The organism is Spirosoma endophyticum (assembly GCF_900112365.1).
In the GTDB taxonomy this organism is placed as follows: Bacteria; Bacteroidota; Bacteroidia; order Cytophagales; family Spirosomataceae; genus Spirosoma; species Spirosoma endophyticum.
In genome coordinates, this window is the sequence record NZ_FOLQ01000019.1 from 1 (window position 1) to 56088 (window position 56088).

General features: G+C 47.5%; 64 protein-coding genes and 1 tRNA gene. 22 read left to right on the forward strand and 43 right to left on the reverse strand.

The genetic code is table 11. The annotated features are described in order from the left end of the window. A partial coding sequence (locus BM202_RS28475; protein ID WP_143100632.1) for a helix-turn-helix domain-containing protein occupies positions 1 to 281 on the reverse strand: 281 nt, incomplete at its 3' end. A 253-nt stretch (positions 282 to 534) separates the two neighbouring features. On the opposite strand from BM202_RS28475, the gene BM202_RS38935 reads away from it, so the two are divergent. Together BM202_RS38935 and BM202_RS38790 are read left to right on the forward strand one after the other, a co-directional pair. Next, positions 535 to 1515: a helix-turn-helix domain-containing protein gene (locus BM202_RS38935; RefSeq protein WP_177236708.1), complete on the forward strand. Its 981-nt coding sequence runs from the start codon at positions 535 to 537 to the stop codon at positions 1513 to 1515. A gap of 290 nt (positions 1516 to 1805) precedes the next feature. Continuing rightward, complete coding sequence (locus BM202_RS38790; protein WP_262507715.1) at positions 1806 to 1940, forward strand: hypothetical protein; 135 nt, start codon at positions 1806 to 1808, stop codon at positions 1938 to 1940. A gap of 316 nt (positions 1941 to 2256) precedes the next feature. Here the strand turns inward: BM202_RS38790 and BM202_RS37455 are convergent, their stop codons facing one another. The 3 genes from BM202_RS37455 to BM202_RS36800 are packed head-to-tail and all read right to left on the reverse strand — an operon-like array spanning position 2257 to position 2778. Beyond that, entirely contained in the window at positions 2257 to 2436 is a 180-nt protein-coding gene (locus BM202_RS37455; protein ID WP_093832630.1) for a hypothetical protein, read from the reverse strand. Positions 2437 to 2451: 15 nt separating this feature from the next. Beyond that, a complete protein-coding gene (locus tag BM202_RS38795; protein WP_262507716.1) occupies positions 2452 to 2583 on the reverse strand; it encodes a hypothetical protein in 132 nt (43 codons plus the stop codon). Positions 2584 to 2586: 3 nt separating this feature from the next. Then, the gene (locus BM202_RS36800) at positions 2587 to 2778 is read right to left on the reverse strand and encodes a hypothetical protein (protein ID WP_143100776.1); all 192 of its coding nucleotides are present in this window, start codon (positions 2776 to 2778) and stop codon (positions 2587 to 2589) included. Positions 2779 to 3266: 488 nt separating this feature from the next. On the opposite strand from BM202_RS36800, the gene BM202_RS28490 reads away from it, so the two are divergent. Further along, entirely contained in the window at positions 3267 to 3512 is a 246-nt protein-coding gene (locus BM202_RS28490; RefSeq protein ID WP_093832632.1) for a hypothetical protein, read from the forward strand. Positions 3513 to 3812: 300 nt separating this feature from the next. Continuing rightward, a complete protein-coding gene (locus BM202_RS28495; RefSeq protein WP_093832634.1) occupies positions 3813 to 4058 on the forward strand; it encodes a hypothetical protein in 246 nt (81 codons plus the stop codon). 280 nt (positions 4059 to 4338) lie between these two features. Here the strand turns inward: BM202_RS28495 and BM202_RS28500 are convergent, their stop codons facing one another. Continuing rightward, positions 4339 to 4623 carry a hypothetical protein gene (locus BM202_RS28500; RefSeq protein WP_093832636.1) on the reverse strand — a complete coding sequence of 95 codons (285 nt, stop codon included), beginning with the start codon at positions 4621 to 4623 and terminating at the stop codon, positions 4339 to 4341. Between the two features lie 135 nt (positions 4624 to 4758). On the opposite strand from BM202_RS28500, the gene BM202_RS38800 reads away from it, so the two are divergent. Beyond that, complete coding sequence (locus tag BM202_RS38800; RefSeq protein ID WP_093832835.1) at positions 4759 to 4917, forward strand: DUF4113 domain-containing protein; 159 nt, start codon at positions 4759 to 4761, stop codon at positions 4915 to 4917. A gap of 433 nt (positions 4918 to 5350) precedes the next feature. Here the strand turns inward: BM202_RS38800 and BM202_RS28515 are convergent, their stop codons facing one another. The 8 genes from BM202_RS28515 to BM202_RS28540 form a co-directional block, all read right to left on the reverse strand. Further along, positions 5351 to 5869 (reverse strand): hypothetical protein, encoded by a 519-nt coding sequence (locus BM202_RS28515; RefSeq protein WP_093832638.1) that lies wholly within the window; start codon positions 5867 to 5869, stop codon positions 5351 to 5353. A gap of 470 nt (positions 5870 to 6339) precedes the next feature. Further along, on the reverse strand, positions 6340 to 6471 hold the full coding sequence (locus tag BM202_RS38805; RefSeq protein ID WP_262507717.1) for a hypothetical protein: 132 nt from the start codon (positions 6469 to 6471) through the stop codon (positions 6340 to 6342). A gap of 5 nt (positions 6472 to 6476) precedes the next feature. Beyond that, entirely contained in the window at positions 6477 to 6647 is a 171-nt protein-coding gene (locus BM202_RS37460) for a hypothetical protein (RefSeq protein WP_177236709.1), read from the reverse strand. A 52-nt stretch (positions 6648 to 6699) separates the two neighbouring features. Then, the gene (locus tag BM202_RS28520; protein ID WP_143100777.1) at positions 6700 to 6924 is read right to left on the reverse strand and encodes a hypothetical protein; all 225 of its coding nucleotides are present in this window, start codon (positions 6922 to 6924) and stop codon (positions 6700 to 6702) included. A gap of 98 nt (positions 6925 to 7022) precedes the next feature. Beyond that, complete coding sequence (locus tag BM202_RS37465) at positions 7023 to 7181, reverse strand: hypothetical protein (protein WP_177236710.1); 159 nt, start codon at positions 7179 to 7181, stop codon at positions 7023 to 7025. Positions 7182 to 7373: 192 nt separating this feature from the next. After that, the gene (locus tag BM202_RS28525; RefSeq protein ID WP_093832642.1) at positions 7374 to 7889 is read right to left on the reverse strand and encodes a hypothetical protein; all 516 of its coding nucleotides are present in this window, start codon (positions 7887 to 7889) and stop codon (positions 7374 to 7376) included. 20 nt (positions 7890 to 7909) lie between these two features. Then, positions 7910 to 8833, reverse strand: coding sequence for a Kelch repeat-containing protein (locus BM202_RS28530; RefSeq protein WP_093832644.1), 924 nt, complete (start codon positions 8831 to 8833; stop codon positions 7910 to 7912). A gap of 241 nt (positions 8834 to 9074) precedes the next feature. Beyond that, the gene (locus BM202_RS28540; RefSeq protein ID WP_093832648.1) at positions 9075 to 9347 is read right to left on the reverse strand and encodes a DNA/RNA non-specific endonuclease; all 273 of its coding nucleotides are present in this window, start codon (positions 9345 to 9347) and stop codon (positions 9075 to 9077) included. Positions 9348 to 9684: 337 nt separating this feature from the next. Between BM202_RS28540 and BM202_RS28545 the strand changes: the two genes are divergently transcribed. Continuing rightward, complete coding sequence (locus tag BM202_RS28545) at positions 9685 to 10056, forward strand: LytTR family DNA-binding domain-containing protein (protein WP_177236711.1); 372 nt, start codon at positions 9685 to 9687, stop codon at positions 10054 to 10056. 151 nt (positions 10057 to 10207) lie between these two features. Here BM202_RS28545 and BM202_RS28550 read toward each other — a convergent pair whose 3' ends face one another. The 4 genes from BM202_RS28550 to BM202_RS28565 form a co-directional block, all read right to left on the reverse strand. Further along, complete coding sequence (locus BM202_RS28550) at positions 10208 to 10666, reverse strand: hypothetical protein (RefSeq protein WP_093832652.1); 459 nt, start codon at positions 10664 to 10666, stop codon at positions 10208 to 10210. A gap of 595 nt (positions 10667 to 11261) precedes the next feature. Continuing rightward, positions 11262 to 11669 (reverse strand): DUF2147 domain-containing protein, encoded by a 408-nt coding sequence (locus BM202_RS28555; protein WP_093832654.1) that lies wholly within the window; start codon positions 11667 to 11669, stop codon positions 11262 to 11264. A gap of 166 nt (positions 11670 to 11835) precedes the next feature. Continuing rightward, the gene (locus BM202_RS38405; RefSeq protein WP_245776822.1) at positions 11836 to 14028 is read right to left on the reverse strand and encodes an ATP-binding protein; all 2193 of its coding nucleotides are present in this window, start codon (positions 14026 to 14028) and stop codon (positions 11836 to 11838) included. A gap of 312 nt (positions 14029 to 14340) precedes the next feature. Further along, on the reverse strand, positions 14341 to 14934 hold the full coding sequence (locus BM202_RS28565; RefSeq protein WP_177236712.1) for a superoxide dismutase family protein: 594 nt from the start codon (positions 14932 to 14934) through the stop codon (positions 14341 to 14343). Positions 14935 to 15273: 339 nt separating this feature from the next. Between BM202_RS28565 and BM202_RS28570 the strand changes: the two genes are divergently transcribed. After that, entirely contained in the window at positions 15274 to 15699 is a 426-nt protein-coding gene (locus tag BM202_RS28570) for a response regulator (protein WP_093832658.1), read from the forward strand. A 4-nt stretch (positions 15700 to 15703) separates the two neighbouring features. On the opposite strand, the gene BM202_RS28575 is transcribed toward BM202_RS28570, so the two are convergent. The 4 genes from BM202_RS28575 to BM202_RS28590 all read right to left on the reverse strand — a co-directional run bounded on the left by BM202_RS28575 (position 15704) and on the right by BM202_RS28590 (position 19682). Continuing rightward, positions 15704 to 16000, reverse strand: a complete 297-nt coding sequence (locus tag BM202_RS28575) for a hypothetical protein (protein WP_093832660.1) — start codon at positions 15998 to 16000, stop codon at positions 15704 to 15706. A 5-nt stretch (positions 16001 to 16005) separates the two neighbouring features. After that, on the reverse strand, positions 16006 to 16947 hold the full coding sequence (locus BM202_RS28580; protein WP_093832662.1) for an ATP-grasp domain-containing protein: 942 nt from the start codon (positions 16945 to 16947) through the stop codon (positions 16006 to 16008). Further along, positions 16944 to 17759 (reverse strand): hypothetical protein, encoded by an 816-nt coding sequence (locus BM202_RS28585; protein ID WP_093832664.1) that lies wholly within the window; start codon positions 17757 to 17759, stop codon positions 16944 to 16946. The genes BM202_RS28580 and BM202_RS28585 overlap by 4 nt, the downstream gene beginning before the upstream one ends. Before the next feature lie 63 nt (positions 17760 to 17822). Next, complete coding sequence (locus BM202_RS28590) at positions 17823 to 19682, reverse strand: M6 family metalloprotease domain-containing protein (protein ID WP_093832666.1); 1860 nt, start codon at positions 19680 to 19682, stop codon at positions 17823 to 17825. A gap of 367 nt (positions 19683 to 20049) precedes the next feature. On the opposite strand from BM202_RS28590, the gene BM202_RS28595 reads away from it, so the two are divergent. Next, positions 20050 to 20703 (forward strand): hypothetical protein, encoded by a 654-nt coding sequence (locus BM202_RS28595; protein ID WP_093832668.1) that lies wholly within the window; start codon positions 20050 to 20052, stop codon positions 20701 to 20703. Positions 20704 to 20772: 69 nt separating this feature from the next. On the opposite strand, the gene BM202_RS28600 is transcribed toward BM202_RS28595, so the two are convergent. The 3 genes from BM202_RS28600 to BM202_RS28610 all read right to left on the reverse strand — a co-directional run bounded on the left by BM202_RS28600 (position 20773) and on the right by BM202_RS28610 (position 23705). Continuing rightward, positions 20773 to 21447, reverse strand: coding sequence for a hypothetical protein (locus BM202_RS28600; protein ID WP_093832669.1), 675 nt, complete (start codon positions 21445 to 21447; stop codon positions 20773 to 20775). Between the two features lie 258 nt (positions 21448 to 21705). Beyond that, positions 21706 to 22389, reverse strand: coding sequence for a hypothetical protein (locus BM202_RS28605; RefSeq protein ID WP_093832671.1), 684 nt, complete (start codon positions 22387 to 22389; stop codon positions 21706 to 21708). A 92-nt stretch (positions 22390 to 22481) separates the two neighbouring features. Beyond that, a complete protein-coding gene (locus BM202_RS28610; RefSeq protein ID WP_093832673.1) occupies positions 22482 to 23705 on the reverse strand; it encodes a class I SAM-dependent methyltransferase in 1224 nt (407 codons plus the stop codon). 99 nt (positions 23706 to 23804) lie between these two features. Here BM202_RS28610 and BM202_RS28615 point away from each other — a divergent pair, with 99 nt between their 5' ends. The 5 genes from BM202_RS28615 (at position 23805) to BM202_RS28635 (ending at position 28643) form a co-directional block, all read left to right on the forward strand. Next, positions 23805 to 25436, forward strand: a complete 1632-nt coding sequence (locus BM202_RS28615; RefSeq protein ID WP_093832675.1) for a SulP family inorganic anion transporter — start codon at positions 23805 to 23807, stop codon at positions 25434 to 25436. Positions 25437 to 25495: 59 nt separating this feature from the next. Further along, the gene (locus BM202_RS28620; protein ID WP_093832677.1) at positions 25496 to 26920 is read left to right on the forward strand and encodes a glycoside hydrolase family 30 protein; all 1425 of its coding nucleotides are present in this window, start codon (positions 25496 to 25498) and stop codon (positions 26918 to 26920) included. A 264-nt stretch (positions 26921 to 27184) separates the two neighbouring features. Continuing rightward, positions 27185 to 27418, forward strand: a complete 234-nt coding sequence (locus BM202_RS28625; RefSeq protein WP_093832679.1) for a hypothetical protein — start codon at positions 27185 to 27187, stop codon at positions 27416 to 27418. Positions 27419 to 27448: 30 nt separating this feature from the next. After that, the gene (locus tag BM202_RS28630; RefSeq protein ID WP_093832681.1) at positions 27449 to 27667 is read left to right on the forward strand and encodes a VF530 family protein; all 219 of its coding nucleotides are present in this window, start codon (positions 27449 to 27451) and stop codon (positions 27665 to 27667) included. 43 nt (positions 27668 to 27710) lie between these two features. Next, positions 27711 to 28643 carry a glycoside hydrolase family protein gene (locus BM202_RS28635; protein WP_245776823.1) on the forward strand — a complete coding sequence of 311 codons (933 nt, stop codon included), beginning with the start codon at positions 27711 to 27713 and terminating at the stop codon, positions 28641 to 28643. 33 nt (positions 28644 to 28676) lie between these two features. Here BM202_RS28635 and BM202_RS28640 read toward each other — a convergent pair whose 3' ends face one another. Beyond that, positions 28677 to 30023 (reverse strand): Gfo/Idh/MocA family protein, encoded by a 1347-nt coding sequence (locus tag BM202_RS28640; protein WP_093832683.1) that lies wholly within the window; start codon positions 30021 to 30023, stop codon positions 28677 to 28679. A 111-nt stretch (positions 30024 to 30134) separates the two neighbouring features. After that, a complete protein-coding gene (locus tag BM202_RS28645) occupies positions 30135 to 30530 on the reverse strand; it encodes a VOC family protein (RefSeq protein WP_093832685.1) in 396 nt (131 codons plus the stop codon). Positions 30531 to 30697: 167 nt separating this feature from the next. Between BM202_RS28645 and BM202_RS28650 the strand changes: the two genes are divergently transcribed. Continuing rightward, a complete protein-coding gene (locus BM202_RS28650; RefSeq protein WP_093832687.1) occupies positions 30698 to 31060 on the forward strand; it encodes a hypothetical protein in 363 nt (120 codons plus the stop codon). 85 nt (positions 31061 to 31145) lie between these two features. Here the strand turns inward: BM202_RS28650 and BM202_RS28655 are convergent. From BM202_RS28655 to BM202_RS28670, 4 genes are all read right to left on the reverse strand, one after another. Beyond that, positions 31146 to 31220 (reverse strand) — tRNA-Val (locus BM202_RS28655). A gap of 72 nt (positions 31221 to 31292) precedes the next feature. Further along, positions 31293 to 32609 carry an MFS transporter gene (locus BM202_RS28660; RefSeq protein ID WP_093832689.1) on the reverse strand — a complete coding sequence of 439 codons (1317 nt, stop codon included), beginning with the start codon at positions 32607 to 32609 and terminating at the stop codon, positions 31293 to 31295. Between the two features lie 55 nt (positions 32610 to 32664). Continuing rightward, complete coding sequence (locus BM202_RS28665; RefSeq protein WP_093832691.1) at positions 32665 to 33552, reverse strand: alpha/beta fold hydrolase; 888 nt, start codon at positions 33550 to 33552, stop codon at positions 32665 to 32667. Positions 33553 to 33555: 3 nt separating this feature from the next. Then, entirely contained in the window at positions 33556 to 34035 is a 480-nt protein-coding gene (locus BM202_RS28670; RefSeq protein ID WP_245776824.1) for a hypothetical protein, read from the reverse strand. 261 nt (positions 34036 to 34296) lie between these two features. Between BM202_RS28670 and BM202_RS28675 the strand changes: the two genes are divergently transcribed. The 3 genes from BM202_RS28675 (at position 34297) to BM202_RS28685 (ending at position 37468) form a co-directional block, all read left to right on the forward strand. Then, entirely contained in the window at positions 34297 to 35475 is a 1179-nt protein-coding gene (locus BM202_RS28675; protein ID WP_093832693.1) for a glycosyltransferase family 2 protein, read from the forward strand. Positions 35476 to 35515: 40 nt separating this feature from the next. Next, positions 35516 to 36130 (forward strand): glycosyltransferase, encoded by a 615-nt coding sequence (locus BM202_RS28680; RefSeq protein WP_177236713.1) that lies wholly within the window; start codon positions 35516 to 35518, stop codon positions 36128 to 36130. Positions 36131 to 36235: 105 nt separating this feature from the next. Then, entirely contained in the window at positions 36236 to 37468 is a 1233-nt protein-coding gene (locus BM202_RS28685) for a glycosyltransferase family 4 protein (protein WP_093832696.1), read from the forward strand. A gap of 5 nt (positions 37469 to 37473) precedes the next feature. Here the strand turns inward: BM202_RS28685 and BM202_RS28690 are convergent, their stop codons facing one another. Both BM202_RS28690 and BM202_RS28695 read right to left on the reverse strand, forming a co-directional pair. After that, on the reverse strand, positions 37474 to 39312 hold the full coding sequence (locus tag BM202_RS28690; protein ID WP_093832698.1) for an ABC transporter ATP-binding protein: 1839 nt from the start codon (positions 39310 to 39312) through the stop codon (positions 37474 to 37476). Positions 39313 to 39466: 154 nt separating this feature from the next. Next, positions 39467 to 40519, reverse strand: a complete 1053-nt coding sequence (locus BM202_RS28695; RefSeq protein ID WP_093832700.1) for a glycosyltransferase family 4 protein — start codon at positions 40517 to 40519, stop codon at positions 39467 to 39469. A 230-nt stretch (positions 40520 to 40749) separates the two neighbouring features. Here BM202_RS28695 and BM202_RS28700 point away from each other — a divergent pair, with 230 nt between their 5' ends. Further along, positions 40750 to 41820: a glycosyltransferase family 4 protein gene (locus BM202_RS28700; protein WP_093832702.1), complete on the forward strand. Its 1071-nt coding sequence runs from the start codon at positions 40750 to 40752 to the stop codon at positions 41818 to 41820. A 5-nt stretch (positions 41821 to 41825) separates the two neighbouring features. On the opposite strand, the gene BM202_RS28705 is transcribed toward BM202_RS28700, so the two are convergent. Beyond that, positions 41826 to 42794 (reverse strand): zinc-binding alcohol dehydrogenase family protein, encoded by a 969-nt coding sequence (locus BM202_RS28705; RefSeq protein ID WP_093832704.1) that lies wholly within the window; start codon positions 42792 to 42794, stop codon positions 41826 to 41828. A gap of 124 nt (positions 42795 to 42918) precedes the next feature. Continuing rightward, a complete protein-coding gene (locus tag BM202_RS28710) occupies positions 42919 to 43527 on the reverse strand; it encodes a Crp/Fnr family transcriptional regulator (protein WP_093832706.1) in 609 nt (202 codons plus the stop codon). Positions 43528 to 43651: 124 nt separating this feature from the next. Here BM202_RS28710 and BM202_RS28715 point away from each other — a divergent pair, with 124 nt between their 5' ends. Together BM202_RS28715 and BM202_RS37470 are read left to right on the forward strand one after the other, a co-directional pair. Continuing rightward, positions 43652 to 45298, forward strand: coding sequence for a T9SS type A sorting domain-containing protein (locus BM202_RS28715; RefSeq protein ID WP_093832708.1), 1647 nt, complete (start codon positions 43652 to 43654; stop codon positions 45296 to 45298). A 333-nt stretch (positions 45299 to 45631) separates the two neighbouring features. Continuing rightward, complete coding sequence (locus BM202_RS37470; protein WP_177236714.1) at positions 45632 to 45802, forward strand: hypothetical protein; 171 nt, start codon at positions 45632 to 45634, stop codon at positions 45800 to 45802. A 66-nt stretch (positions 45803 to 45868) separates the two neighbouring features. Here the strand turns inward: BM202_RS37470 and BM202_RS28720 are convergent, their stop codons facing one another. Then, a complete protein-coding gene (locus BM202_RS28720; protein ID WP_093832710.1) occupies positions 45869 to 46348 on the reverse strand; it encodes an ankyrin repeat domain-containing protein in 480 nt (159 codons plus the stop codon). Positions 46349 to 46613: 265 nt separating this feature from the next. Between BM202_RS28720 and BM202_RS28725 the strand changes: the two genes are divergently transcribed. Continuing rightward, positions 46614 to 48650, forward strand: coding sequence for a thioredoxin domain-containing protein (locus BM202_RS28725; protein ID WP_093832712.1), 2037 nt, complete (start codon positions 46614 to 46616; stop codon positions 48648 to 48650). 12 nt (positions 48651 to 48662) lie between these two features. On the opposite strand, the gene BM202_RS28730 is transcribed toward BM202_RS28725, so the two are convergent. Further along, positions 48663 to 49487, reverse strand: a complete 825-nt coding sequence (locus BM202_RS28730; protein ID WP_093832714.1) for a class I SAM-dependent methyltransferase — start codon at positions 49485 to 49487, stop codon at positions 48663 to 48665. 320 nt (positions 49488 to 49807) lie between these two features. Next, positions 49808 to 50230: a secondary thiamine-phosphate synthase enzyme YjbQ gene (locus BM202_RS28735; protein WP_093832716.1), complete on the reverse strand. Its 423-nt coding sequence runs from the start codon at positions 50228 to 50230 to the stop codon at positions 49808 to 49810. A gap of 113 nt (positions 50231 to 50343) precedes the next feature. On the opposite strand from BM202_RS28735, the gene BM202_RS28740 reads away from it, so the two are divergent. Continuing rightward, the gene (locus BM202_RS28740) at positions 50344 to 51174 is read left to right on the forward strand and encodes a toxin-antitoxin system YwqK family antitoxin (protein WP_093832841.1); all 831 of its coding nucleotides are present in this window, start codon (positions 50344 to 50346) and stop codon (positions 51172 to 51174) included. An 81-nt stretch (positions 51175 to 51255) separates the two neighbouring features. Here BM202_RS28740 and BM202_RS28745 read toward each other — a convergent pair whose 3' ends face one another. The 6 genes from BM202_RS28745 to ruvC form a co-directional block, all read right to left on the reverse strand. Beyond that, entirely contained in the window at positions 51256 to 51993 is a 738-nt protein-coding gene (locus tag BM202_RS28745) for a pirin family protein (RefSeq protein ID WP_245776825.1), read from the reverse strand. Continuing rightward, positions 51980 to 52504 carry a hypothetical protein gene (locus tag BM202_RS28750; protein ID WP_093832718.1) on the reverse strand — a complete coding sequence of 175 codons (525 nt, stop codon included), beginning with the start codon at positions 52502 to 52504 and terminating at the stop codon, positions 51980 to 51982. The genes BM202_RS28745 and BM202_RS28750 overlap by 14 nt, the downstream gene beginning before the upstream one ends. Before the next feature lie 162 nt (positions 52505 to 52666). Next, positions 52667 to 53419: a dioxygenase family protein gene (locus tag BM202_RS28755; RefSeq protein ID WP_093832720.1), complete on the reverse strand. Its 753-nt coding sequence runs from the start codon at positions 53417 to 53419 to the stop codon at positions 52667 to 52669. A gap of 147 nt (positions 53420 to 53566) precedes the next feature. After that, positions 53567 to 54289, reverse strand: a complete 723-nt coding sequence (locus BM202_RS28760) for a LytR/AlgR family response regulator transcription factor (protein WP_093832722.1) — start codon at positions 54287 to 54289, stop codon at positions 53567 to 53569. Further along, complete coding sequence (locus tag BM202_RS28765) at positions 54286 to 55401, reverse strand: sensor histidine kinase (protein WP_093832724.1); 1116 nt, start codon at positions 55399 to 55401, stop codon at positions 54286 to 54288. Before BM202_RS28765 ends, BM202_RS28760 begins: the two co-directional genes overlap by 4 nt. Positions 55402 to 55496: 95 nt before the next feature. Beyond that, a complete protein-coding gene (gene ruvC / locus BM202_RS28770; protein WP_093832726.1) occupies positions 55497 to 56087 on the reverse strand; it encodes a crossover junction endodeoxyribonuclease RuvC in 591 nt (196 codons plus the stop codon). Position 56088: the final 1 nt, after the last annotated feature.

Genomic DNA, 56088 nt, shown 5'->3' on the forward strand with positions numbered 1-56088 from the left:
GCATCTTTGTCGGCTACTTTATCCAGCAAGGGTTTACGTCCCCGTCCTGGTTTGGTTTGTAGTCCTGCGAGTCCATCGGTTTTAAAGCGTTTCAGCCAGCTATTAACACTCACATGGCACATGCCCACAATCTGGGCAACATCTTTCGATTTACGGCCAGCCGCTTTGAGTAGGATGGCTTGGCAACGCATCCGAAAGCTATGGCTATCATTGGTTTTTAATTCACGTTCTAAATCGGCACGTTGGATATCGGTTAGAACCGGAGTATTTACTCGTCCCATGAGGGCAAGTTAGAAAATAATGCAAACTATTTCTCACGGACTACTTATCATCATATAATTAAACATATACCTAAAATAGTTTAATTATATGCTTTATTTTCTGAAGTTTGTCTATTCTCAGATTAGGCCTCATAATTTAATGGCTATTAAAAAAATAGCTACAGTTCAAGCCTCACGACTCTGGTTAGGCCAATAAGCTGGCGTGAACTATTAACAAGTACTCAACTCATCCATCCTTCCTTAAATAAAAAAAATGATACTCTACATCAAATACATGGTCACCCGGCGCTGCAAGATGATTGTGCAAGCCCTAGTAGAGCAACTAGGACTGCCCAAAAGCGAAGTTAGTTTGGGGAAAGTGGAGCTGAAAGCGCCCATTACCGCCGAGCAACGTGACCATTTTAAAATCGCTTTACTGCAAGCAGGCCTTGAACTGATGGACGATAAAAAGGCCCAGTTGATTGAACAAATTAAAAACGTCATTCATGCCATGTTAGAAACCGAGCAACTACCTAAAACCAAAAACTCAGCCTACATCAGCGAAAAACTACATTACGATTATACCTACCTAGCCAATCTGTTTTGTCAGGTTACGGGCACTACCATTGAGCACTACATTATTGGTCAACGAATCGAACAAGTGAAGGAACTACTGATCTATGATGAGCTGAGTCTTAGTCAAATAGCCTATCAGCTCAACTATAGTAGCGTAGCCCATTTATCCACCCAGTTCAAAAAAGTCACGGGCTTAACCCCTACCTTTTTTAAACAACTTAAGGGCCAGTACCGCCAATTTCAACCCGATGAAGAACTGCTTTTTGACCAACTCAGTACCTCATTTGCCTGGTTCCTAAGCAGCCAACAGCGTCAGCAGTATCACCAGGCACTACGAAGCGGTTGCATCTTACTGTTAACCAACCCGAAGAAAACCATTCTTTGGGCAAGCCGTAGCTTTTTAAGCTTGACGGGTTATCAGCCCATTGATGTAGTAGGAAAAACGCCTAAGCTTTTGCAGGGGCCGGGAACTGATCCGATTACGATAGGTTTGATTCGCAGGCAGTTGGATCAAGCTCAGGAGGTCGAAGCTAAGTTAGTCAACTATCGGGAGAGTGGCGAAGATTATTTATTTCATCTCCGGATTGAGCCTTTACGGGATGATCAAGGCGAGTTAACTCACTTCCTGGCCGTAGGATATGATGTAAAAGAGGAGGATCAATATGGACCTACTTGCTGACTGATCTGCCCTATATTATTTAGTCTAAAAGGGCTGCCTGTACGGACGGATTGATACGGTAAGCAATCACATTCGGTACGGCCCGATGTAGCGGTTACTTCGTTTGGAATGCATAACCGTACCTAATTCGCCTGCTTCTTTTATCATTGCGCCTGATTTACAAGAACTAGGGGCTTTTTTATTAATAACGTAGAATCTTCCGGTCTCGGCTTTTACTTCAAATTAAATAACGTCAATCATGGAAGAGCTAAAGCAGTGGCTTCGAGACAATACCATGCCACCGAATCAAAATGGATTCAGTTATACAGATATGCCTGAGTATCATCTTCATGCGCGTCCTGGGCGATGAACGCCAGGAGCATCCTGACAATGAGAAAGTGCGCAGGCTGGTTAAGGCCTGGCTGGAAAAACGTGAGATTTCCTAGCTTGCTTTGTTACCTTGACACCCGTCCCCAGCGTAGGGCTATTTGTTGAGAAAATAGACAAACCTATATCCGGTTTGTTTTATCTATACTATGGAAAGCAAACCTGTTAAACCAGACTTACAAGTTGAGGTTCTAAGCGGGATGAAACTCAAGCAGTATCCGTGGGGCTATATCGCCGAAAAGTCCAGTGTTATCGTCGGTAGCCAAAATTTAGCAGATATACTGGACATACTTAACCGGGCGATACACGATCAAAAATTATAAAGAATTTGTACCGTCCCCAAACAGAGCCTGGCCATGCTGGGCTTTTTTTATTTCAACCCCAGGGAACATAGGTATAGCTTTCCTTGATTAGGTGTTGCAAATGCTCCAGTGCTTTGGCGTATTCCTCTAATCCCTCTGGTAGTTGCTGAATCGCTGCGATTTCTACATCAGCGAATCGTTTTACAACCTTCCAGGACACGTTGTACAGAACCGGGTTAATATCGCCGATCATCGCATCCTATAACGCCTAGCGGTAATCCAGGTAGGCATTGGTAACCGTTTGCTTGCTGGCATTTGACTTTAATAAGGCAAATGCGGTAGCGGCTTCAGTAAGTAGCTGAACAGGCATTTTGCCGGGTGGCATGGGATGGCAGCTCATTCGTTATACCACCCATTTAGCTACCCAGTCCTTCACCTTCTGAAACGGTTCAACATGCCCCATATCTCCCGCGAACGCTTGATCCAGTAATGCCTGAATTTTTATAGTGGGATCATTATCCCATTCAAGGCATTTTATAGCCGCATGATGCTCGTTCAGAAGCCGCAGCATATCGGCCACTTTCTGGCGGACCACGGCCGGATTTTCGGCAATATTTAGCTTGGCGAATTCGGCTTATTTCTCCTTGAGAAGCCGACCGTATTCCGCGCTGGTTGGTGTAGTAGAGGTGATTTTTCGTTAAGTGTTTCGCCGTCAAAATGTTATATTAAGCCTCACTATAACCCCCTTTCCCCACCCATTTTTAGAAGCCTGGGTATATAAGTTGTACGGAAGTCAGTCATGACATGCACCAGACAAATCCCCTGCTTTCTAGTAGGATAGCTTGTTGGCGCTATTGGTCACGATAGAAGATGGAACGCGTACATTACCCTGGTTGAATTTTGGCAAATCCGTTTGATTTCAGCTAAGCGGCCAGTGCGATATATGCCGCCCTACAAATGGATTTGCCAAAAAACCACAATTTATTGCCGTAATCTCATAAGCTGCCACGGCATGATGACCGACCAAACAAAGGGTTATGATGGCTGGTTTGCAAACTAAATACCTTACTTAAAATAATAACCATGCAAAATCAAACCGCAGCCTATTTACCTAGTCCTAGCCCGGTAACGCTGATTGTCTACCAGAAAGAACCGTATCAATACGTTGCCGTTTTTGTCAATCAAACCCGGCAGCAGGCGGAGGAAACGTTCAAAAAAAAGTATGACCTTCAGCCTGAGGAAGTTTATGAGGTGAAGGAATACAAAGATGTTGAAAGCTACTCGGTCACCGAGGACGGCAATCTGCTGGTGAACGGCAGTTATAAATAAGAAACTAGCTATAAAGGTCCCGAAAATGATCAACCTGGGTGGGATGGCGTGGCTATAATAAAACCTATACCTTCAACACTGGCCTTCGAGGGCAAAGATGATCCCGATATCGTCCTGTTGCGCATAACCACACTCGTGGGGGAATGTTAAGAGTAGGTGATTCATTCCTTAATCGTTTTGTAGACTCACCGAGTGAAGTCAGGCAGGGGGCGTTATTGACAAAGGGAGCAGAATCGCTTATTCGTGAACAATCGAAGGTTTGCCGAAGTTGTTCCCCCACTAACTAGATAAACAAAGACTATGAGCAAGGGAGCCACTCAACCAACTGTTCGCGATACGGCCGACGACACCAAGAAGTACGAATTAGACACTAATTTGCCCGACGAAGCGCAGGGTAAAACAGCGCGGGGCAAACACAAAAGCAAGCAAAGTACTGAAGACCAACATGACGCCACCGGATCTGTTGAAACGAATCGGGCTGGTGGTCATGGGCATTCGGGTCACAGCGGGAGCCGGAGTGGCAGCGACTCGAACGCGGAAAAGTAGACATGGTCGCCTGGCTGTTTTAGTTGGATTGGCAGTCGGCTAACCGGATGAAAACGCAGACTGGCGAATACCCCCATCGATGAGGGCTTAAAGTGATCAAAGAGTAGACCCGGACATATTTGATCCGGGTCTTTTGTTTAAGGAGAGGCCAGTGCATCCAAATCTGGCGGTAATCATAAACGGATTCGCAAGCTTGAGAAAGGGTAAGTGTAAATGGTAGCAGGTCTGGTTAGACTATCAGGCCTGCTACCATTTATAGTATCCACTGATTACCTATCAGTTACTGTTGCAGTGGGATAAGACTTGGGGCTGAGATGGGTTCAGCGGCATAGAGTCTTGCCTGGTAGCCTTTATTAAGCCCGACCGCTATCCATACTATATCGCCTGTGGTTAACTCTCTGCCGGATAAGAAACCATACTCGGGTGTTCGGAACAGGTCCTCGCCGTGGGGGATGAGCCGAAACCACTCCTGGTCGCCAATCTCGTTAAACTCATGCGTAGCAACATAGTGCTGGATGTCCCCTGGGGTAAGAGTTGGAATGGGATTGTGAGTTTCGATGTTCATGACTGTATTATTTAAAGATGTTTTTTACCTATATAACGAAAAGGGGAGATAAAAGCGTTTATATAAGCTTATAAAACCGCAGCGGGGTCTAATTAAAAAACGGACGGCACTAAGCACCCTGCGCGGTACGGGACCATCAAAGTCTCCGCTGCAACGGACAAAGTCAATAAGGGATATGGTCATGACAAGCTGCGGCTGGTAAGTCAGCAACACAATCCTGAGTGGCCGATGAAGCAGAACTATTTGTCACCTAGGTATACAACGCGTTGGGACGATATATTGGAAGTAAAGTAAGTTTAAGTTGACACCGTTATGAACCGAGTCATTGCGCCAGGTGACCGGGTGATCGTCACACCCCTCAAAAATGGCATTACCCGTAAATTGTACAAGGCAACCGTGATTGCCTAGATGTCATCGGGCAAACTCAAAGTTCAGCCCGATGGGGATAAACGCCAGACATCGAAACTGGTCAATACTAACGATGTAAAGAAATTGGCCGATAAACCCACACCATAATCAATTTAGGAACTCAACAACTAATAAAAATGACTATGACACAAGAACAGATCATTTATCGCCCAGGTGTACAAACTAGTGGGACGATATACTGGAAGTAATTTAGTTAGAGCAAGTTTTCAACGACAGAGATTTATCTGGTGGAGTTGCTACAGTCGGATGTCAATGATGCGATGGAAGCGGTTTGGGCGTAAATTAAGTTATGATAATTTTAATAGAGCTCCTTACCTAATTGTTGCCACCAATAAAATCCGTATTCTCGAACAGGTTTGGGTATATCATCAGGCCATGATTTTGCATACCAACTCCATTCTCCATTTTTCTTTTGTATGCATTGGTAATAAAAGGAATCGCTACAATTGATGCCTAAATAGTGGTATTGAATTTGAATAGCTATCGTTAACTTCACAACGTTTTGTTGTCCAAAAGCTGCAATAGTATGATTAAGATTATAATAAAATGGATAAATATCATGCGTGCCTATATTTGAGATAATTTCCTCAGTAGGCATTGTGGCAATATTTGTTATTCCGCCCCCGGCTGCTGTACGTAGTGCATCAATTATGAATTCAGGCCGTACTGAATAGATCGGAATTATAGTAGTATTTACAATTTGAAAAATATTATAAAAAGGATTTTTGGGATCAATGGATTCAAGTGGATTTAATTTTACTTCAGGCCAAAACCATGAATAGGCAGAACCTATAAGAATTGAAATAACTATACTCAAAAAGGATTTTACAGAAAGGGTGAGTCTACCCAACTAACTCTTTTTATCATTAACGTATCTTTTTTCAATTATTAATTTCCCCATCAGTCTATAAACATATTCCCCTCTGATAAGATCGCTTTTCTTGAAGTTATGACTTTGTTACAGAACGTTTTACTTTTTAACCAATCCTTCCCCTTACTAATCAGGGTCTTTTTTTAAAATCTCTGCCTATCGCTATCCATCCAACTCTGAATGATCAGCAGGGCCAGGCATACAACAATACCTATAGCATAATAATGCGTGAAACGAGTATGCATCGCCAGTTCTTCGGGAGTATAGCTGTTAACCTTTCCTTTCTCGATCAAGTTTAGTAGATCGTCAATCATGTTTGTTTGACTTTTAGGACTCAGTATTTATCATTCCTACCAATTCTTCCCCCTTACGGGTTAGATATATTTTGAGGTACTTTCCAATGCCATTTTGGGGCTCTATCGACGAACCATATACGTTAGCATAAACCAGTACAATGCGGCCAGGCTAATGCCAAAGCCCACAATGCGCAAAATCAAGCCGAGTAACGTGTCATTGTGCCTATTTTCGGGATCGTCCTGATTTTCCATTGGTTTTATTTATAATCCTGCTTGATCACCTCTTTATATTGCACCCATAGCAAGGCTAAGCAGATGCCAATGCCCACCATGAAATAATCCGTATGACGCAAGTGCATGGCCAATTCGTCCGCTGTACAGCCGGATAGCTCACCTTTGCCAATCCAATTCATAAATGCGTCAATCATATAGGTGCGGTTTAGGCTAAGTTTGGTTACTCAATTACAGGACCGTTTGCCATTATAAGCTATTTAAGTAATCATACATTTGCTTTCGCTGATTACTTAAATAGCCAATCGATTCCTTTACGTTCGTAATAAAATTCCCATCAGCATCTAAGGCATTATTCATTTTCTCTAAACCTGGAAGTAAATCTGTTAAGTCAGCTACTGACTTATCGTACGAAGAAATTACCTGTCTTAAAACCGTCTTTTCTGCTTCAATTTCTTGATGATTTGCTTCCATATTTATGTCTATCTGGCTCAAGACCATCTCATTAATTAGTCCCGGACTAATTTCAGGGTAAAGGTTCCTGTGGTTGAAGCGTACTAACACTAGCGAATCTACTTGCGCTTGTTCCGTAGGGGTCCGATGAACAGGCCCGCGAATAGTGTAGTGAAGATCAGCAAGGCGATGCGGCCTATCTGACCGATCAGACTACCGCTGTACTCAATGCCATAGTGTTCGGCAACCGTTGGTTTGTCAATTTTCTGAGTATCCATGTTTTTGAGATTTATGGATTTAGTTGAACGAGTTACAACGTTTTTGTGACATTGACAAACAAAAAACCGTAGCTATACATCTGTCTTCGTTTGAATTACCTGCTGCACATCTTCTGGGATATTCGACAGCAGGTTATAGTCAAAATTCCTACGTTGAGACCAGATCAACTCCCACGGTGATAGCGAAAGCTATTAAAACGTTAACTCCCACAGTTTACTGGTAGATCGATCGATGACATATACCCGCCCATTTAGGGTAAATGATTTGTAATTGACCCAGTTTACGGTATTGCTGTTCCCCGATCGAATCGCCGAGAGGTCATATCGAGCCGTAAGTTGATTGGCGTCCGTCGAGTACCGGATCAGATCGTCGTTTGTCGTAACGATTTGTGTATAGATTCTCGACGTTGGAATAAATTTAAGCGTATTTCCCAGGCCGAACAACAAATCATTGCCCACTGATCCAACTAGTGCGGGACTCAGATCACTTTGCCTGTCAGAAATAAGGCTTGATTGGCCAAACGTATCGGTAGCTAAGTCGTATCTGGCAGAATAGAGCTTCCCATTTCCGTTTTCATCATAATTACCAAAATAGGCATAAGCGTTACCGGAAATCGTAAGAAGTGGTTGATTAGTAATTAGATAATTGGTTAAATTCGGTAACGCAACCGTTTGAACAGCTTTCTGAAGCGCATCGAAGCGAACCATTCGTTTTTGATACGTATCCTCTAAAATACCTGATTACCCGTTTGATAAGTATAATTGTAAGGGGCAAGAACCGGCTTATTCGGCGTGTCCAGCTTAGTCCATTGATCTACATTAGGATTATACTCCCAGTGAAAGGTAGGGTTTGGGACTAATGCATCTGAGTACAGCACATAGCCTTTGTTATTTACCCCAAATACCAGAGCGGGCCAGCCATTAAAACTGCCTGAGGGTTCGATAGTGAGCTGCTGCCGGGGTAACCACTTATTCTTAGAAGCATCATATTGAAACAGATTGCCATTCCGGTCAAGAACATACAGGTTTTCGTTACAGATGAACGAATAAAAATCGTAATTCAGGGTTGTTATTGGTACAGTTGTGCGATTGACAAGCGTAATGGGCGAATAGATTGATTTTTCGACTTGGTTAATTCGAAACCGGGTAATGGCATTCATCGAGGGTCGTGGTACCCAACTGGGTGTCTGCAAGCGGGGAGTGGCCAAATACCGGCCGTAGTAAACCCGGCCATCCTGCATAATGAAATACGGCTCAATATAATAATCTTTCGCTGGAATCAGATCTTGCGTGATGGCTTCAAACTGATAATTTACACTGTCGAAGGTTGCTTTGAGTCGAAGCTGTTGTGGGTTTTTTATCGACAATACCGAATCCGTAGCCGACAGACAAAACCCATACTCCCGGATATGTTTACGGGCAAAGGCAGGGTTGGTGATACCGAATCGGCAGGAAAACCGTACATCGGTCGTTGTGGTCCGGGTATAAATGAGCTGAGAGTCAATGTAGAGACTATCATTCTTGTATTGGATGTCGACCAGTGGTGGTTCTGGGACCTGCGGTGGAGTCACCGGTGTCGGATCGTCGACGGAAGGCCGTTGACAACCCGCAATCATCAGCGCATACACAACGAGTAGATAAAAAAGTCTCATACCCCTAAAAGACAAAAAAAATTCGATCTGTCTAGTTTACTCAACCAACTTGAAACATGCCCTTTTGTTACAAATGTATTTACTTGATAGGCCACTAAGTTGAGACTGCAAAAAAATAAAACTCCTCAATTCACCTGTCCGGTTGATCATCACCTGATCTAGCAAGCGTTTCACCTGCGTAGCCTGGAACGCACAACCTACAACGGTTTGAAATCCGGCGTCGTTGTAGTGTTTGCAATAATTAAAGATTAGCTGCATCCGGCTTCGCTTTAATCATTCGTTGCACACTCTCCGGCACGTTCGACAATAAGTCGTACCCAGTTTGTTTCTCTATTTCATCCACACTGCCCCGGTAGCTTCCCCACGCTCCCTCACCCGTTGCATTTGTATTCGGCATCCAGACCGTAATAACCTGCGTTTGCGCGTTAATCCGGTTCACATCGTCCGATCCTACCGGCAGTACTACGATTACCTTCCACGGGGCAGCCGGAACGCTTAGTTTGCTACTGGTAATAAAAGTAGTCTTCTTTTTAACAGGTAGTCACCAAAGCTTAGGAGAATCCGTTAATTACTGAACTCACTTCTTTAATCATAATGCCTATTTACTGCATAAATAAGTGAAAATGACTACAAACCGTTGTGACTATTAGTGTGATAAAATTAGGGATTCCAAAAGGTCGATGAAGTCGACTTTTTTTTGTTTTCGGCAAGAGAATCATCATTGATTTAGAAGTGGACAAAGGTAGCGAAGCAACATGGGCGTTTCAGGATAATTGGACGCATTGGTACCGCTAGCTGATTATCTGAAACTTAGGATGGCCCATCTGGTTGATAAGCACGCTAACTACCTGATGAAAAAGCTCCGATTATCGCCCCTCAAACTAACGTCTGCTGATGATGTACTCATCGTGTATATATCGGGTTATGGCAGTTATTCTAGGTTGCACCTGAAAACGGGAGGAACGCAACTCTATCCAAATCCCCTGGTTCGCTATGCCAAGCGATTACTCCACTTTATCCGCATTCATAAACATTATCTGATCAACCCCAGCTTTGTACGGTCAGTCACCCAGCTTGATACCGCTCATGGCTTTGTTACATTGGAATCGGGCGAAAAATTGCCCATTGCCCGCCGTCGCCTTCAGCCCGCTAAAAAGGCCCTGCAAGCAGTCCTGACCGGGCGGTCACCGATTGTAACACTATCTAATCATACCCTGGAGTAGAGGACTGTGCTTTTTTGCCAAGAAGTTAGTCCTGCGTTTGTTCGGCAATCTCGTAGATCAGGTGATAAAAGGCAATTTTGAAGCTTTCCTGCTCATCGGATATGGTCTCTCCATTAGTCGGCTAGTCTGCGCTGTAAACCTGCTTGAGTTCTCAACGGCACGTATAGGCGAGCATACCCACGATCAACAAGGTGACCGTAATGCCCGCCAACCAAAACGTACGCTTAAAATCATCAATGACGGTATCCAAGGATTTGAGGTAGACATAGGCAGCTCTCAATCCGTCTCGTTTTAAGATGAGTCTGGCTTCCTTAGGAAGAAGCCGTCTGGCCAGACGAAAATTGCCAGCCTCAAACTTAGTGTAAAACCTTTCTTTGCGTTTGCCAAAGTTGAGCGCATCGGCCTGCTCCTGAACATCCAGCGACTGAAGGATCTGCTCCTTGGGGTTCCAGCTATATCCGCAATTTAAGCAGTATACATCTCCATCCATTTTAATTAGTCCCCCATCTGCTATCTGACTGCTTTCCCCCGTGTCGTCATAGGTGAGGCTAGGTTTTTGTGCAGACACCTCTTTGGAATCACACTTTGGGCAGTGTAGGTAATTAGTCATGGATAGCAGTTGGAAGTGTTTTTGAATGGGAATTGACAAGACTTGGGCTCCCTGGACAATTTTGTAAGACAGGTATTAAACACTATTAAAGCGAAAGGGTTGGCAACAAAAAACAGATAGCCGGGAATAATACCACATACTATGCGGCATGCTTAACGTTAAAAAGTGGTGAAAGTGAAGCCGGAAACAAATAGTTTTTTAGCCCCATTTCAATACTGGCAAGGTGGCAAACCCCCTATATAGGCTTTTGCCACTTGCCACCAACTACACATCCCAAAATAATGCCCAGATTTGTCGGTACCTTATACTATATAATTCCAGAAAAACGTCAATGTATTTGCTGTTGGTAATTGAGTGGTATTTACCGGAAGGATAAGAACCTTTTAATAAGGTTTACACATAATTTGTGTACTATTTTTACTCTGAAAAGTCAAATTTTACTGCATTTTACTGATAATCAAATATTTATATGTGAAGTTTACTTTCAAAGAGGGAAACTAACAGGGCTGTAGACTTTTAAGAGGAGGTACGTTTACTGGAGCCGACCGCTGGGAAGTATATAAATAATCAGGGTAGACTGGCCAAGCCAAAACAATTAACTGATTTGTCGGGTCATAATGAATTTTTTGTGAAGCAGTTTAATTCCTTTATAAACCGTTACGGTTATCGTATGCGGGCTACTCAGATGCACCTCAACACTGAGGGTCATGCCCGTTTTGGGATGCACTAAATCTCCGTCCGACCAAACTTCTCCATCGAAGGTGAGGTTGCGAATCAGGACTTTATCTTTTATCAATCCATAATTTTTCTCCCCGGCCTTATCTACTTCAGCCACGCGGGCGAAATACTGATTGCCTATCCGGTAGATATCGACGCTGGACCCTTTCGAGGGAAATAGCCACCGTCCCAGAATCTGGTCGGCTGGCAGATCGGCTTTTGCCCCTGGCAGCAGGAAAAGCAGCCAGATCGCCCAAAAGGAGTTTCGATTCACTGATAATTTCATGGGTATACGCTGAATTGTACTTTGTCTATTAACTCGATTTTTGGGGAATTGGATGCTTTTCTACGTTATTAACGTCAATAGGATGGCCAAATGCATAAAAAATCAAGCTAAAGCCTCACTAAGTGATTCGCGGGGCTTTGGCTTAAGAGTAAGGAGATTCCAGCGCTTATAACACCGATCCAACCTTAGTAGTAGGCAGTTCAATGATAAATTCGGTGCCTATCCCTTGCTGACTCTTCACCAGTAATGAACCACCATGTCCCTTGGTGATAATGTCGTAGCTTAGCGATAGCCCTAATCCGGTGCCTTCGCCGGTAGGTTTGGTCGTGAAAAAAGGCTGAAAAATCTTGGCTAACACCGCTTCGGGAATGCCAATGCCATTATCCCGAATCTGAATCTGGACCTGGCCTTCCTGTTGACTGGTCTTTACGGCGATGGTAGGCTGATAGCCTGATTCGCCCTGCTTCTGGCGTTCGCCCACGGCATGAAAGGCGTTGTTAAATAGATTGAGTAATACCCGACCCAAATCCTGAGGAATAACCTCCAGTTTATTCAGAGATGGCTCAAACTGCGTGTCTAAGGCACAATTAAAGGTTTTGTCTTTAGCCCTCAGCCCGTGGTAGGATAGCCGCAGGTACTCATCCGTCAGTACGTTTAGGTCTGTAAGTTGCTTCTCGCCCGTGCTCATGCGTGAGTGTTCCAGCATGCTTTTTACGATGCCCGATGCTCGGCTACCGTGATGATTGATCTTGGCCAAATTGGCGCTGAGATCCGTAAGTAACTCGTTTTCCAAGTCGGTATCCCGCTGACTCTTCTGGCGCTCTTCCGTCAGATCTTCGACCAGCTCCACGCTCAATTGGGAGAAGTTGTTGACAAAGTTCAGGGGGTTCTGAATCTCATGGGCGATGCCCGCCGTAAGCTCACCCAGGCTGGCCATTTTCTCTTTCTGAACAAGCTGTACCTGCGTATTTTTCAATTCAGCCAGCGACTGACTAAGCAAGGCGGTTCGCGCCGATACCTCTTTTTCCAGGCTTACGTTATGGCTGGCCAGGAGTTGTTGTTTTTCCTGCTCCTGAGCCAGCGTCTGGGCCGACAGTGCTTCTATCTGTACCAATTTTTCTGCTAATGACCTGTTCGTTTGAGCGAACTTGCTCGCCAAAAATAAGGTCATGCAGACGGGTAAACTTAGCACGCCGAGATTATAGAATACCTGATTCAATATGGATTTTGTGTGTGAGTCGATCTCCAGAAATGGGATCACTATAAACAAGATGCTGCAGACAACAATGGCTGGAGCGCCTATCGCCAGTATCCGGTACTCTTTCCCCCGTTTTCGACCCGCCACCAGCAAAAGCCGAATATACTCCACATTCGTTGGCAGGGCGACCAGCATCGCGGCATAAACGGGCAGATCGACGACGAAGGTGTACACCAGCAGAAAACTACTGAAAGCGACGAGGGCGGAATAGAAAATAAACCCTTTCTGTTTCTCAAATTCACTGTACACCGCCAGCAGAAAGGTGAGTTGTCCGCCAAAGAAAAGCGCCCACTGGCCAACGGCAGCGTTCGCTCGAAAGGGTACGCTGTGAACCTGTTGAAACGTGAAAGGCAGTAATAGAAGAGATGCGGTGGCACAAAGACAGTAGAGACCAAACCATAGGTTAACTTTCTGGGCAGGATACCAGGAGTAAAAGAGCAGATGTAATAGGGTCAGGATAAAAAACAGGCCAGCCTTGAAATAATTAAGCAGCCCGGCATCCAGAATGCCGCCCTCTTCATAGCCACTACGTTGATCGGCCGCGGTGAGTCTGATCAGGAGAAATGGATTCGGTCGACCCCAGAATTTCCGGTACTGAATCCCGGGTTGTACGGCGAAGCGCACCGCCAGTACCTGGTTGGACTGAGCGCCAGATTGAAAATAGATACGTTGCCCCGAAGTCGACGTAGCGCCTGATGGGTTGTAGGCTTTTACCAGGTTAGAATTCGCGTTCACGTTACCAAAGTCGCCCATGAGTCGCCCATTCAGATAAACCTGGGAGGCTACCTGTTGATCAATGAGCATACTGATTACGGTGTTGGCTAACGCAGAATCAATATTGATGTGCAGCCGAAGCCAGCCCATACCTGCCTGTTGAAGCTGGGGCAACTGGTTGATTTCCTGGCTGGGGTCTACGGATGACCAGCGTCGATCATCGAAACCGGGGCTAGCCCAGCCAGGTGAATCGCCCGCGTGCCATTTCCAGTTTTGGGTTAATAGTAAACCCGTTGAGGGCAGCGAATCGATGCGAAAAACAGCCTGAGCTAAACTGTCATGAAAAGTTAATGTGTAGAGAATCAGTAAAATAAGTAGCCGAACCATGGTTAGTAGGAGAGAGGAAACCGCAGCCAAAATACTAAACAAAAGCCAATAGGACGAGCAGACGAAAGGATAAAGTAGGCAGTAAAAGCCCGGCGCTGAGAGTGCCGGGCTTTTACTGCCTACTTTATGTAAAGTACATAACTTTTCTAATGGCGCAGTCGCTTGTACTCACATGAGTAGCGCCTGACGGATCGCTTCTTTATCCTCCGCAATTTTGCCCGGCTATCGTCCCCAATAGCTGATCCTTGTGAACGAGGAACACTCAGATCGGCAATTATGATTTTGGGTCGGAATAATCAGGTGGTACAGGCTCTATTTTCGGACCACGACACCACCGGCAATCCGGCCACCGCTGTTTCCGGTCGGGTCGGTTACCTGATCGTCAGCGTTGGCATGAATAATTAATGATGACCCATCACTATCAAAGAGCGTCATGGGACCATCTGACAACGTAATACGGTTCGTGGTCGTTATCAACGTCCCTTTTCCCTGACTATCGACAATCAGGTTGGGTAGATCACCAGCGTGTGTGCCTAACGGATTGTTCAGGCCGTGTTGATGGGAAGCGGGATTGTAGTGGGCTCCTGACGAATTAAAGGCGGGCGAGTCAGTAGGCTGGGCTGAACCTATGGCGTGGAAGTGGATACCGTGGGTACCTGTGGGCAAGCCGCTTACTGTCACCGTCAGGCTAACCAGGCCTTGACTGTCTTCGCTTAGTTCCGCGACACCAATACTACCGCTGCTATTAACCAGGTTTACCGTTGCGGCTGCTCGTGGTACATTCTGATGATCGGTACAGGCGGTTACTAATCCAGCGACGACCAGCCCGATACCAAAGAATCCTAGTTGCTTAGCCCGTGATAAACCTGGATGGAGGGAAGTCGTCTTCGGGCGTATTCTGCCCATACGCTTGGAGCGGGAGAAAGAAAAGGAAGTGAAGGTTGTGAACATTTGTTTTGATTGAATAATGAAACGACTAACCAGCGAACCAGTAGCTTATCAACTGGCTTCGTATTTAAAAGTAGTAGTCGATTGAACGATAAGAAAGGAGCTGTCTACCAACCCCGTCGCAATGTGCGTGAACAACTGTATTCGGGTTGTGAACGCTTTACAGGAAGCGTTTATACGTACCAAAGATGGACCTGTTGACTAGTCAAAAAGGTCAACAGCCATTGATAATTAGCTAGCCACAAGACACTAATTTATGCTATCATTGTGAACAGAAGCCCCTCTTTAGTAAACCCAATGGAACAAACCTACCGTGTACTCATCGTCGATGATGACCCAGACGATCAGTTCTTAATCAAAATCGCCTTTGAGCAGGAGTCAGAAAAATTTATACTGGACATTGCTTCGGATGGCAATGAGGTGCTGACCATGATTCAAACGCCCCTTTTTTTGCCTGATCTGATTTTGCTGGATCTGAACATGCCCTTTGTCAGCGGCTTCGGGGTGCTTCAGTATCTGAAAGAATCGCCCCGTCATTGTCATATTCCGGTAATTATCCTGACGACATCCAGTCAGCCGGATGATGTAGAGCAGGCCTACAGATTTGGGGCTAACACCTTCATCACCAAGCCATCCAGTCATCAGGAGTTAACCAGATTAGTTCGGCACTTACGTGTGTACTGGTTCGAATTGGCGACGATTTACACGGCTGGTATTCGTTGATGTGTCAGGCGTTAATAACACGGAGGCTACCTGCCTGGGCATAGAGTCGGCCGCTGGCGGTAATGTGCAGAATAAGCTCGACCGTCTGCCCCGGCCTGACCGTCGTCCCAGTCAGATCGGCTTTGGGTACATAGACCCGGGCCTGGTCAAGTGCTTTGGGCGAAATTAAATCAGCAATGCCCTCAAGGCTCGTTGTTTGCTGAATCGACAGGGATAATTCGCCGAAATTATCCGTATCACTTTCGGCGGAAAAGGTCTTAAGAATACCCCGGACGAGCGTCCAGTTTTCGATGATTTGCATAGGATTTACCGGGCGGTACCCGTAGAAAGATAACGGACAATAGCCTCTGAAATTGGTAACCCGGCTTCATGTTGAAAATAGGTATAGCCAGGCGACGGATTTACCTCAAAACAAAAGTATTCATCTGATTCGGTGTGGAAAAGATCAATGCCACACAAGGGCAGATGGAGTTGTTTCGATAAGGCAAAACACTGTTTTTGCACTCGTTCAGGTAACTCAATCGGATACATCGTTGTTTGGCCTCCTTGTGAATGGGCATACCGATAATCGACGTTCGTGCTGCTGATATGAGCTGCAAAAAGCTGATCGCTCACTACGTGTACGCGAATGTTGTGCCCTTGCAGGCAGGCCTGAAACTGGGTAGGCAGTACCGACAGGTGGTTCAGGCGGGTTCGATAGGTGGCGTCGAGCACTTTGACGATTGATCGGGTAGAACTGATCGACTTGAAAATCAGCGAACCGTGCCCGTCTTCGAACGCATTTACGGCGGCTGGCTGATTGGTTATCAACGTAGCCGGGACCCCTAAGCCCACCTCCCGGATCGCTGCGAGCTGATAGGGTTTTGAAAAATTTGACCCCATCGCTTCGGGCCGATTCATGACCCGCACAGGAAGAAGGTCCGTTAGCTGGCTAAATACGGTATTGATAAAGAAGCGTCGCTGCTTCATGCCGGGGGTGAGCGAATGACGCGTACCATTGACATACGTATCCGGGAAGGTTTCAGGGGGCATCATGCGTGCATAAATGCCATCGAGTGCCATCAGGTCGATCCACTGCCCGGCGATGCACAAATCAGCCTTCAGGCGATTGTTCGTTACCGTAGTGTGTAATTCATACTGGCCCGCGTCGCGCTGATTGAACACGGCAAAGTCAAGGCCCAAGGCTTCTGCGCTTTCAATAACCTGCGCCGTAGGATCTTCGGAAACAATACCCGCAATCAGAATCATAGGACGTGGTCATAAAGGGTGGTAGACGTGTGCATCTGGCTCCTGTTGGCCAATGACCTGACGTAGTGCATGAGGTACATCGCCAGCGCCGATAATTCATCCGCTGTGTGCGGTACGACCTGTGTCTGGTAGTCGGTTGCCTTCCAGTCGCCCTGAATGGTACGGATAAAATAGACCTGAAGCAGGTCGCAACCGAGATCGGCCTGTAACTGATGAAGAGCGGGACTGAACACGTCCGCCAATAAACCCGTCAGTTTTTTCCCCGTTGCCAGCACCGAGCTGGCCTGCGTCGAAAGAGGTTCCTGATGCCACTGACCCGTTCGATTATCAATCAGGCCCTGTTGAGAACGGGATCGCTCCGTTGTTGATACCGACAGGTTGGGTACTGGTAGCCCTGCCTGCGCCAGTTGGTATAGACGTAGTAAAGCGTTAGCCGAACTGGTCGCCAGCGATGTTGGCGACAGCGCTCCAACCAGCGATGGTCCCAGGTTACGGAGCCATCCGGCTATCATAGCGTGCCATTCCGCCTGGGCATAGTCTGTATCTGCCTGCTGACTGAAAGCGGCTGATGGCAGATGCGACAGCCGCGAATAAACCGCATCGACCGTATCGGATGATAATACCCGCCCGTCCGCCAGGCTGATACGCCAGGCGGATGTTGTCGTAAAGAGCGAAATCTGCCAGTCGGTTGCCGTAGTCAGGTCCAGGTCGGTAACAAAATCAACCCGTAGCTGACCCTGCTGCCGAATGTAGTTAGTTAACGCTAAGGCGATTGTGTCCTGGCTCTGACCAAGAATGATGAGTGTCTGCATGGTTCAATGAATTGGCCCTACGTAGCCAGTGCCTAACACACCGGCCACATATAGCCAATTCAATTAGAGCGTGTCAGGGACTTTCGAATCCAACGTGCGTTTACTGGCGGCATCCAGTTCGGGATCAACGGCCGACTGGTCGGTTTCCTGCCGGTAGGCTCCATTGATCAAGTCTGGTCGTAACGACTGGCTGATAAAGGGTTCCAGGGCGTTCATCCGGCTTTCGAGCGCCGATACGCGCCCCAGTACGTCGGGTGTGCCACCTCCTGAGCCAAAACCTCCCCCTCCCTGATCAGCCAATTTTCCATCATTAAATTTCCCATCACCTGGCTTTTCAAAGATGTCTTTGTCTTTATCCTTTTCCTTGATTTGCTTATCAGGTTGAGGTTTTTCGAATATCAGATCTTTATGCTCTTTGGCCAACTCCTTCTCTTTTATCAACTCTTTCCGCTCTTTGGCCAATTCCTTATCCTTCACTACGTCTTTATCTTTTATTTCTTTGACCAGTACTTTACAGCGAACCTGAAACTGGGCCGACATGGTAGCTGCCGAATCGCTGATCGACGTAATGGCGACACAGGTAGACGAACCCGCATACGAATTTGAGTTCGGATTACTTGAGCTGGTGAAGGATCGATTGTTCGTTGTGCCAGGGTAAGGATCACCCCCATCGCCCCGGTTAAACCCATTCAACTTCTCAAGGTCGCGAAGGCCATCGGCCTGCATCAGCGCCACCTTGTAATGGGCCTCATTGGTATTGTTGGCCACGGCATCATCGATATGCCAGATCAGCAACCCACCCTGGGGGAGATGGTCATCAAAACCGGTTTTCTGGCGGTTTTCAACCAGAAAATATTCACTGCCTGCTGCCCCCGTTTTCCAGAGCCGGTTCACCCGAAAACTGGACTTTACATCGGGAATGCTAACCAGGCCATTGGCCGTCTGATTCACCACCGTCACCCACCCTTGCTGCACCTTGCACCAGGCTGACGGATGAGCAGGTCGGTTGCCACCGCCATTCCAGCTACCACCGGCCATGAGGCACCAGTTGCCGATACCTTCGCTGGCGTTTATTTCGTCGGTGTCATACAGGTCAGGAAAGCCGAACAGCAGATGCCCCAGTTCGTGAGCGCACACCCCTAATTTACAATCTTCCGGTACGGTCAAATAGGCGTAGATACTTTTCCCATCTGCCGCAAAGACGCTGGGCAACACCCACTTATGCGACCAGATGTCCGTAAGTGCCGTTGTTTCTTCGGCTCCACGCCCGGCATGGATGACAATGAATGCGTCGACGAAACCGTTTCCATCATTATCGTAACTGCCAAAATTAATGAGTGGATTCGCCAACTGAGCCGCTTCCTGCGCCATTGTACGGGCATTAGGCAGGGCGTTGCCTCTACCTGATGCCCCATGGGCGTAATACGACATTGGATGGGAAAGCGTAACCGGACCGATTACCTGCCCCTGAATGTCGACGGCGTTGTTCGACACCTCGCGGTAATACTCACGCACGCTGCCCGTAGGCACAACCCCCAGGGAGAAGAAAAGATCCGTATAATGACTGACTGGCTGGGCAATTGCGCGATCCGTAAAGTTGACTAATACGACTGCGACACGGACCGCCCCCCGCAGTGGAGCGCGGTCTGCTGCGGCATTGCTGGCTATAGAGGCAGTTGTACCTAATGGGAAGAGAGTGCCGGGAAAGATCAGACCATCGTCGAGGCCAACCGGATTATTCTGCCGAAAAGAAATGTTGGCGGCAAACGGGCTGTCGCGCTTTTGAAGTTTATCCAGTTCCTTTTTAATTTTTTCCTGTGCTTCAGGCGAGGGAGGGACGAGCATACACAGCTCATTGTCGAGGGACGATACACCTGGAGCCGAATGCCTCTCGGACGTAGCAGGTTGCGTTTTCTTGATCATGGTTTCCTGGTTTTACTGGTAGGGAATAGACTGTGTTGAAACTCTATACAAACCTACTGAGACCAATTATTCCAGAAAACAGGACTTCTACGGATTGGGCCAGGTCTAAATACTGATATTTTTGCCTGGTATTATTCAGCAAAGTGACGCGGGTAATTATACTTGGGAGAACGTAGTTAGCTAGCACCTCAAACTACACATTTCCATAAAAAGCCATATCGTCATGGATACAGATAATTTGTGTGCTAGCTTTACATTGGAAATCTAAATATTAGTATAATTTATTGAAAATCAGTTCTTTGGAAATAGTTTTTTGCTGATAAGGCGAAAAATTAATCTCCTAGTTTCGATTTTCCAATAGGCTGTTATGAAGACAAAGTCGATAAAGTTTTTACTACTTGTCTTTCTCGTGCTACCGGCGTCTGGCTATCCTCAGTCGCAACTAGTTGGACTTGGCCGGTACGTTATTGGGGTGACAACACCTGATTCGCTGAACAGCACTGATTTTCAGGAGCAGGAGCAAGCCTACGTTAAAGGGACATTGACACTGCCCTGCACGCATATACGTTCGTTCAAATCAAACAAGGTCCAAGGAGCAGACGTGTTGACAACGAATCTGTTGCTGCTTTTCTACGACAACAAGTTATTTAAACTGATCTGTGATTACCCTGATGAGCTAAAAGCGGCTTTTCTGGCAAAAAACGGGAATGGCATATCCAGGCCAGCTCGTCATGTTCAGGTTGGCGTCAAAAATAAAAGTACGTCACTGGTATTGACGGGTGAAGTCTGGCAGAACGCTGATATTGAAGTTCTTGCCGTTCACTATAAAGGAGATAAAGCGGATTATCAGATTGAGGAAACTGATAGATTAATGATAGCCAGTAAAACAATTTCGGCACTGGCCTCTGATTGTGATTTGCAAAATGTAGAACCACTCATTGAGGAGTTTGACAAAATGTTGAACGACCACCGAGACCAGCATCCAGAAAGAAGAACAATAAAGCAAATTCGTAAGCCATAATCCCATAAGCCGGTAGAATCTAATTCACTACCGGCATGTAGGCTTATGGCTTACGTACTAAAAAACAGTTCAGAATTTAAGCGCAATAAGCGCCGGAGCAAAGGCTGCTAAAGTCGTAAAGGTGGCAGCCTGTCGATAAGGCCTGAGTTCGGAATGCTGAGCAACTTTCCCTGCCAATATATTGGTCGCCACAAAGCCTGTCAGGTGAATAATGGCTAAGTATTTATGCAGTTTCAAGCCACCACCAGATGCCTTTCGGTCGCTGAATTGTTTGGGGGGAGCAGTTAGGGAAAGCAGTGCGGTCGTGCCATACGCGATGTTGGTGATAGCCAGTGTTGTTTGCTGAGCCTTGTAAAGCTGATCATACGTAGCACCCGTGGCCTTATTTAATCTAGCCTCCAGAATTCCCTGCATCAGAAAACCGGCCAGCGTTACGTACCCTGTTACCTGGTGCGAGATGAGCATAAAACGACGCACCTTAAGCTCTTTCTCCCGGCCTTCTGCCGTAAGCGGGGCAACATTCATGGCTCTGAGCAAGCCGTTAGGTCCCCAGAAAACCCGTTGCGTAAAGAGCATTTTATGAGGAAGCAATGGCTCAACAACCGGTGAATCAACCAAACCAGTCGCCATTTGATCGTTAGATGTGGGCTCAACAGGGATGTCAACGTAAGATTGGATGGAGGTTGTGTCCTGGGCCTGCACCTGTAGCCCGACAAAAAGGAAGAGGATGAAAAGTTTTTGCATAAGAATGTAGCCAGTGAAATCGCCGTTTCACCCAATACGGGAAACTTTCCTCACCGGTTGCGTCCAGCGATCGTTCGGCGACAAAATTTGTTGCCTCAGGAAAGACGAACTGGAGATTGTTAAGGTTGACCGCGCAATCAGGTAAGTTCGGAGCGTCAAGTAACTCCATGAGCGTGCCATAGAAAAAGGCGTACGTAGCAGGAACGCTATCTCCTGCTACGTACGCCTTTGGGCACGACTTACTGTCCTATAACTTTCTCAATTGCTTTTCTTCGCTTTCACCGCTTCAACGTTCTTCTTTTGGTTTTCCAGCTCCGTCGTTGCCGTTTCCTGCTCCGTTTTATTGGTTTCAATATCCTTGTTCAGTTGCTCCAGTTCTTTGGCGTTATCGTCGATTCGTTTCAGGAGTTTTTCTTTTTCTTTCGCATTTTGTTCAATAGCACGCTGAAGCCGTTCGCCATTTTTCACGGCTTTCTGATGATTCTTCTGAGCATCATCAAAACCGCCTTCGGCCGTTTTAACTTCCTGATTGAACAGCGAGTTACCCGCAAAATCTTTCAAGAGACTCTCGGCCGCCGAATAACCGGTTCCGCCGGTTGTTACGTAGTTCCCGCTGCCCAGATCATAGGCCGTAAAAATAGTGGCCGATGTGCGGGTTGTTTTTACGGTGCTCACCAAATTGATGGGTTCCGACGAAATGGCTGGGATGCTGGCATTGGGAACGCGGTACGTACCGCGTGAAGCCGTTAGCCGGCCATACGTTTTCAGTTGAGCTTCCCAATCCTTTTCAATCTGTTTGCCGTCGCCCTGGATGGTTAAATAAAGGCCCGACATTTTAGCTTTATCAACCGTGCTTTCCCCCGCATAAACGGTTTGAGCGTAGGTTGAATGAGCCACTGCTACTAGACAAAAAAACAGGGTGAAACGTACTAGGGTATTCATGATTTTTGCTGGTTTGTTCGAATTTGCGTGTAATGAATTGGTTTTAATTGGTGCCTGATTTACGGCTTGCTATGCGCAACGTTTGTGGAATTTTAAACGGGATTATCAGCTTTTTTGGTGATTAGTAGCCGTTTGTCGCCGTTCAATAAGGTTGTCGCCAATATATAGACATCACCACCTTCGTTCAGGTTCAACTTTTTGCGTAAATCAGCTACCGACTGTGGAAAGTTACGTACTGTAAGGTTCGCTTTCATGGTTGGCACGAGTCTTTTCAGTGTTTTGATATCTGGTTTACAGACTGATTGCAGCGTAAATATTCGGCCAGGGAAATCCGTACGTAGTACCTGGCTGGTATACAAATGGCTGTTGGGAGCCAGCTTTGTCAAACCAAACCGGGCGGCCACCAATCGAAAGGCACCGGCCTTAAGTACGGCAGCATTGGGTTCATATACGTACTGTTCAGGATCACCAAAATTGACCTCAGCTTCGCGCTCGTCTCTCCATTGAAAACGTAAATTTAGGGTGCGATCAGCCACGACATTAACCGCATTAACTATAATGTTTTCTTTCGCAGTTGGTTGATTATTAAGTATAAATAAAATCTCTTTCACCTCGCCCTGAACGGCCACAACATGTACCGAATTGACCGCTCCATGAAGTTGTTGGACGGCTTTGTCAACATCAAGTAACGGGGAGGCCTTCACTAAAATTTGTCGGGCCTTTTTTAATAGGGTTGACACCATAGTCGGCCGCGATACATCGGGTTCGCAGTCTTCCAGCCGAACCACCTTGCCACCCTGATCATTACGTCGGTGCGGGTCGAGATAAATCCAGTCGGCAGGCTCAAAGGCCGTCTTGTTCTCCGAAGAATCATTGAGCAGGTCTAACCCATCACCCGCTTGAACGACTACGTTTCCGGTACCCAGTAAAGGTAGGTTGTGGGCAGCCAGAGCGGCCAACTCCGGGTTTCGCTCTACATATAGTACGTTTTCCACCCGTTTCGCAAACGCCCATGTATCGACACCCATGCCACCGGTAAGATCCAGCAGTAATCGTCCACTGACCAGTGAGGCTTTATACTGAGCCGTTCGCTCAGACGATGCCTGTTCAACCGAGAGCGCAGGCGGGAAAACCAGCCTGTCGTTGGCGTACCAGGTGGGTAATTTCTCTCGGGCTTTTTGACGGGCCGCGATCTGAGCCGCCACTTTTTTGATGTCCAGATCACCCGGCTGGGCACGTAGTACCAATGCCCGAACGTCGGTAGTCAGATGGGCGCTTATGAATGCCTGCTCGGATGAAGAAAGGAAAATCGACAAGTGAGTATTAATTATATTTTAATCTCTTTTTAATTTCAAGCAACGATGCCCGTCAGCCTGGCGTTACAAAAATAATTTACGCCCTACATAACCACTTTTATGAAACGAGTTAGCCCGCTTCGTACCCTTATCCACTATAAAACAGGGTATTTACGCCAGGATCTCCCCGCTGGCTTATCGGTCTTTCTGGTCGCCCTGCCCCTTTGTCTGGGCATAGCGCTGGCCTCGGGGGCACCCTTGTTTTCAGGCTTGGTCGCCGGTGTAATTGGTGGCATTGTAATTGGGTTGTTGTCAGGCTCAGAAGTCAGTGTGAGTGGTCCGGCGGCTGGCCTGGCCGTTATTGTAGCCGATGCCATTGCAAAATTAGGTTCTTATGAGTCATTTTTAGTCGCTGTTATACTGGCGGGTGTACTTCAGCTCCTGATGGGTATCATCAAAGCGGGGCGGTTCAGCAGTTTCTTTCCCGACAGTGTCATTAAGGGGATGCTCGTCGCCATTGGGATTGTCATTATTTTGAAGCAGATCCCGCACGCCCTTGGCCGGGACAACGATTATGAAGGTGAGTTCGAGTTTCAGCAACTTGCCGATGGCGAAAATACGATTTCAGAAATCTATCGGGCCATCGAAACCGCCAGTCCCGGTGCTGTGGCCATCAGTATTGTTTCGCTGGTATTTTTAATCGGCTGGGAGCGCGTGGCGGGACGTAGCACCAAGGCGTTTTTCAAAAATTTCCCGTCTGCCTTAGTGGTTGTGGGTATTGGTGTGGCGCTGAATGAGTTTTTTAAGGTAGCCATGCCGGATTGGTATTTGGGGGATACCGCCCATCAGCACATGGTGCAGATTCCGACCATTGCACCCGGAAAAAGCTTATCATCGATTTTTAATTTTCCTGATTTTAGTATGCTCAGTAACCCAAAGGTTTATGGGATTGCGGCTACCATTGCACTCGTTGCCAGCCTCGAAACCTTACTGAACCTCGAAGCGTCTGATCGGCTCGATTCAGCCAAACGGGTGTCCTCTACCAATCAGGAATTAATTGCACAGGGTGTCGGTAATATGCTGTCGGGTATGATTGGCGGCTTGCCCATTACGTCGGTAGTGGTGCGTACCTCGGCTAACGTGTATGGGGGCGCCAGAACCCGGATATCGGCGGTGTCTCATGGCGTTTTTCTGCTGATTGCGGTGTTTCTGGGTGGCCCATTGCTCAACCTGGTTCCGTTGTCGTGTCTGGCGGCTATCCTGATTATGGTTGGGTATAAATTAGCGAAACCCGCCATCTTCAAAAAGACGTACCGCGATGGTTGGAGTCAGTTTGTTCCTTTCATTGTGACCGTGGCGGGCATTGTTTTCACCGATCTGCTAATTGGTATCGCACTGGGTTCGGTGGTTGGGATTATCTACGTGCTGTACACCAATTTTCATTCGACATTCCGAATGGATCGCGATGGTCGCAAGGTGACGATTGAATTTGAAAAAGATCTATATTTTCTGAGTAAGCCACAGCTAAAAGAGGCCCTCGGCACGCTCAGGCCCGGTGATGAGGTCATTATTGATGGCACGAAAGCACCTTTTATCGATCACGATATTTTCAACATGCTCCACGATTACCGCGAAATAGCCAAGGTACAGGGTATTGATTATGAGCTGCGGAACGTAGTGCTGAATCATCGGAAGCGAAAGCAGAAAGAAAAAAATGGACCGTTACTTAATCATCCTGACCCGCAACGGTAGTTTTTAGCGAGAATGGGGTTCTTATAACCAAAGAACATCGCAACAAAACAGGCTTGATTATGCGCACGGACCCAAGACGATTTTGGCAGCTAAGTTTTTGGGTAATTGGTTTCATATCAGTTGTCGCTCATGGGCAGGCTCTACCAAAACGACCGGCCCACAACCAGGCCGAATGCTGGCTAACTGATCCAGGCCGAAATATCCTGTTTGTGAAGCAACCCTCGCTGGTGTTTGCAAAAGCAACTCAAAATGGACCAACCATTCACGTCGATCCGGGAAAAACCTACCAGACAATCGACGGGTTCGGCTACACGTTAACGGGCGGTAGTGCCATGCTCATAAACCGCATGGGAGCCGCTGCCCGGACTGCCTTGCTGAACGAACTGTTTGCTATCTCGGGGAAGGGGATTGGCGTTAGTTATCTGCGGATTAGCCTTGGGGCGTCGGACTTGGATGATCGGGTATTCTCGTACGACGATCTGCCCGCTGGGGAGACCGATCCGAAACTGACTAAGTTTAGCCTGGCCCCGGACAAAACGCATCTGATTCCGGTGATCAAACAGATTCTGGCCATCAATCCGAAAATCAAAATTCTTGGTTCTCCCTGGTCACCCCCGACCTGGATGAAGACCAACGGCAACTCGAAAGGAGGGAGCCTGAAGATGGAGTTCTACGGTGCCTATGCCGCGTATTTCGTTAAGTACATTCGGGGGATGCAGCGTGAGGGCATTGCGATTGATGCGATAACGATCCAGAACGAACCGCTGCATCCGGGTAACAATCCCAGTTTGTTGATGCTGCCCGCTGAGCAGGCGCTTTTCATCAGGAAGAGTCTGGGCCCGGCATTTAAAATGGCGGGTATCAAAACAAAAATCATTCTGTATGACCATAACGCCGACCACCCGGACTATCCCATTACGGTGCTGAATGATGCCGACGCCCGCCAGTACGTTGATGGCTCTGCCTTTCACCTCTACGCCGGGCCGATTAGTGCGCTTTCGGAAGTACATAATGCCTATCCTGACAAAAATCTGTATTTCACCGAGCAGTGGATTGGCGCGCCGGGCAACCTGAAAGGTGATCTGGTCTGGCACGTTCGGGAGTTGATTATTGGCGCTACACGAAATTGGAGTCGTACAGTATTGCAGTGGAATCTGGCGGCCGATCCAAAACAGGAACCCCACACACCGGGCGGTTGCGACAAATGTCTGGGCGCCCTAACCATCGACGGCAATACGGTAACGCGAAATCCGGCCTATTACAACGTAGCTGTAGCGTCAAAATTTGTCCGGCCGGGTTCCGTTCGCATCGAATCCGACCTGCCCAAAACCTTGCCCAACGTTGCCTTCAAAACACCCGACGGCCATACGGTGCTCATTGTTCTGAACGACAGCCCATCCGCGCAGACGTTCGCAATTGATAGCCAGGGTAAACAGCTGAGCACTACGTTATCCGCCGGGGCAGTTGGTACGTATGTGTGGTGAAGAATCTGTTTTTCTGAATGCACTCGGTGTGATGGCTAGCTTCTTTTTGACGATCTGGCGGTAATAGGACTTGGACCCGAAGTCAGCTAACTCATCTGCGTCGGGTGTCAATCCAGGGCGCCCCTCTCCCGAAACAGGGATCTACTTCGGCTAATTTTTCGTACATTATTGAACAAAAGAGTCAGCTTAGAGGCTTTGACCTAAGACAAACCTGTGAAAGTAACGGGTTGTGTAGCTTAAGGGAACGATCAAAAGGGATGTGAAATGAATCAAAAAGCGAGCAGCATTAACTGGATTAACATCAGGGATCAGCAACCGATGGGTGAAATACAGGTATTGGCCATTGGTCATCAGGATGAGATGTTAATTGGGCTTTGCTACCGGCAGGGCGATGGATTTAATTGCAAAGCGGAAAGTGCAATTCTGGAGAATGTTTCTCATTGGCTAAATTTGGGGGAATTACGCAGCTTGCTCCATCTCCAACGACCGGATCAATAAAAAAACGGTCGAATACCAAAACGCTTAACCATGACCAACGCCCAGCCCAACAATCCGCTACATGGCAAAACACTCGAAACAATGCTGAACGAGCTGGTTGCTCATTATGGTTGGGAAGAAATGGGGTATCGCATTAACATTCGCTGTTTTACCGATAATCCGAGCATTAAATCCAGCCTGACCTTTCTTCGGAAAACGCCCTGGGCACGGCAAAAAGTCGAGGAATTATACCTGAACATGAACGACTAATACAGGTTGGCGCGGTTAATACTCGCGCCAGATTAGGCTTTATATGAATTCAATCGCAACGTTCGTCGCTCTTGTTTGTGCCTGCCTGCTACCTGGTGAAGGAAATCGGCTGGTTACTACGTCCTTGCCGTCGAAAGATGAGCCGCAATTTCCAACGGAACTGGTTTCATTTGTTCCCTACAAAAACAACCCGGTTTTCGCGGGTACGGGTGCCGATACGTGGGATAACAAGATTCGGGAACGGGGCTATATCCTGCACGAAGGCGATACGTATCACATGTGGTATACGGGCTATCAGGAAAGCAAAAATAAAACGAAATACCTTGGCTATGCTACATCGGTAGATGGCCTAACCTGGACGCGTTACAAAAACAATCCCATTCATACAGCAGACTGGGTGGAAGATATGACCGTGCTTAAAGACGGCAGTACGTATTACATGTTTGCCGAGGGCCTGAATGACGTAGCGCATCTGCTCACCTCAACGGATCGCGTAACCTGGACAGAGCAGGGGCCACTTGATATTCGGTATACAAACGGCCAGCCGCTCAGCAAAGGACCCTATGGAACGCCAGCGATCTGGAAAGAGGGCGATGTCTGGTATCTTTTCTACGAACGAAACGATCAGGCCGTCTGGCTGGCAACGTCCAGAGACCGGAAGGTGTGGACGAACGTTCAGGATGATCCTGTGCTGACAAAAGGTCCTACGGATTATGACCGTTATGCCATCGCCATGAATCAGGTTATTAAGCACAAAGGACTTTATTATGCCTACTACCACGCATCGGCCTTTTCCGACTGGCACGAGTGGTCAACGAACGTAGCGGTATCGAAAGACCTGATTCACTGGACGAAATTCGCCGGAAATCCAATCGTTGGCGGTAACAAATCAAGCGGTATTGTAGTCAACGACGGCAAGCAGTACCGGCTGTATACGATGCACCCATCGGTGAGCGTGTTTCTGCCAGCGAATTAACGTAGCGCGGCTTTCCAGCCGCGCTACGTTACACTAAACTACGGGCAACTTCCAGCCGTTGTGGTAATGAGCCGCAATCATGGCGTTGGCCTGTGGGTCATTTTTAAAGCCTTTTGCTGCGGCATCCCAATATACTTTGCGGCCTGTTTTGTAGGCAATGTTTCCCATGTGAGCGTTGATCGCGGCAATACTGCCCGTTTCGATGCCACATTTCAGAATGCTGGCATCGTTGGTTTTTATCGCCTGAACAAAGTTTTTCGTGTGTTCATTGAGATACTCCCCATTACGAACCTGTTTAGGAATATCCTCGACTTTATAGACTTTGATGCCATTTTTGGTTTCCGTTTCGGGGAGTAGCTCCCAGCCGTCGCGGTTAAGCACCAACGTAGCGTTATTCCCGATAAAGGCAATACCTTCCGTCCGTCCATAGTTGCCGCCGTCGATGCCCGTAGCGTGTTCCCATAGCATGTTGAAGCCTTCATATTCATACACCGTCTGTAACGTATCGGGTGTTTCGGAGGCATCATCGGGATAGGCGAGTTTCCCGCCCGACGCCATCACCGATTTGGGCGCTTTGGCGTTCATGGCAAAGAGGGCAATGTCGATTTCGTGAACGCCCCAGTCGGTCATAAGGCCACCGGCATAATCCCAGAACCAGCGGAAATTGAAGTGAAATCGGTTCGGATTAAAGGGACGCTTCGGGGCTGGACCCAACCACATATCGTAGTCAACGCCGGCCGGTGGCGCACTGTCGGGCTTAACCGGAACGGGTTTCATCCAACCCTGATACGCCCAGACTTTTACCAGACGAATATTTCCCAATTTTCCTGAACGAACGTACTCAATGGCCTTTGCATAATGCGAACCACTACGTTGCCATTGACCTATTTGTACAATTTTATTGGCTTTACGGGCAGCGGCCAGCATCAGATTACACTCTTCGATGCTGTTGGCCAGGGGTTTTTCGCAGTAGACGTGTTTCCCGGCCGATAATGCATCGGTCATGGCCATGCAGTGCCAATGATCCGGCGTACCAATAATGACAGCGTCGATGTCCTTATTTTCCAGCAGTTTCCGGTAGTCTTTGAAAAGCTGGGGGCGTTTATGCTGTATGGCCTCAACATCAGCTGCCCGTTTGTCTAGCACACTCTGATCGACATCGGCGAGGGCGACACACTCGACGTCGCTCATCAGTAAATGGGAGCGGAGATCCGACCAGCCCATGCCATTACAGCCAATTACACCAATCTGAAGTTTATCGCCGGGAGCAACTCGTTTCCGTTGGCTGGCGATTGCCTCCAGCGTGGGAAGCGTAATTAGTCCGGCTCCCGAAGCGGTTATGAGCGAGTTTCGTAAAAAATGTCGGCGTGTCGTTGTCATTCGATTGTCAGGGTTTAAAGATGGGCAGATGGAGTACATCTGTAAAAGCACATTTCGCCACGTAACTAATCAACTTATCGAGGGATGAAGGCTTTCTTTTTGGATTTAAACTCAGGGCTGCCGTTCGCCGTAGCAGTAACAAAGTCCGTCGGGAGCAACGACAAAAAAGACGTTCCAGTTGGTATCGCCATGTTTTTGATGGTCAACGTTTGATACGTCCTTTTCCAGACCATTTGCCTTTAATTCTGCAACCGCTTTTTCGAGATTATCGACCTCAAAAAAACAACCGTCCTGGGTTGGATCACCGCCATTCTCGGCCAGGCCAAGTCGAAATCCGTTCTTATCCAACGTAGCGGATTTGTGGGGTGAAACCTGCCGGGAAACCACCCGAAATCCCATAATCGTTTCGTAAAAGGGAATGGCCGTCTCCAGATTATGAACCGGCAAATTCATTTTATCCTGCTGGTAGGGCCAGGCATTTTTAATAATCACTCCTGTGGGTTCCATTCGTCGTTATTTTTCTGCTTCAAATCGACGGTAAAAACATTGATAAAGTAAAGAGTTTCAGCATATACTGAGCGTTTATCCGGCAAAACCACCGTTAATGTATTTTGCCAAACCTGAGTTGATGTGTTACCATACATTGACTAGTTCCCTGTAAAACACTATTCATTATGAAGTACATCTCTCGTATATCCGGAATCTTACTTATCAGCGTGTTGCTGGCTTGTTCTGACGGCAATAACCGTAAAATTTCGGTTACTGACTCAGCTAATACGTATGAGTTTTTGGCCAAATTCGAAAAGGAAAAAACCAAACGTGTTCAGGATTTTATCAATACCCAGGTGGCTCCCAGTAGTTTTTCAGGCGATCACGTGTCTATTACAACGACACTGGATGACAAAACTAGATTCAAACTGGAAGAAAGGGCGGGTAGAATACGGATAGAGCTGGATAAAGAAGCCAATTCTGACGCGTCTTACCAGCGTATTAAAACAATGTGTGAGGGTATTGAAAAAGTACTCGATGAAAAGTAACGTGGATCTGGTATCTATATCGTTGCTTCAGGCAGCTTAATAAAAAAAGAGGGCTATTACGTATCTCCGCAATAGCCCTCTTATGTAGGAAGTAGCGGGCTCGAACCGCTGACCTCTGCTCTGTCAAAGCAGCGCTCTGAACCAACTGAGCTAACCTCCTTTGTCCCCGAGAAAGCGTTAACGACGAAGTTTTTGTAAACCGTCGTCGCTAACGCCTTCCGGGGTTGCAAACTTACAAAACTTCCTCTGTTTCCAAATGGGTGCGGTAAATTTTTTGCGACGGAATCCGCCACAAAAGCACAAAGCCAATGATAAACAGCACCAGTAGCGCCAGCACACTGTTGCGCATACTACCCGTGATCTGTTCAATAAGGCCGTAAACCAGCGTACCGAATACGATAGACGTTTTTTCGGTTACGTCGTAGAAACTGAAATAGGAGGCCGTGTCGGTCGTGGCTGGAATAAGCTTGGAATAGGTCGAGCGAGACAGCGATTGAATACCACCCATCACCAGGCCAGCCACACCTGCCAGCACAAAAAACTGCGTTTGTGTCTGCACGAAGTAGGCTCCGGCGCAGAACGCAATCCAGATCACTACGGCTGTCATCAGGGCATGCGTATTGCCGAACCGTTCCGATAGTCGCGAGAATCCATACGCCCCCGGAATGGCCACCAACTGAATGAGCAGAATGGTGATGATTAAACTCGGGCCGGATAAGTGCAATTCATCAGTTCCGAAAATAGTAGCGACATACATTACCGTTTGTACGGCCATATTATAGACGAAAAAAGCAACTAAAAACCGTTTGGCTAAGGGCTGTTTCTGTAAGTTGGCCCAGACATGGCGAAGTTCCTTAAACCCATTCAGTAAATAATTTCCGCTACGTTCGGTTGTCTTTCTAAGGCCATCGGGCAGCCGGCTAAATGGAATCTGGGCAAAACCAATCCACCACAGCCCGACTGTCAGGAAGGCGATTCGGGAGGCCAATGCCTCGGAGATGTTGCCGAACCATTCGCGTTTGAGAATCACCAGCAGATTCAGCACCATAAGCAGAACGCTACCTATGTAGCCCATTGAGAATCCGCGTGCGCTAACCCGGTCGTATTGGTCTTCAGTGGCAATGTCGGGCAGGTAGGAATTGTAGAAAACGATACTTCCACTCCAGCCAATCAGGCTGAGCCAGAAGCAGATAACCGCGAACGTAGTGGTTTCCTTTGTGAAGAAGTAAAGCAGGCTACAACTGACAGCGCCCGTATAGCAAAACACCTTCATGAACAGTTTCTTATTCCCACTATAATCGGCGATGGCGGTGCAGATAGGGGATAGGAGGGCCGTAAACAGAAAAGCCGCCGAGATTGTATACGAAAATAGAACCGAGTTTTTGATGGAAATCCCCAGGAAGTTGATCACTGGACCACCCGTCTCGTTGAGCGCTGTCGCCGAAAAATAAACCGGGAAAATACTGGAGACAATGACGAGCGCATGGACAGAATTTGCCCAATCATAAAAGGTCCAGGCGGTAAGGATACGAGGGTTGTTTTTCTGCATAAAGAGCGAAAGAACGAATGAGTGAAAGAGCGGTTAAGCAAGTTACATCGCTCTTTCACTCATTCGCTCTTTCGCTCTTTAAAAAGTCAATTACGGCTCGGGTAAAGGCGTGGTTGGAGTCGCCGGCAACCATGTGGCCTGCATCGGCAACACTCACGCTCTGGACGTGTGGGACGGCATCCAGGAATTCGGCCACGACTTTATCGCTCACTACGTCGCTCATGCCACCGCGCACGATCAGCGTGGGAACTGTAAGGGCACGAGCAGCTGCGTAGAGCCGTTCTTCATTACGTATCGCTTGGTCAGGACCACTGTTTTGTCGCCACAACGCCAGCATTTTGGGGTCCCAGTGCCAGAAATAGCGAGATTCGCCATTCGCTCCCTGTCGCAGCCGTAGATTTTTCTCTAATCGGTTATGATCCGACGGGCGGGCCGGGGTCGCGTTCGACCGGTGGGGAAGATAAGCCGCTACGGCCTCGGCGGCTTCGTCTAAACTGGCAAATCCTTTTTGATTGCCACTCATAAATGCAAAAATCCGCTCGATACCCTTCTGTTCAGCACGTGGGGCGATGTCTACCAACACAATGGCGGTACATATGGAATCTGTATTTTCAGGTCGTTCGCCTTCGGCAATAAGCGCCGTCATGCCGCCCATCGACGCGCCCACGAGCGCTGGTTTCTGATCAAGTTGGGCCGCCACCGCGCGCAGATCGCTGGCTAAATACTCAAGCCCGTAATGACCCTCTGGTGACCAGTCGCTATCGCCATGACCCCGAGCGTCGAGGGCAATGGCATACCAACCAGCTTCGGCCAATAGTCGGACCGTATCACCCCATGAATGCCGGGTTTGGCCCCCACCGTGTAACAGAAGCACTGGCTTGTGGGTTGGGTCTCCCCAGGCATCGGCCGATACGTAGAAGCCCGGTTCAGTTTCGAATGTCACTCTTTATAAACTTGGTTCAAACACCAGATAGATGTTGGTTTTGACGCCATCGACCGTAGCTTTATTATCCTGACGTAAAATCAGCTTGTTCTTCGTCAGTTGAACAATGGGGAAATTTCCTTTGAACCCGGTCACGTCAACGTCCATCGACTGGTTATCGGCCGCGAATTTCCAGCTACCACCATTAACCACCGTGTTAGAGCGATTGGGATCAAGGGCTCGAACCGTACCATCAGCCCGAAACTGCATGGTTAGGGTAAATAGCACCTGAGATTCCAAACCCAATCGGCTTTCTTTGATGGCCTGTCCATCAGTCGTTGTAATGCTGGTTGTGACCCAGTTATTAGCTACTAGTAAGTCTGTTTGAGTGGACTCCGTGGGCGTTGCTCCATCGTCCTTTTTACAACCGGTTATTAAACCAAAAAGGACAGTGAATATGAGCAGAAATCGGAGAGTCGTCATAACGGAATAAGGTCGTTTCATGAGTGCTTGTTTGGAATACTAACGAGGAGCCATAGCAGATTCGTTTGTTGAACAACGGCTGTCATGCTGCTACAGCTTTCTTGTTTTTAGTTGATTATTGTTGCAAAATACGACAAAAGACCAAATCATTACGTCAATTTGGTTGTCATTGTTCAGGTGCCAAGGCAGGGTCACGTAGCACTCCACCAGTTAAATGAGTAGTTTGTCGTGCAATGAAACCTGGCAAATGGTGTTGTATAGTAGCGATAACGTTGACGAAAAATGTGCCTTTCTTTACTAGTCGGATTAAAAAATAACCTGCCCTACACACAGCATTTCTATGCCGAAACCCGTTTGTTATATCCAGAAATTGAAATCGTTTTTGTCAGCTACCATAGCACAGACGGAACCCACGAATGGCTCGATTCGCTACAGGATGATCATGTAAAATACTATTACGAAAATGAAGAGCGAACCCTCTCGGATACGTACAATAAATGCATAGAGCTGGCTTCGTCAGACTACGTACTATTTGCTCATAACGATATGGTGCTAACGCCAGGATTCGTCGAGCAGTTGGCTTCTCTTCAATCTGTCCACCGCGTGGTTTCTTATACTACCGTGGAACCACCTATCTTTGCGGATGATGAACGACCCGGCAAAATTGTGCGGGATTTTGGCGTCGATATCGCTACGTTCCAGCGTGACGCTTTATTTCAGTTCTCCCAGCAGGAACAGCAAAAGAATAGTGAGGGAAATAGGGCGTTAGCAGACAGTAATAAAATTTCCTTTTTTTTATGTGCTGCCCGGAAAGTGCTGTTGGAGATCGGCGGACTGGACCCTCTATTCAACCCTATGTTTTGCGAAGATGATGATTTAATACTTCGGCTTAATTTGAAAGGACTGGAGATGGTTGTTTCCTTAAATGCCATCTGTTATCATTTTGTGAGTAAAACGTCCCGTTTTTCAGCCGAGTACAGTCGCAGAACGCAGCAAATTGAGACTCAATCCAATAGAAACTTTATTCGAAAATGGGGATTTCGAAACAATTCTTCTGTGAAGAAAAAGTATGATATCGGATTCGTAGTAAGAAACGGCAACGTAGCGATTCTGCGGGAACTTGAGCCCTGGTGTTCAACCATTTATATTGATACAGATGCTGAAGCGTATCAAACGGAGGAACAGCCCCGCACCAGCTTTGACCTCAGAAAAAAAATAAAAACCCTGGGGGAAAAGAAAGAAAATGGAATTATGGTGTCGGTGGATGCAAAAAAAATAGATGCCGGAAAACTAGCCCAGATCGAATACCTTCATGAGGCCATTCACGCCAAACTTATGGAGCCTAAAAGCTTATTGTCCAGGTTGTTGGCTATTGGCCCGCCAACGTTTACATGGCATGGGTACCGCATCCGGATCATTGACCAGACCTCTTACGAAAACCGGCTCATTACTAAGTTTTGAAACGACGATGTTTGGACGATTATTTCGACGCAGAATCAAGTTGTCTTACGGAATTACAGTATGCAATGAAGCCGATGAACTGGAGCGTCTGCTTTCGTTTTTAGTGCAGCAAAAAGATCGCCAGGATGAGATTCTTATTTTGCAGGACAGCACCAAGGCCGACAAACGGGTAGCCGACGTAATTGATAAATATCGCGGCACACTGATTGTTAAGCAGCAAAAACTTAATAATGATTTTGCTACGTTCAAAAATAACCTGATTGACATGGCTTCGGGCGACTATCTGTTTCAAATTGATGCCGATGAACTGCCTGCCGAAAAGTTAATTCAAAACATAAAACGCGAATTGATAAAGCATACGAAAAGCGATTGCTTTGCCGTGCCGAGAGTTAATCTGGTCGAGGGGCTTACGAAGGAATTTATTGACAAATGGAACTGGGACGTGGATGCGAAAGGACGTATCAATTTTCCGGATTATCAGCTTCGGATTTTTAAACTGAATAATTCCATTGCCTGGAAAAATAAGGTACATGAAGAACTGACTGGCTTCCAGCATTGCCAATACCTACCTTCGGCCAATGAGGATTTTTGTCTGATTCATAGTAAAGACATTGACCGTCAGAAACGGCAGAATGATTTTTACGATACGTTATAAACAAGGTTACTAAACACAGAGAAAACGGAGGTTTTCATAGAGCACACATAGATTTTTCTTTTACTCAGTGAAACCCTCCGTGGCTGTGTGTTTAAACTATTTGAAATGAAGAAAATAGCATTTATTGTGCAGCGGTATGGAGAAGAAGTTAATGGTGGGGCGGAATACTACTGTCGGATACTGGCCGAACGATTAACGGCCCTGTATGATGTTGACGTATTGACCAGTTGCGCGCTGGAGTATGTGACATGGTCCAATCATTTTCCGGCTGGTGCCAGTGTCGTCAATGGTGTAAATGTCCTGCGGTTTCCCACCCTGCACAACCGGGATGAGGAAGGCTTTGCGTTGATGATCCACAAACTGACGAGAAAGCCACCACCGGGCAAAAGCAAACTGTCGATCGCCCTGGAAGAAGTAGGGCGGCATATTTCGGGGAAAACAACGAAGTATTATGGTCAGCTCTGGGCTGAATACCAGGGCCCTTATGTTCCCGAATTGATAACGTATTTAAAGCAGAACCATAAAAAATACGATGCCTTAGTCTTTGTTACGTATCTCTATTATCCAACGATTGCCGGACTAAAGGTTGCCCCCCGGAAGTCCATTCTAATTCCGACCGCTCACGATGAACCACCCATTCATCTGCCGGTATTCAAGCGTTTTTTTTCATTGCCCAAAGCGATGCTGTACATCTCGGCGGGTGAGAAACGATTTGTTGATCAGGCTTTCCCCGATAAAACGCAGTACACCGATATTCTGGGCGCGGGTATTGAACCTGCTCAGGTAAGCACGAATCTTTCGGCTGCGGCTATTTTGGGCACTGATGCGCCTTATGTAATTTATATTGGCCGGATCGATACGTCGAAAGGTTGCGACGTACTGTTCGACTACTTTATCCGCTACAAAGAAGAGAATCCATCTCCGTTAAAGCTGGTGCTGGTGGGGCAGACGTTTATGACAATCCCTGAGCACCCTGATATAGTGCTGGCAGGATTTGTGGAGGAAGCCGTAAAAGTTACGCTGTTGAAAGGCGCTAAAGCATTGGTTATTGCTTCGCTGTATGAAAGTCTGTCGATGGTTACGTTAGAAAGCTTTTCGTACGGTGTCCCGGTTATTGCAAACGGTACCTGCGAAGTCATCAGAGACCACGTTCAAATCAGCCGGGGCGGTTTGTTATACACAGAGTATGCTGGTTTTGAGGACGCTCTTCATAAGCTTTTAGCCCAGGACACGCGTGAAATGGGCGAAAACGGGAAAACGTATATTGCCCAAAATTACACCTGGGATAAAGTTTTGGCCAAGTTCGCCAGGGCCGTCGACTACGTAACAGGACGTTGAAAAGGCTATTGAAAGACCTCCTGCATCATATTCAGGCGTTTGTAAATGCTGTCTTCGCTGTTGATCAGTTCGAAGTGATTACCTCGTTCGACAATCCGCCCGCCTTCCATAATTAAAATCTCATCGGCTTCTTTAATCGTGCTCAGTCGGTGAGCGATCACCAGCGTAGTGCGGCCCTCCATCAGGTTATTCAGGGCAATCTGCACCGACTTCTCCGATTCGACATCCAGGGCAGATGTCGCTTCGTCGAGAATCAGAATGGATGGTTTTTTGAAGACAGCCCGCGCTATACTCAACCGCTGACGCTGGCCACCGCTCAGGCGAATGCCCCGATCGCCGATGTTGGTGTTGTAGCCATCTTCGGTTTCCATGATAAAATTATGGGCGTTGGCTACTTTTGCCGCTTCGATAACGTCTTCCAGGCTGGCATCCGGCTTCCCCAGGGCTATGTTGTTGAAGATCGTATCGTTGAACAGAATGATTTCCTGCGTCACAAAGCTCATCTGCTCACGGAGCGATTCCATTTTGTAGTCTCTAACGTCAATACCGTCAATTTTGACGCTTCCCCGCGTGGATTCGTAAAAACGGGGAATCAGATCGGCAATGGTCGATTTCCCGACGCCAGACGGGCCTACGAGGGCGATTTTTTTACCTTTTTCAATTCGGAAGCTGATATTTTTCAGGACTGGTTTATCACCATACTGGAAGCTAACATTGTCGAAGACGATGTCCCGCCGGAACGGTTCCATGACTCTGGCATCTGGCTTGTCCAGGATTTCGATGGGTTTGTCCAGTAGCTCGATAATACGTTCGCCAGCGGCCTGTCCCTGTTGAATATTGGTGAGGGCTACCACAATGGCTTTCGCGGGACGTATTACCTGCGAAAAAATGGCGATGAAGGCAATGAACGAACTGGCCTGTAAACTTCCCTGACTACTCAGCACCAGACTACCTCCGTATACCAGAATGCAGGCTACAACAAACACGCCCGACGCTTCGGAAAAGGCCGGAGCCAGTTCCTTGCGCTTAAAACCATCCAGACTGGCCTTCCGGTAGAAATCATTCTCCAGACTAAACCGTTTTAACACAAAGGGTGTCGCATTGAACGATCGCAGAATCCGCATACCCATGAGCGTCTCGTCCATCAGGGTGAGCATCCGTCCCATAGATGATTGCACGTCTTTCGCTTCCTTTTTGAGCTTTTTTGTCACGGCCGCGATACCCACGGCTGAGATAGGAATGATGATGAGCGTAAAGAACGTTAGCTTGGCTGAAATGGCGAAAAGCGCTACAAAATAGCCAATAAGCATAAAGGGCTCTTTAAATACCACCTCGATGGAACTGCCCGCCACACCTTCGATCGCATAGACATCGCCGTTAAGCCGGGACAGTAGATCACCTTTATGTTCCTTGGTGAAGTAGCCCAGGTGCAGGTAATTTATTTTTTCGAACAGGGCTTCCCTAAGCCGCTTCACCAGTAAGGTTCTGACACTGAGCAGGGATCGCTGAGCCAGGAACCGGAAGAAATTGGTCATGACCACCGCTACCACGATCATACCTGCCAGAAAATACAGCGCATAGACAGGATTGGTGGTTTTGAAATTGTAAATCAGGTGGTAAAATGAATCCTTGAAATAATCGGGTGACAACCGGAAGGTGGGCGTCAGGGCATATTTAGCCGCATCGGCTGTGTTGATGGGATCAAACAGAAAATTGAGCAGGGGTATGATCAACGCAAACTGAAAGACGTTGAAAAATACGCCGATGAGGGTGAATACAACAAAGGGGACAATAAACTTTCCATAAGGCTTGGCATACACCATCAGCCGTCTATAAATCTTCATTCGTTAACGTTAACGTGGGGAATACCCACAAATTTACGGCTTAAATGGTTTAACCTATTTAGTATCCACAGAGGCAGGCCCGGAGAACACGGAGAAAAAAGATCTAATAAATTTCTCTGTGTGCTCCGGGCCTGCCTCTGTGGATACTAAATATCTACGCTAATGACCGGTAGACTTCGATGTATTTTTTGGCTGAATCTTCCCAGTTGAACGTAGCACTATGAGCTTTCATCGCTTCCTTCATCTGGCTCCCGGCCTTTTTGTAATGGCGCATGCCGGCCATAAAGTCTTCCTGCATGTTGTCAAAGCCGTAGAAATAGAAAGCCAGATCCTTACCTATTTCGGGTAGAGCCGTGTGTTTCGACAAAAACACCGGTTTGCCAATCGACATCGCTTCCGTAACGGGCAGTCCGAAACCTTCAGCCAGCGATGGCATCACAACAGCCTGACAGTTATGGTAATACCACGATTTTTCCTGTTCACTGATTTCATCTACCAGGTGCATCCGGTCCTCAACCTTTAATACTGATGCCTGCTGCTTCAGGAAATGAGCATAATCTTTATCTTCGTGCCGACCGGCCAGCACCAGTTCCAGCGCCGGATTGCTTTGTAATAACGGCAGAATCTGGTGCTGATTTTTCTTACGGGCAATGGCGCCGATGTTGAATAAAAAGGGAATGGTTGGCCGATATGATTTTTCTTTCAGCAAGGGCGTCTCCAGGCCATTGGTCCCATTGTAGATCATATGGACGGGTTTGTTTCCCGTATCACAATGGGTCAGTACGTCGTTTTTCGTAAACTCAGAGATACAGACGATGGCATCGCTACGGTCTATATTCCGCTGTACATCCTCAAGGCAACGTTTCTTTTTCTGCTCGGTTTTGTCCTCATGCAGGAAATTAAGGTCGTGGATAGTAAGCACAACTTTAATTCGGCTATTCCGTCGGGGCAGGTATTGGGAACTTTGGTACGTGCTATGCCAGATCTGAAACTGACTCAGGGATGGCATGAAAAATTTTTGAAGAGAATTCTGTGGAATAACGGGAACCGAAGGTCCAAAGGCGGACCGGATGTGTCTCGGTCCAAATACTGACAATTGCTCCTGGGTTGAATTTTGCTGAAGGGCTTTCCCCAGATTGAGGCAATAATAGTATAGTCCAGTGTTGGCATACTTCATCCTCTCGCAATCGAAGGTGATTCGAATCATACACAATAACCTTTCAGGTTGTTTAACTTGTTAAATAAAATATCCGCTACAAATATAAGTTTGCAGTAAACTACACGGTTCTATAGCTTGGGACACCGAACCAGACAGAAGGGTTGGAATAGGAATGACGAATGTCGTCTATACAACCAATACAATAGAATCGCCGTTATTGTTGCATAACCTATAAATTGTGCCTAGTTGACACCCCTCGTCGACCACGTTTCTGATCTATGTCCCGTATTATTCTTGACTGCGACCTGATGAAATTTCCTCATTCTGGCCTGTATTATTACTGCCAAAATCTTGGAGAACACATCAATCAGGTGCTCGCTGAAGAAAACGAGCCGTTCGTCCAGATGTTTCTGCCACCCCGTAAGAAACTTATCCTCCGGCCCGAACCGTATCATTTGGTGGAGCGAAAATGGCATAAATTCTTTCAACCTTTTCTGCTCGATTGCCGCGTATGGCATGCACCTTTTCAGTCCGGGCGGATTTTTCCGAATCGAAAACGGTTTCCCAACCTGAAAATAGTGCTGACCATCCATGATTTGAACGTATTGCACGAAGGGAAACCTGAACCCGTTCAGCAGAAAAGCATGGCCCACACGCAGTCACTGATCGACCAAAGTGATGCCATCATCTGTATTTCCGAATTCACCAAACGGGATGTACTGGCCAACTGCTACGTTGGTGAAAAACCCGTTCACGTGATCCATAATGGTGTCAATAAACTACCGGAGGTAACCGGAGACGTAGTGGGGTATAAGCCAGCCCGGGAGTTTTTGTTGGGAATTGGCTATCTGAATAAAAAGAAGAATTTTCACGTACTACTGCCGTTGCTGGAATCCAATCCCGATCTGGAGATGATCATAATTGGTCATCATGACGACCCGCATTACGTAGACCAGATGAAGCGTTTAGCCCAACAATTAGGCGTTGAGAAGCGTCTGCACTTGCCCGGAACGGTTTCTGAAGGAGACAAAATCTGGTATTTAAGAAACTGTAAGGCGTTTTTACATCCTTCTCTGGCCGAAGGCTTCGGCCTGCCGGTGGTAGAAGCCATGCAGTTTGGCAAGCCTGTTTTTCTCTCCAGCTTTACATCTTTGCCGGAAATAGGGGGGGATGCCGCCTTTTACTTCCCTGACTTTGATGCCAACGTAGTGCAGGACGTGTATCGGCAGGGCATGCAGGAATATGAAACCTCGAACTTGTCGGAGGCTGTTATTACACACGCGGCCCAATTCGATTGGGCGGAAAGCGCCCGCCAGTATATTGCTGTTTATCAGTCGATTATCGACTAATCTGCCTAGGTTAATACAACTAGTTTGCCGCCAGCCTGATTGCTTTCCATATACGCATGCGCCTTGGCAATTTCATCAAGGTGAAAGACTTTGCTCACGTTTAAATGGATCTGACCAGCTTCAACGGTGTGTATAAAGTCCTGAAAAATCGCTGGAATTATGTTGGCCGCACCGCTATTGTAAATCGTCAGACTGACCAGGGGCGGGATAAAGTCCATCGGAGCGAAATTCGGGATTTCCCATTGTTCAGCCAGCATACCGGTCATACATACCGTTCCCCCTGGTTTAGCGCAGTGTAAGGAATCTTTCAGCGTTACCGTACCGACCAGTTCCAGGACTTTATCGACGCCGTCGGGGAAAATGGCCTTTACTTTGCTGGCCAATTCACCATCGTCAATGAGGCAATAAGAGACTCCGTTATTCATCAGTAAGGATGCCTTATCGGGATTTCGCGTTGTCGCAATAACCTGTACGCCCATGCTTTTTGCCAACTGGGTCGCCAGCATACCTATGGACGACGTACCCCCTCTAATGAGCAGATTATCACCTTTTTGACAATTCAAGGCCAGACTAAGCGATCCATAAACAGTTTGGTACATTTCGGGTATGGCACCGAGTTGATCCCAGCTTAACTGACTCTCGAAAGGGAACACGATCGATTTGGGTAGCACCGTATATTCGGCATAACTACCGTCGAAATCCCGTCCCATACCGCCCATCAAAGCCGCGACTTTCTGTCCTTTTTGATAGTCGCCGGATGGATCAGATTCTACTTCCCCTACGCATTCAATCCCTAAGACACGCGGAAATTTGACGTTTGGCGAATACCCCTTACGCGTCATCAACTCCGATCGGTTTAGCCCAAAGGCTTTTACTTTGATCAGGATAGTGTCTTCGCTGGCCTGTGGTATCGGTCTTTCTTCAAGCTGGAAGGCATTTGCATCCCCTGAATTCTTTAAAACAGCGGCTTTCATAGCTAGTTGCTCAGTTGTGATGTGTCGTAGTTAATTCTATGCTTGGCTTATTCGACAACGCAAAGGTGGCTGTTCCTGCCGGAAGCAACCCTTAAAGAAGGTTAAGAAATACCCTTAACCTTCTTTAAGGGTTAACCTGTTTTTTGGAGATCTCTTTCCGAATTTTGCTCAGAAATTCGGGGGTAATGCCCAGGTACGAAGCAATTTGAGTATTGGGCAGCCTTTGTGACAGATTGGGGTATTGATCTAAAAAAGTAACGTAGCGTTCTTCGGCGGTCGAGCTGATGGCCTGTAAGACTCGGTTTTCGAGTTCAACAAATCGGTTCTCAATAATAACTCTGAAATTTCGGTCAAACTTCGGGTTATGCATAAAGAGATGCAGAAGATCAGGCTTACTGATCTGTAAAATGACTGATGGCTCGATGGCCTCGATATACACACGGCTTGGTTTCTCCGCGTAGAAGCTGTCGATTTCCATAATCCACCGGGCTGCCGGGCGGTCATTTTCAGCCGCAAACTGAAGATTATGTTCAACGCCTTTTTTGTCAACCTGAAACTTCCTGAAGCAGCCTTCTGCCACAAACGTGTAATGTCGGCAAATGTCATTCTCCTGGAGAATAAACTGCCTCCGTTTAATTCGTCGTTCAACAACCCGCTTCGATAAGTCGTCTCGTTCCTGTTCATCAAGAGGAAGGTAATTATCAAAATTTGCGAAGAGTTTTTGGATCGTCACGTTGTTTAAGCAGGGTTATTGACTTCACGTAGCTCAAATATACGTTGGAGATTCTACCCATACTGACCGGCTGACTCCGTCATACGTACAGTCTCTTGACTTAACTTTACCGAAACTTTACGTCATGCGCCGTCCGATTGTTTTTTTTTGTTTGTGGGTAACTGGCTTTTGGCTAGGCAGTCAGCCAATGGCAACGGCTCAGGAACAGTGTGCGGATCGGCTCTCGTTTACGCCTGTCAGTCAGCCTAATCAGATCGAATGGAGCAAGTTTCCTGATTTTACACTTCCGTTTCCCGTCATCTACAATGGACCACGATTTACGGATACGCAGGCCAGCCCACTACGTCATGGTTTCAGCAACCTTGTCGATGTAAAGGACAGCGAGTTTGGCTCACTGGTTCAGTTCAGGCAGCGCGTCATTGTCTACTATGGTTTCGCGACCGGCCTTAATCAGCCCTGGGAAACTATCGAGAGTCCGTGGGCGAATGATCTGGATGCCTACCGCGCCAAATGGGATCGCTTTTTGTCTGACATAAGCGGGGGACAGAAAAATTCAGCCGGGTTGTATGTTGTTCAGGCGAGCCGACTGGTGCTGGATATTGAGCGTTTTCAGGAAACAGATGCCCGAATTCTGAGACTCAAACAGGATACGCGCGTCCCGGAAACGTATCGGAATTTGTCGGATGCTACGTTCATCGCTACGTATAAACAGGACATGCGTAACCTGCATGCCGAGGGGGTACGTTATATTCGTCAACACGCCGACCTGGGCGGAGCCAGTATCAGTAGTTATGCCGATACGCCCGTGCTGAATACGTATCTGAACGTACCAACTTTCTCCTGGGCCGATTGGACAACTAAAATTAACCTGACAAACTATCTGGTTCAGGAAGCCAGCGGAACAAGCATTGGTGGGCCGTATTATGAACAACTGGACGCCTTGTCACCCTCAGCCTATTATTTCTACGATTACCCAAACCCGCTGGCCAGAGATTATCTGGCGTATCTGTTGTTTCAGGTAGAAGTGAACCGGGCCTGGAGCAATAAGCCCGTGGTGCCCTGGGTCTGGATGCGGTACCATAACGAATCGAGCAGCTATCCGAATTTCATTCAGCCATTTATGGCCGAAGCGACTGCCATTTTTCCTTTTTTTTCTGGCGCAGCCGGGCTCTGGTTATGGGAAGATCCTTTTCTCACCCAGAGTCGCACCGATAATTACGCGGCCTATGAGCACTTCACTCACGGGCTGTATCGACTGTCCCGTTTCGCCGATATGTTTCAGGGAACGCATGAGTTGGTGATCGAAACGCCCGCCCGCGACCTCATGGATAAGCAACTCCCTGTGTGGCGTGGTGTGGTGAAGGAAAATAAAATTCTGATTGCGGCCCAGAATCCGTATGCGAATGATGGCCAGAAAACAAGCCTGACAGTACGGTATAAATCCTGGCAACAAGCCATCGAACTGACGGGCCGAGAGGTGTATCTGTGCCGTTTTGATATGGGCAGCGTTACCGCAACGGAACCCTTGCTGCCAGACGTAGTGGCGTCGCCTAATCCGGCTCAAACGACTCTGACCGTAACATTCGATCAACTTCCCCCGGCTGCCACCGAAATTGGATTGGTCAATATGCTCGGACAAACGGTCATCAGAAAAGCCGCGACCAGCAAAACGGAAACGGTGAACGTAGCGGGTTTGCCCGTTGGGCTGTATGTTCTCCGCATTCAAAACGAAACCCATACCCAGACGAAAAAAATTATCATTAGTCATTAGTAAGGACAAGAGCCTTCAGAAACTGTCTGACTTCCCTCTAAAGCTCGATAAGATACCGGTGAACAAGATGATGTTTTAAAGGCTGGTGGTAACTCCAGTCGGAACTTTAAGCCATCATCTGGTCCGCCGATACCGTCAACTGGTAAACAAAGCGGGTGGGATTGATGAGCTATAAAATCATATAGTTACGACCTGCTGCCGAATAGATCGGAGAAGGTACAGCTGGTGATTCAAGTGGATGTGGATGTTTACTAATTAGAAGTAGGTGTAACTGCAGTCTTAGATTTGTCAATCTCACCAAAACGCCATAAATCGAGAGGAAACTACGGGGGAATGATTGACTACCTATCGCATTGGATCAACCGGGGTGAACTATCCGGATTTTCGCCGGACGAATTGGCCATGCACGAACGCTACACCGACTATTTTACGATGGGTATTGCGATCTGTGTAGCCCTGCTGTACTGGCAATTTAAGGAGCTCAAAGAGAGTGACTTGAAATAAAAAAGCCAGACCGTTAAACGAGTATCGGCACTGGCCAGGTCCATTCTTGTAACCACCCGTTTGTTGCTATTTCCCTAATTTTCGCTCAATCAGTGCGACTATTTCCTTGCGATTTTTGAGCTTGGCAAAATCCAGGGGCGATTTACCATCGTTCGAAAGCAGGCTTAAATCTGCATTGGCGGCTAAGAGTAATTTGACAATGTCAACGTTATCCTGCCAAATCGCATCATGCAGGGCGGTGTACCCATTATAGGGACCCTGTTTGTTAATATCAATATTGTGTTCGATCAAGAGTTGAGCCGCTTCTGTTCGGCCAGCATAGGCGGCCGCGTGTAAAGCCGTTGCTTTCATCCCCGGGTCAACGGCCCGTACATCAGCGCCAGCATCTAACAGTAACTTGACGATATGGTTATACCCTTTATAAGCCGCAATGACCAGAGGGGCATCCTGGTTTGAATCCAACTCATTGACATCAGCCCCATTTTGAATGAGTTGCTGAACGAGTAAGCTATTATTTTTATTGATGGCATTCAGTAAAGCGGTCATATCAACTCCTGTAGTTTGCGTAAATGGTATAGTTGAATAGGTTTCAATAGGCCCGTGCGGGCTAGCCTGTTAAACAAATATAGAGCCTGCGATGCCATTTTGATGGCCGGGTTACTCACTAAAGCGGCCTTCCTATCCTATTGTCTGGTCTTTTTTGCCAATCATGCACTAAAGTAAAAACTGGTGCGTAACTCCTGTAGTTATAACAGAACTAAATGAGATACCCAGGGAAAATAGTAAAACTCTGTGTCAAAACCTCAAAATTATGCCGAATCAACTGCAATACGAAACCAGTCCTTACCTACTCCAGCACGCTGAAAATCCAGTTGACTGGTATCCGTGGGGCGAGGAAGCCCTCGCCAAAGCCATCGCTGACGACAAGCCGATTCTGGTTAGTATTGGGTATTCGGCCTGTCACTGGTGCCACGTAATGGAACGGGAATCGTTTGAGAAAACCGACGTAGCGCAGGTGATGAACGAGCAGTTCGTATGCATTAAAGTTGACCGGGAGGAGCGTCCCGATGTAGACGCAATTTATATGGATGCGGTACAGGCAATGGGTGTGCAGGGTGGCTGGCCGCTCAACGTATTTCTGATGCCCGATGCCAAACCGTTCTATGGCGTTACGTACCTACCGAAGCGAAACTGGGTCAATCTGTTAGAAAGCATTCGATCAGCCTTCGACAATAACCGGGCCGATCTGGCGCAATCGGCGGACGGCTTTGCCCGAGAGTTGAATCTGACCGATGCCGAACGGTACGGCCTGACACAGAACGACCCATTATTTGCGCCCGAAACGCTCGATGTTCTCTATCGTAAAGTCGCCGTCAAAGCCGATGATGAGAAAGGAGGGATGCGCCGGTCACCGAAGTTTCCGATGCCCAGCATCTGGCGGTTTTTACTCCGTTACTACGCCGTTACGGGCAACGATTCGGCATTGCATCAGGTCAAAATTACCCTCGACCGTATGGCGTTGGGCGGTATTTACGATCAACTCGGTGGCGGATTTGCGCGCTATTCAACAGATGTTGACTGGTTTGCGCCCCATTTCGAAAAGATGCTTTACGACAATGGGCAATTGCTGGCCCTGTACGCAGAAGCATACAGCCTGACAAAATCAGAACTCTACAAGCACGTTGTTTATCAGACAATTGGCTTCATGCAACGCGAGCTGATGAGTCCGGAAGGTGGGTTTTACTCCGCCCTTGACGCCGACAGCGAGGGCGTTGAAGGAAAGTTCTATACGTTTACCACCCCTGAACTGCTGGACATCCTCGGCCCTGATTATGACTGGTTCGCCGAATTGTATAATCTGACCGATGAAGGAAACTGGGAACACGGCCGTAATATTCTGCATCGGACAGAAGCCAATAAATCGTTTGCGGAACGCATGGGCTGGTCTCTGGCCGATCTTAACCTGCGGTTAGATGCTACGCACGTACGATTGCTTCGAGTACGTAATGAATACATTCGGCCGGGCCTGGATGACAAGATTCTGTGCTCATGGAACGGTCTGATGCTAAAAGGATTGGCCACGGCCTACCGCGTTTTTGGGGAACCGGAGTTTCTGGCACTAGCACTGCGACTGGCGTATTTTCTGCTGAAAAAAATGCGTGACACTCGCAACGGGCGACTCTGGCACACGTACAAACTGGGACGTGCTCGTCAGGCGGGTTTCCTGGACGACTATGCGGCTGTGATCGACGGATTGCTGGCGCTTTATCAGGCGACTTTTGTCCAGAGCTGGTTAACGGAAGCAGACCAACTGATGCAGTACGTACTGACGAATTTTAGTGATACCAGCGAATATGAAACCGGACCCGATCCAATGTTTTTCTTCACGGATAAAAATGGTGAAGAACTCATTGCCCGACGTAAAGAACTGTTTGACAACGTAATTCCGTCATCCAATTCAATGATGGCTGAGAATTTGTACATGCTAAGTCTGCTGCTTGAACGTAGTGAATACGCCGAACGGGCCGACCAGATGCTGGGCCGTGTACAACCGCTCGTCCAGCAAAATGCCGATTACCTGACCAACTGGGCGGCTCTGTTTGCCTTACGAACCCGCCCAACGGCCGAAATAGCCATTGTTGGTCCCGAGGCTGAACGATTTCGGGCTGAATTGGACGCTGAATTTTATCCCAACAAAATACTGTGTGGTACGTCTGCCAGGAGCGATTTGCCGCTCCTGCACCAGCGTGGCCCCATAGATGGCAAAACAGCTATCTATGTTTGTTACAACCGCGCCTGTCAGTTACCGGTTACGAGCGTTGCCGAAGTATGGAAAATGGTGAAGTGATTCGCTAGGTAGTTAACGCTTCCGAAGTATGACCAGATCCTGTTGGTCTATACCTGTTGGAATCACGTTTATAACATCAAAATACTGACTCCACCGTTCCTGAATATAGGATTCTGTATGGTAGCTGTTCTTGTAGAATTGGGGTAAACCATCGGTGCACGTATCGTCGGACGCGTAAAAAAAACCTTCCTGCTGGACTGTCTGTACCGCAGCGGGAGTAAGTTGATGAAAGAAAGCGTCGCCGTGGATGGTTAGCAATGCATAGCCACCCTGGCGCAGCACGCGACTAATGTCGGCTAGCCAGGCATGTTCCATATCTTCGGGTAAATGCGTAAAGACGCTGATGGCGAAAACAAGGTCAAACGTCTGATCGTCATGCAGCATAGTGGGCCAGGAAGGGTTCAATTTTACTGAGCCTACCTGTGAATAATGTTCGGTAAGCCAGGTAACGGCCTCCGCGTCAATATCTACACCATGAATTCCTTTGGCATTAATCGACCGCATGGCCAGCGGAATTAATGTTCGGCCACAGCCACAGCCAAAATCCAGTACGTTCTCAAACTGCGTCAACGTGCGGTCAACACCCGAAGCTGCCAGCCCATGATTCATTTTGTTAATTAGCGATTGCCCGTGCAGAAAAAAATCAGTGTAATAGGAGCCTGAAACTCGAATTTGAAGGTTGGCTGGCGGGATCGCTGAAACCTGATCTCTTAGCATGAGCAATGAGTGAAGCTGACCAATGTAGACTTCGTTCTGTCTGGCTCGGTTGCGTGTTTCTTTGACCTCAGCTATACCATATTTCAGGTACTTGAAAGAGAAAAAATTAGACATGTTCATGGGTGAATAGGGGAGTTTAAGTGTATTGAAAAGCCCGCAGCAGTCTAGTTTTATAGTAAACCTGATCCTGGCTACGGGCTTTTAATACGTTTGAGAAATGGGTGGATAGATGCATCATCGCCGAACGACGAACATACATTACCCTTAAATATCTGAATAACTTTAGTTGAATGCCACTACGTATGGGTGAGTGACAGGTAATTCCAGGTGAGTGAACCGTTTTACGGGGTAGTGAGAGAATGTAGTGAAAATACTCGTATCCACTGAGTGTCTGCTAAACAGCGGATCTGGCTACGTAATAGCTTTGTAAAATCATTCGTCTAATCACCCCAGGCTGTCAATACCAGCGTTCGCGACCCGCCGTGATCGCGGTGTTCGCCCAAATAAATGCCCTGCCAGGTTCCCAGATTCAGCCGACCATTCGTGATGGGAATCGTAACGGCGTGCCCCAGCATAGCGGCTTTCAGATGGGCGGGCATATCATCGGACCCTTCATAATCGTGTTGGTAATAAGGCTCATTTTCGGGAACCGTTTTATTGAAAAACCGCTCAAAATCACCCCGTACCGTTGGGTCGGCATTCTCGTTGATCGTTAGGCTGGCCGACGTATGCTGGATAAAAACGTGCAGTAAACCAACGCGAATCCGTTGCAGATCCGTAAACTCCCGTTCGATTGCGCGGGTAATTAAATGGAAACCACGCGAGTAGGCGGGTAGGTGAATAGTTTTCTGAAATGTGGGCATATGGGTAGCGGATACTGACTAAAATAATTAACTATCTTAGTCATCAATCAGTTGTCAACGGGGGTTGTTTCTGTACACAACGGAATGAATTGCCCATTGAAAATGATCGCGTGATGAAGGCACTTTATTGGCTATTGTGTGGGCTGATGGTCAGTCAACCCATACGGGCGCAGGTTGATTCCACGGGAGCCGTTCATGATAATATAGTCCGTCGATTCCATCCGGAGTACGACGAAGAAATCATGTATTACGGGAAGCGTAATCAATACTTTAGCGTTAAAATTCTACGTAAAAACGGCACGTTACTCCGGCTCGATTCATACACGTTGTTGCCCAAGACACTGCCAAACGGGTTTCCATTGGATAGTGTCAATCGAATTATTCGACATGGCCCTACAAAAATCATGTATCCTGGGGGACAGCTACATATCAGCTGCGACTATAAAGACGACTTTATAAACGGTCCATTTATGGTGTTTTATGAGGACGGCGCCATCAAACGAAAGGAATTTTATCGCAACGGGCGCGTTGCCCGGAGTCAGTGTTACACGCCGGAAGGGGATAAGCAGACCTGTGAACCGTTCTATCAGGCCGCCAAGTTCATGGGCAAGCCGAATGAATTGTCAGATTATCTGAAACAGAAATTGGGGAGCGTACTGGATGGCGAGCGCATTCGAAAAATAACCGCTACGCTGAGAATCAACGAAATAGGGCAGGTCGTTAATGTGGATGTGTCGGTTAACGCAACCACAGGCAACGATCAACGGGTTCCGGCGGTCGTTAGCTATGTTCAGCAGATCATTCGAAATATGCCCGAATGGACACCCGAAAAGATGAACTGGAAACCGGCGCTCAATGATGGTAAGGCCATCTCGTCAAACTGTGTGTTGACACTCTATCGCTTCTACGGAGGTATTCAGAGTAATATGTATTTCAAGTTGTAGTCGAAGAATAAAGCGCGGATGACATAGATTGAACGGATAAGCGATGATCGATAATCCGGTTCAATCAGCGACATCCGCGTTCTATTTTCTATGAAGCGGAATTTCTAGCAGCAGGAGTATGGCATCGTTCGATAAAGCCTCGAATTCAACGGCTGGCTCTTGTACGTTCATCAACGACAAGCCGTCTCGTTCATGAAGTAACCGATCCTGAACCTCGAATACGCCGTTTAAAACAAAGACAAAAACACCATTTGTTTCCGGGTTTTCAAGCTTATAAATTCCATCTTCTCGACCATCGAATTTCCCAATAAAGCCACGGCTACGTAGTGCATTCTCGTTTATTGAAAAAGCGGGAAGGAGCTTATTTTTATCCGATAAATCGAATCTTGTTTGCCTGAGGCCGGGTGTAAAATCACTTGAGTTGTTCGTCAGCCAGATTTGGATGAAATTAATCAGGTCCGTCTCATATGGATTGATAATTTCATAGTCCATACTGCTGGCCAGCGAGAAAAGCTGAGCTTGACCTGCTTCTAGAAAACCATCTCCCAGACTGCTTTTGTATTCAAGCCCGCCAACAATCGGCAAAATCACTACGTCGGTAGTTGACTCAACCTGCATCCTGATACGATTCCCGGCCGTTAACGTATCGTCATTTAAAACCTGTAAAGCCCCGAAAGGTAGTTTGTGCTCATCGACGTACTGACCAAAGGAAAAGCAGTGATAGCTCCTGAAATAATCGAATTGGGAGCATCCGCGCTGGTCGGCCAGAAACAACTGCGCCTGAAGTTGGGTATCCATCATTGGCTTACTGACATTCATCTGGTTGAAAGGATGAAATGCTAAGGTAGGGTTGTATAGCGATCATATCGGTATCGATTTCTTTGCCAGCCCGCAAGGCTTCCCGCTGATCGCCGTAGGCAATGAGTAGTTGATTATCAAGCGTATCAATCCAGGTCAGTGGATCGCTATACAATGAAATGGCAATTCTATGGGCCTCTTTATGATGCACATGCGATTGAATAATATCGAACTTGAATTGCGTAAACGGAAGACATAATTTGCCGGATACGTTCGCAATGTCGGGGATGATCTGATTCAATTGCCGGATGTAGCCAATGGCGGCCGTACTCGTCAGGTAGTGCAGTTTGTCGGCATTGGGGACATGCTCGACCAACTCCTGGAACGTAGCGTATTTGTTCTCCTGGTTATAAAATTGAGCCTGCATGAAAAATTCCATGTAGGTATCCTCAAACACGAATTTGTCCCACGCTTTTTGAGAGGCCGCGTCAATGATTTTTCGATAACACAGACGAATAAGTCCTTTTGTCATTTTAAATACGTACCAAGCAGTTTTTACCACAGCTTGTCCACAGAGATTAAATACCCGAAACCAGCACATAAATCTCTGTGATCTCTGTGCCGCGACGGCGGACCGCTCTGTGGACAAGCTAAAAAAGTTTAACCCTAGGCAACTATCAACTTTTTTGATTTCTTATGCACTTACGACAACATTGAACGCCAGTATGTATCCGGCAGATATACTACCCGTAACTGTGGCAATTTCAGTGGCGTAGGAGTCAGAAAATACGTTATCTCGCTCATTTTTTGTGTCTTGTGCGCCTTTCGTATAGCCATACGCCTGTGCTGTTGTGTAAACAGTATTCGAGATGTCGTAGGGAAAGGCGATTTGGGTAACCAGCAGCGACTTTCCCGAGGAATTATACACGTGAACGTGTATGTGCGGGGCCCGGCCCGAATACCAGCCCGGAAAAATAGACGTAAATTTCACCAGACCGTTGGCATCGGATGTTTGACGGCCCCGCAGAAAGTCTACGCTTGTATAGTTGACGCTTTGCATACCGGTCCCGCCATATTCGGAATAGTATCCGTCTTTATCGCAATGCCAGATGTCGACCAGTGCACCCGATAAGGCAGCACAGCTGTTGTTGCTATTTTTGATCGTAATGTTGATCGTAAAGGCCACCCCGGTTCGATCGGAACGGATATCAGACCGGACGAAATTAGCCGGAACTTTTGTTGGGAACGGTCCCTCGGTTTCGCTTGGCGAGACCTTGCAATCACTGGACGAACTGCCATTCGATGTGCCCGTCGACGTACCAGTTCCCGTCGTGGTGCTGGTAACCGGATCAACCGTTGACGATGAACAAGCCCCAACCATCGGGGTAATGGCTGCGATGCCCAGTAAGCTACCAAACCCTCTTTTCAAAAATTCAATCCGTTCCATAGTTATTAGTTAGTAGGCATTAAGATTACGTTGTATACCAGTCATTACGACGACCGGGTACAGATCGTTGCCCGCTGAGGTTGTTTTGAGGTAAACAGCCCAATTGTGTCGGTTAATCAAACACTGCGTGTTGACGTGAAAACCGAACTACAAACCAAACTGCCGAAAGAAATCGGCTTCGTAACTAGCGCCAATTGGAATCTCGCGGCCTGCCAGCAGAATCGTCTTGCTCTGTACGGCTTCGATGCGGTTGAGCGGCACAATGTAAGACCGATGCACCCGAATGAATCGCTCGGTGGCCCGGCCAGTTTCAGGAAGTTGCTGCAGCATGGCTTTCATGGTCATGCGGCAAACAATAGGTTTATCGCTCTGACGATGAATTTTGAGGTAGTCATCCAGGCCTTCGATGTACAAAATATCGGATAGCGGTACCTGATATAACTTGTAATCAGCCCGGACATATAGATACGTTTCGTCAGTTTTATCGGTCCGTTGCTGCCATTGATGGAAACCTTCGGCTTTGTTAACGGCCTGCAAAAACCGCTCGAACGTGAAGGGTTTCAATAGATAATCGACGGCATTGAGCGTAAAGCCTTCCACGGCAAACTCGGCGTAGGCGGTGGTGAAAATGACCATTAATGGCTGTGCTGAAGGCTTTTGCGTGGTGACCCGGTAAAAATCAATCCCTGACATCGAGGGCATATTTATATCTAAAAACAGGAGATCAGTCGGGAACTGCTCCAGATGCCGAAGTGCCTCGTCGGTACGCGTAAATGTCTTTTGCAGATCGATAAAATTCACCTGCTGGCAGAAGTGCGAAAGCACGCGGAGAGCAGGGGGCTCGTCGTCTAAAGCAATGGCGCGGATCATGACAGGGTAATGGATAAATCGACCGTAAAACTAGCTGGTTTGTCGCTGATAATCAGTTGATGACGATCTGGATACAAGAGTTGCAGACGGGCTTTTGTATTGGTCAAACCAATGCCGCTGGCAACCGCCGTTGGCTGAAACACCCGTACTTTTTTATTTGCTACGTAGCAGCGCAGGCCATTATCCTGAATAGAGATACTGACCTGAATAGCCGACGGTTCTTCGGGACTAACCCCGTATTTGAACGCATTTTCGATAAATGAAATCAGCAGAAGGGGCGCAATCTGTTTGCCATTCGCATGCCCCTCAACCGTGAAATCAATCTGTGCCGTTTCGCCCAGCCTCAGTCGTTGCAAAGCAATATACTGACCAATGTATTCCAGTTCATTACGTAGTGACACCTGATTTTTCTGCGACTCCTGTATCACGTAGCGCAGAAACGAAGACAGTTTGACAATGGCGTCAGCCGTCGGTGGCGATTCGATAATGGCCAATGAATAGATACTATTGAGCGTATTGAACAGAAAATGAGGATTGATCTGGGCTTTCAGATAGGATAGTTCGGTCTGGATTTTTTCGCGTTCCGTTTCGCGCCATCGGTTGTTGATACGTAGCGCGAGGGCTAACAGGAATCCAACCAGTGTCAGGAAAAAAGTCTGGCTCAGTTCTGACGGTAATCCTGACCGTTGAGAACCCGATTCTGGGAAATGACCTGGCGGGAACGGTGGCCGATCTTCGCCTGCAAAGGGCGGTGGCGGCATCCGGTCCATTTTTTCTAAGGATAGCGGTGGACCCTGACGCATGGCTGGCTGATCCCTTCCCTGGCGATTGATGACAACAAGTGTGCCGTCAATGAGCAAAAAACAGCCTACTGAGTAGAGACCATAGAGAAAATACTTCCGCTTAAAAAAAAGCTTCGGAATCAGGACGTAGTAGTTCGTATAGAAAAAGGCAATCGTCAGCAGATACGACACCAGGTTACGCTGCTCATGCGGATTGACGGGTAGTTCCGCCAGCTTTGAAAAACCATCCTCCGCCAGAACGTAGGGCAGGCTGAGAAAGGCCAGGCAACTGAGCAGGTGAATCGCGACTTGCGTAAACCGATTATTCATGGAAGAAAGTTACTCCCGAATCAGCTAATCTGACTTTGTCGCTACGTTGAATTGCGGTTGATGGGCAGAATGTGTCGGTGAATAGAAGGGGCGACTTACATAATTCGCCCCGAGTTCTCGCTGACAAACGCTCCCCAGGCACCTTTTTTAGTCTTTTTGCCGGGGGCAACAGGAAGGGCATTCTCGTGGAAATGATGGCAAATGGCAATCGCCAGCGCATCCGTCGCGTCGAAAAATTTAGGATCTAACGTTTCTTTTAATAGATGCCCCACCATCTGTGACACCTGGTCTTTCGTTGCGTTTCCGTTGCCCGTTACCGACTGTTTGATACGTCGGGGGGCATACTCCACAATGGGGATATTGCGTGATAAAGCTGCTGCCATCACGACGCCCTGCGCCCGGCCCAGCTTGAGCATTACCTGCACGTTTTTGCCAAAAAACGGGTCTTCAATCGACATCTCATCGGGGTGATATTCGTCGATCAGCCGCACAATGGTTTCGTAGAGTTTCTGGAGCTTAAGTTGATACGTACTATATTTGGTCAACTGAACGACGCCGTATTGCATCATGCTCATGACGCCCCCTTTCACCGAAATGATGCCGTAACCGGCAACTTGTGTTCCGGGATCGACACCGAGAATGATTTTTTCTTTGGTGATGGCAGATAAATTTGGCGCGACAATCATA

Excerpts from the sequence above, each read along its gene's own strand:
- BM202_RS28765 (WP_093832724.1), bottom strand. The coding sequence starts at position 55,401 with ATGAATAATCGGTTTACGCAAGTCGCGATTCACCTGCTCAGTTGCCTG.
- BM202_RS28600 (WP_093832669.1), bottom strand. The coding sequence starts at position 21,447 with ATGCAAAAACTTTTCATCCTCTTCCTTTTTGTCGGGCTACAGGTGCAG.
- BM202_RS28530 (WP_093832644.1), bottom strand. The coding sequence starts at position 8,833 with ATGAGACTTTTTTATCTACTCGTTGTGTATGCGCTGATGATTGCGGGT.
- BM202_RS28700 (WP_093832702.1), top strand. The coding sequence starts at position 40,750 with ATGTCCCGTATTATTCTTGACTGCGACCTGATGAAATTTCCTCATTCT.
- BM202_RS28620 (WP_093832677.1), top strand. The coding sequence starts at position 25,496 with ATGCGCACGGACCCAAGACGATTTTGGCAGCTAAGTTTTTGGGTAATT.
- BM202_RS28720 (WP_093832710.1), bottom strand. The coding sequence starts at position 46,348 with ATGACCGCTTTACTGAATGCCATCAATAAAAATAATAGCTTACTCGTT.
- BM202_RS38790 (WP_262507715.1), top strand. The coding sequence starts at position 1,806 with ATGGATTCAGTTATACAGATATGCCTGAGTATCATCTTCATGCGCGTC.
- BM202_RS28625 (WP_093832679.1), top strand. The coding sequence starts at position 27,185 with ATGAATCAAAAAGCGAGCAGCATTAACTGGATTAACATCAGGGATCAG.
- BM202_RS28575 (WP_093832660.1), bottom strand. The coding sequence starts at position 16,000 with ATGCAAATCATCGAAAACTGGACGCTCGTCCGGGGTATTCTTAAGACC.
- BM202_RS28550 (WP_093832652.1), bottom strand. The coding sequence starts at position 10,666 with ATGACTAATTACCTACACTGCCCAAAGTGTGATTCCAAAGAGGTGTCT.
- BM202_RS28500 (WP_093832636.1), bottom strand. The coding sequence starts at position 4,623 with ATGAACATCGAAACTCACAATCCCATTCCAACTCTTACCCCAGGGGAC.
- BM202_RS28705 (WP_093832704.1), bottom strand. The coding sequence starts at position 42,794 with ATGAAAGCCGCTGTTTTAAAGAATTCAGGGGATGCAAATGCCTTCCAG.
- BM202_RS38935 (WP_177236708.1), top strand. The coding sequence starts at position 535 with ATGATACTCTACATCAAATACATGGTCACCCGGCGCTGCAAGATGATT.
- BM202_RS28635 (WP_245776823.1), top strand. The coding sequence starts at position 27,711 with ATGAATTCAATCGCAACGTTCGTCGCTCTTGTTTGTGCCTGCCTGCTA.
- BM202_RS38805 (WP_262507717.1), bottom strand. The coding sequence starts at position 6,471 with ATGGAAAATCAGGACGATCCCGAAAATAGGCACAATGACACGTTACTC.
- BM202_RS28570 (WP_093832658.1), top strand. The coding sequence starts at position 15,274 with ATGGAACAAACCTACCGTGTACTCATCGTCGATGATGACCCAGACGAT.
- ruvC (WP_093832726.1), bottom strand. The coding sequence starts at position 56,087 with ATGATTGTCGCGCCAAATTTATCTGCCATCACCAAAGAAAAAATCATT.
- BM202_RS37465 (WP_177236710.1), bottom strand. The coding sequence starts at position 7,181 with ATGGATACTCAGAAAATTGACAAACCAACGGTTGCCGAACACTATGGC.
- BM202_RS28740 (WP_093832841.1), top strand. The coding sequence starts at position 50,344 with ATGAAGGCACTTTATTGGCTATTGTGTGGGCTGATGGTCAGTCAACCC.
- BM202_RS28565 (WP_177236712.1), bottom strand. The coding sequence starts at position 14,934 with ATGGGCAGAATACGCCCGAAGACGACTTCCCTCCATCCAGGTTTATCA.
- BM202_RS28660 (WP_093832689.1), bottom strand. The coding sequence starts at position 32,609 with ATGCAGAAAAACAACCCTCGTATCCTTACCGCCTGGACCTTTTATGAT.
- BM202_RS37460 (WP_177236709.1), bottom strand. The coding sequence starts at position 6,647 with ATGATTGACGCATTTATGAATTGGATTGGCAAAGGTGAGCTATCCGGC.
- BM202_RS28490 (WP_093832632.1), top strand. The coding sequence starts at position 3,267 with ATGCAAAATCAAACCGCAGCCTATTTACCTAGTCCTAGCCCGGTAACG.
- BM202_RS28685 (WP_093832696.1), top strand. The coding sequence starts at position 36,236 with ATGAAGAAAATAGCATTTATTGTGCAGCGGTATGGAGAAGAAGTTAAT.
- BM202_RS38405 (WP_245776822.1), bottom strand. The coding sequence starts at position 14,028 with ATGGTTCGGCTACTTATTTTACTGATTCTCTACACATTAACTTTTCAT.
- BM202_RS28615 (WP_093832675.1), top strand. The coding sequence starts at position 23,805 with ATGAAACGAGTTAGCCCGCTTCGTACCCTTATCCACTATAAAACAGGG.
- BM202_RS28645 (WP_093832685.1), bottom strand. The coding sequence starts at position 30,530 with ATGGAACCCACAGGAGTGATTATTAAAAATGCCTGGCCCTACCAGCAG.
- BM202_RS28735 (WP_093832716.1), bottom strand. The coding sequence starts at position 50,230 with ATGCCCACATTTCAGAAAACTATTCACCTACCCGCCTACTCGCGTGGT.
- BM202_RS28630 (WP_093832681.1), top strand. The coding sequence starts at position 27,449 with ATGACCAACGCCCAGCCCAACAATCCGCTACATGGCAAAACACTCGAA.
- BM202_RS28650 (WP_093832687.1), top strand. The coding sequence starts at position 30,698 with ATGAAGTACATCTCTCGTATATCCGGAATCTTACTTATCAGCGTGTTG.
- BM202_RS28755 (WP_093832720.1), bottom strand. The coding sequence starts at position 53,419 with ATGGAACGGATTGAATTTTTGAAAAGAGGGTTTGGTAGCTTACTGGGC.
- BM202_RS28675 (WP_093832693.1), top strand. The coding sequence starts at position 34,297 with ATGTGCCTTTCTTTACTAGTCGGATTAAAAAATAACCTGCCCTACACA.
- BM202_RS28725 (WP_093832712.1), top strand. The coding sequence starts at position 46,614 with ATGCCGAATCAACTGCAATACGAAACCAGTCCTTACCTACTCCAGCAC.
- BM202_RS28760 (WP_093832722.1), bottom strand. The coding sequence starts at position 54,289 with ATGATCCGCGCCATTGCTTTAGACGACGAGCCCCCTGCTCTCCGCGTG.
- BM202_RS28715 (WP_093832708.1), top strand. The coding sequence starts at position 43,652 with ATGCGCCGTCCGATTGTTTTTTTTTGTTTGTGGGTAACTGGCTTTTGG.
- BM202_RS28670 (WP_245776824.1), bottom strand. The coding sequence starts at position 34,035 with ATGAAACGACCTTATTCCGTTATGACGACTCTCCGATTTCTGCTCATA.
- BM202_RS28590 (WP_093832666.1), bottom strand. The coding sequence starts at position 19,682 with ATGATCAAGAAAACGCAACCTGCTACGTCCGAGAGGCATTCGGCTCCA.
- BM202_RS28750 (WP_093832718.1), bottom strand. The coding sequence starts at position 52,504 with ATGACAAAAGGACTTATTCGTCTGTGTTATCGAAAAATCATTGACGCG.
- BM202_RS28595 (WP_093832668.1), top strand. The coding sequence starts at position 20,050 with ATGAAGACAAAGTCGATAAAGTTTTTACTACTTGTCTTTCTCGTGCTA.
- BM202_RS28585 (WP_093832664.1), bottom strand. The coding sequence starts at position 17,759 with ATGCAGACACTCATCATTCTTGGTCAGAGCCAGGACACAATCGCCTTA.
- BM202_RS37455 (WP_093832630.1), bottom strand. The coding sequence starts at position 2,436 with ATGATCGGCGATATTAACCCGGTTCTGTACAACGTGTCCTGGAAGGTT.
- BM202_RS28695 (WP_093832700.1), bottom strand. The coding sequence starts at position 40,519 with ATGATTCGAATCACCTTCGATTGCGAGAGGATGAAGTATGCCAACACT.
- BM202_RS28605 (WP_093832671.1), bottom strand. The coding sequence starts at position 22,389 with ATGAATACCCTAGTACGTTTCACCCTGTTTTTTTGTCTAGTAGCAGTG.
- BM202_RS28525 (WP_093832642.1), bottom strand. The coding sequence starts at position 7,889 with ATGGTTCGCTTCGATGCGCTTCAGAAAGCTGTTCAAACGGTTGCGTTA.
- BM202_RS28520 (WP_143100777.1), bottom strand. The coding sequence starts at position 6,924 with ATGGAAGCAAATCATCAAGAAATTGAAGCAGAAAAGACGGTTTTAAGA.
- BM202_RS38795 (WP_262507716.1), bottom strand. The coding sequence starts at position 2,583 with ATGAGCTGCCATCCCATGCCACCCGGCAAAATGCCTGTTCAGCTACTT.
- BM202_RS28640 (WP_093832683.1), bottom strand. The coding sequence starts at position 30,023 with ATGACAACGACACGCCGACATTTTTTACGAAACTCGCTCATAACCGCT.
- BM202_RS28690 (WP_093832698.1), bottom strand. The coding sequence starts at position 39,312 with ATGAAGATTTATAGACGGCTGATGGTGTATGCCAAGCCTTATGGAAAG.
- BM202_RS28555 (WP_093832654.1), bottom strand. The coding sequence starts at position 11,669 with ATGAAATTATCAGTGAATCGAAACTCCTTTTGGGCGATCTGGCTGCTT.
- BM202_RS37470 (WP_177236714.1), top strand. The coding sequence starts at position 45,632 with ATGATTGACTACCTATCGCATTGGATCAACCGGGGTGAACTATCCGGA.
- BM202_RS28545 (WP_177236711.1), top strand. The coding sequence starts at position 9,685 with ATGAAAAAGCTCCGATTATCGCCCCTCAAACTAACGTCTGCTGATGAT.
- BM202_RS28730 (WP_093832714.1), bottom strand. The coding sequence starts at position 49,487 with ATGAACATGTCTAATTTTTTCTCTTTCAAGTACCTGAAATATGGTATA.
- BM202_RS28495 (WP_093832634.1), top strand. The coding sequence starts at position 3,813 with ATGAGCAAGGGAGCCACTCAACCAACTGTTCGCGATACGGCCGACGAC.
- BM202_RS28580 (WP_093832662.1), bottom strand. The coding sequence starts at position 16,947 with ATGATTCTGATTGCGGGTATTGTTTCCGAAGATCCTACGGCGCAGGTT.
- BM202_RS28745 (WP_245776825.1), bottom strand. The coding sequence starts at position 51,993 with ATGAATGTCAGTAAGCCAATGATGGATACCCAACTTCAGGCGCAGTTG.